This is a genomic window from Paenibacillus sp. FSL P4-0113, assembly GCF_038009305.1.
Lineage (GTDB): Bacteria > Bacillota > Bacilli > Paenibacillales > Paenibacillaceae > Paenibacillus > Paenibacillus polymyxa_D.
This window is the reverse complement of sequence record NZ_JBBPAZ010000001.1, coordinates 5524086-5575071: the sequence shown is the minus strand read 5'-3', so window position 1 is coordinate 5575071 and position 50986 is coordinate 5524086. Positions and strand designations below refer to the sequence as shown.

At 45.5% G+C, this 50986-nt stretch carries 53 protein-coding genes and 1 other RNA gene (1 of these 54 running past the window's edge); 18 read left to right on the top strand and 36 right to left on the bottom strand.

Translation table 11 applies throughout. From position 1 onward, the window contains the following. Positions 1-218 precede the first annotated feature (218 nt). Complete coding sequence (locus tag MKX46_RS24570) at positions 219-755, top strand: hypothetical protein (RefSeq protein ID WP_341071888.1); 537 nt, start codon at positions 219-221, stop codon at positions 753-755. 139 nt (positions 756-894) lie between these two features. On the opposite strand, the gene MKX46_RS24565 is transcribed toward MKX46_RS24570, so the two are convergent. The 5 genes from MKX46_RS24565 to MKX46_RS24545 form a co-directional block, all read right to left on the bottom strand. After that, on the bottom strand, positions 895-1224 hold the full coding sequence (locus MKX46_RS24565) for a carboxymuconolactone decarboxylase family protein (protein WP_013309744.1): 330 nt from the start codon (positions 1222-1224) through the stop codon (positions 895-897). 117 nt (positions 1225-1341) lie between these two features. Next, positions 1342-1563, bottom strand: coding sequence for a hypothetical protein (locus MKX46_RS24560; RefSeq protein ID WP_029516731.1), 222 nt, complete (start codon positions 1561-1563; stop codon positions 1342-1344). Positions 1564-1704: 141 nt separating this feature from the next. Then, positions 1705-2049, bottom strand: a complete 345-nt coding sequence (locus MKX46_RS24555; protein WP_007429850.1) for a hypothetical protein — start codon at positions 2047-2049, stop codon at positions 1705-1707. A 101-nt stretch (positions 2050-2150) separates the two neighbouring features. Further along, a complete protein-coding gene (locus MKX46_RS24550; protein ID WP_341071887.1) occupies positions 2151-2723 on the bottom strand; it encodes a xanthine phosphoribosyltransferase in 573 nt (190 codons plus the stop codon). Between the two features lie 84 nt (positions 2724-2807). Continuing rightward, positions 2808-3413, bottom strand: a complete 606-nt coding sequence (locus MKX46_RS24545) for a DedA family protein (RefSeq protein WP_029516729.1) — start codon at positions 3411-3413, stop codon at positions 2808-2810. A gap of 142 nt (positions 3414-3555) precedes the next feature. On the opposite strand from MKX46_RS24545, the gene MKX46_RS24540 reads away from it, so the two are divergent. Further along, on the top strand, positions 3556-4662 hold the full coding sequence (locus MKX46_RS24540; protein ID WP_307349546.1) for a YkvI family membrane protein: 1107 nt from the start codon (positions 3556-3558) through the stop codon (positions 4660-4662). On the opposite strand, the gene MKX46_RS24535 is transcribed toward MKX46_RS24540, so the two are convergent. Beyond that, positions 4659-5783 (bottom strand): glycosyltransferase family 4 protein, encoded by a 1125-nt coding sequence (locus MKX46_RS24535; protein WP_029516727.1) that lies wholly within the window; start codon positions 5781-5783, stop codon positions 4659-4661. The genes MKX46_RS24540 and MKX46_RS24535 overlap by 4 nt on opposite strands. Positions 5784-5988: 205 nt before the next feature. On the opposite strand from MKX46_RS24535, the gene MKX46_RS24530 reads away from it, so the two are divergent. Beyond that, positions 5989-7170 carry a GGDEF domain-containing protein gene (locus MKX46_RS24530; RefSeq protein ID WP_341071886.1) on the top strand — a complete coding sequence of 394 codons (1182 nt, stop codon included), beginning with the start codon at positions 5989-5991 and terminating at the stop codon, positions 7168-7170. Positions 7171-7304: 134 nt separating this feature from the next. On the opposite strand, the gene MKX46_RS24525 is transcribed toward MKX46_RS24530, so the two are convergent. Beyond that, entirely contained in the window at positions 7305-8078 is a 774-nt protein-coding gene (locus MKX46_RS24525; protein ID WP_341071885.1) for a pseudouridine synthase, read from the bottom strand. Further along, positions 8075-9739, bottom strand: a complete 1665-nt coding sequence (locus MKX46_RS24520) for an RsmB/NOP family class I SAM-dependent RNA methyltransferase (protein WP_069011088.1) — start codon at positions 9737-9739, stop codon at positions 8075-8077. The genes MKX46_RS24525 and MKX46_RS24520 overlap by 4 nt, the downstream gene beginning before the upstream one ends. Before the next feature lie 163 nt (positions 9740-9902). Between MKX46_RS24520 and MKX46_RS24515 the strand changes: the two genes are divergently transcribed. After that, entirely contained in the window at positions 9903-10430 is a 528-nt protein-coding gene (locus MKX46_RS24515; protein WP_029516723.1) for a thioredoxin family protein, read from the top strand. Positions 10431-10514: 84 nt separating this feature from the next. Here MKX46_RS24515 and MKX46_RS24510 read toward each other — a convergent pair whose 3' ends face one another. Genes MKX46_RS24510 through MKX46_RS24500 form a run of 3 tightly spaced genes read right to left on the bottom strand, consistent with a single transcriptional unit; the run spans position 10515 to position 13026 of the window. Then, positions 10515-11084 (bottom strand): DUF309 domain-containing protein, encoded by a 570-nt coding sequence (locus MKX46_RS24510; RefSeq protein WP_029516722.1) that lies wholly within the window; start codon positions 11082-11084, stop codon positions 10515-10517. After that, positions 11085-11897, bottom strand: coding sequence for a GTP pyrophosphokinase (locus MKX46_RS24505; RefSeq protein WP_023988035.1), 813 nt, complete (start codon positions 11895-11897; stop codon positions 11085-11087). A 34-nt stretch (positions 11898-11931) separates the two neighbouring features. Beyond that, entirely contained in the window at positions 11932-13026 is a 1095-nt protein-coding gene (locus MKX46_RS24500) for a quinone-dependent dihydroorotate dehydrogenase (RefSeq protein WP_029516721.1), read from the bottom strand. A 218-nt stretch (positions 13027-13244) separates the two neighbouring features. On the opposite strand from MKX46_RS24500, the gene MKX46_RS24495 reads away from it, so the two are divergent. After that, positions 13245-13391 (top strand): hypothetical protein, encoded by a 147-nt coding sequence (locus MKX46_RS24495; protein WP_023988033.1) that lies wholly within the window; start codon positions 13245-13247, stop codon positions 13389-13391. A 27-nt stretch (positions 13392-13418) separates the two neighbouring features. On the opposite strand, the gene MKX46_RS24490 is transcribed toward MKX46_RS24495, so the two are convergent. From MKX46_RS24490 to MKX46_RS24480, 3 genes are all read right to left on the bottom strand, one after another. Next, the gene (locus MKX46_RS24490; RefSeq protein ID WP_069011087.1) at positions 13419-14843 is read right to left on the bottom strand and encodes a L,D-transpeptidase; all 1425 of its coding nucleotides are present in this window, start codon (positions 14841-14843) and stop codon (positions 13419-13421) included. 268 nt (positions 14844-15111) lie between these two features. Next, complete coding sequence (locus tag MKX46_RS24485; RefSeq protein WP_013309730.1) at positions 15112-15354, bottom strand: ferredoxin; 243 nt, start codon at positions 15352-15354, stop codon at positions 15112-15114. A gap of 158 nt (positions 15355-15512) precedes the next feature. Further along, positions 15513-16793, bottom strand: a complete 1281-nt coding sequence (locus MKX46_RS24480; RefSeq protein ID WP_029516719.1) for a DNA polymerase IV — start codon at positions 16791-16793, stop codon at positions 15513-15515. Between the two features lie 292 nt (positions 16794-17085). Here MKX46_RS24480 and cimA point away from each other — a divergent pair, with 292 nt between their 5' ends. Continuing rightward, positions 17086-18702, top strand: a complete 1617-nt coding sequence (gene cimA, locus MKX46_RS24475; protein ID WP_341071884.1) for a citramalate synthase — start codon at positions 17086-17088, stop codon at positions 18700-18702. Between the two features lie 39 nt (positions 18703-18741). Here cimA and MKX46_RS24470 read toward each other — a convergent pair whose 3' ends face one another. The 4 genes from MKX46_RS24470 to MKX46_RS24455 all read right to left on the bottom strand — a co-directional run bounded on the left by MKX46_RS24470 (position 18742) and on the right by MKX46_RS24455 (position 22826). Continuing rightward, the gene (locus MKX46_RS24470) at positions 18742-19386 is read right to left on the bottom strand and encodes a TlpA family protein disulfide reductase (protein WP_341071883.1); all 645 of its coding nucleotides are present in this window, start codon (positions 19384-19386) and stop codon (positions 18742-18744) included. Positions 19387-19557: 171 nt separating this feature from the next. Next, entirely contained in the window at positions 19558-20295 is a 738-nt protein-coding gene (locus tag MKX46_RS24465; protein WP_029516716.1) for an exonuclease domain-containing protein, read from the bottom strand. Continuing rightward, positions 20292-21374 (bottom strand): DUF294 nucleotidyltransferase-like domain-containing protein, encoded by a 1083-nt coding sequence (locus tag MKX46_RS24460; protein WP_029516715.1) that lies wholly within the window; start codon positions 21372-21374, stop codon positions 20292-20294. The genes MKX46_RS24465 and MKX46_RS24460 overlap by 4 nt, the downstream gene beginning before the upstream one ends. A gap of 48 nt (positions 21375-21422) precedes the next feature. Then, positions 21423-22826: an ammonium transporter gene (locus MKX46_RS24455; RefSeq protein WP_029516714.1), complete on the bottom strand. Its 1404-nt coding sequence runs from the start codon at positions 22824-22826 to the stop codon at positions 21423-21425. A gap of 295 nt (positions 22827-23121) precedes the next feature. Between MKX46_RS24455 and MKX46_RS24450 the strand changes: the two genes are divergently transcribed. Continuing rightward, positions 23122-23553: a MerR family transcriptional regulator gene (locus MKX46_RS24450; protein ID WP_049816952.1), complete on the top strand. Its 432-nt coding sequence runs from the start codon at positions 23122-23124 to the stop codon at positions 23551-23553. Positions 23554-23595: 42 nt separating this feature from the next. Continuing rightward, positions 23596-24267, top strand: a complete 672-nt coding sequence (locus MKX46_RS24445) for a zinc metallopeptidase (RefSeq protein ID WP_023988023.1) — start codon at positions 23596-23598, stop codon at positions 24265-24267. 79 nt (positions 24268-24346) lie between these two features. Here the strand turns inward: MKX46_RS24445 and MKX46_RS24440 are convergent, their stop codons facing one another. Both MKX46_RS24440 and MKX46_RS24435 read right to left on the bottom strand, forming a co-directional pair. After that, the gene (locus tag MKX46_RS24440; RefSeq protein WP_069011084.1) at positions 24347-25285 is read right to left on the bottom strand and encodes a LysR family transcriptional regulator; all 939 of its coding nucleotides are present in this window, start codon (positions 25283-25285) and stop codon (positions 24347-24349) included. 97 nt (positions 25286-25382) lie between these two features. After that, entirely contained in the window at positions 25383-26006 is a 624-nt protein-coding gene (locus MKX46_RS24435) for a rhomboid family intramembrane serine protease (RefSeq protein ID WP_069011083.1), read from the bottom strand. A 119-nt stretch (positions 26007-26125) separates the two neighbouring features. Between MKX46_RS24435 and tpx the strand changes: the two genes are divergently transcribed. Then, positions 26126-26644, top strand: a complete 519-nt coding sequence (gene tpx / locus MKX46_RS24430; protein ID WP_029516711.1) for a thiol peroxidase — start codon at positions 26126-26128, stop codon at positions 26642-26644. A 92-nt stretch (positions 26645-26736) separates the two neighbouring features. On the opposite strand, the gene MKX46_RS24425 is transcribed toward tpx, so the two are convergent. The 4 genes from MKX46_RS24425 to MKX46_RS24410 all read right to left on the bottom strand — a co-directional run bounded on the left by MKX46_RS24425 (position 26737) and on the right by MKX46_RS24410 (position 30167). Next, entirely contained in the window at positions 26737-27129 is a 393-nt protein-coding gene (locus MKX46_RS24425) for a DUF1499 domain-containing protein (protein WP_013309718.1), read from the bottom strand. 210 nt (positions 27130-27339) lie between these two features. Next, a non-coding RNA gene (gene ssrS, locus MKX46_RS24420) (6S RNA) lies at positions 27340-27534 on the bottom strand. 58 nt (positions 27535-27592) lie between these two features. After that, entirely contained in the window at positions 27593-28354 is a 762-nt protein-coding gene (locus MKX46_RS24415; RefSeq protein ID WP_029516710.1) for a YesL family protein, read from the bottom strand. Between the two features lie 223 nt (positions 28355-28577). Beyond that, positions 28578-30167, bottom strand: coding sequence for a DEAD/DEAH box helicase (locus MKX46_RS24410; RefSeq protein ID WP_029516709.1), 1590 nt, complete (start codon positions 30165-30167; stop codon positions 28578-28580). 325 nt (positions 30168-30492) lie between these two features. Here MKX46_RS24410 and MKX46_RS24405 point away from each other — a divergent pair, with 325 nt between their 5' ends. The 4 genes from MKX46_RS24405 to MKX46_RS24390 all read left to right on the top strand — a co-directional run bounded on the left by MKX46_RS24405 (position 30493) and on the right by MKX46_RS24390 (position 34638). Next, positions 30493-31314: a YitT family protein gene (locus MKX46_RS24405; RefSeq protein WP_029516708.1), complete on the top strand. Its 822-nt coding sequence runs from the start codon at positions 30493-30495 to the stop codon at positions 31312-31314. Positions 31315-31486: 172 nt separating this feature from the next. Next, positions 31487-31675, top strand: coding sequence for a hypothetical protein (locus MKX46_RS24400; RefSeq protein WP_080658605.1), 189 nt, complete (start codon positions 31487-31489; stop codon positions 31673-31675). 216 nt (positions 31676-31891) lie between these two features. Further along, positions 31892-33070 carry a putative glycoside hydrolase gene (locus MKX46_RS24395; protein WP_029516706.1) on the top strand — a complete coding sequence of 393 codons (1179 nt, stop codon included), beginning with the start codon at positions 31892-31894 and terminating at the stop codon, positions 33068-33070. 197 nt (positions 33071-33267) lie between these two features. After that, the gene (locus MKX46_RS24390) at positions 33268-34638 is read left to right on the top strand and encodes an MATE family efflux transporter (RefSeq protein WP_069011081.1); all 1371 of its coding nucleotides are present in this window, start codon (positions 33268-33270) and stop codon (positions 34636-34638) included. Here the strand turns inward: MKX46_RS24390 and MKX46_RS24385 are convergent. The 5 genes from MKX46_RS24385 to MKX46_RS24365 form a co-directional block, all read right to left on the bottom strand. Beyond that, the gene (locus MKX46_RS24385; protein ID WP_013309710.1) at positions 34635-34844 is read right to left on the bottom strand and encodes a DUF3906 family protein; all 210 of its coding nucleotides are present in this window, start codon (positions 34842-34844) and stop codon (positions 34635-34637) included. The two genes, MKX46_RS24390 and MKX46_RS24385, sit on opposite strands and share 4 nt — an antisense overlap. A 117-nt stretch (positions 34845-34961) precedes the next feature. After that, positions 34962-35933, bottom strand: a complete 972-nt coding sequence (gene pfkA, locus MKX46_RS24380; protein WP_029516704.1) for a 6-phosphofructokinase — start codon at positions 35931-35933, stop codon at positions 34962-34964. Positions 35934-35956: 23 nt separating this feature from the next. Next, positions 35957-37036, bottom strand: coding sequence for a tetraprenyl-beta-curcumene synthase family protein (locus tag MKX46_RS24375; RefSeq protein WP_029516703.1), 1080 nt, complete (start codon positions 37034-37036; stop codon positions 35957-35959). A gap of 189 nt (positions 37037-37225) precedes the next feature. Continuing rightward, entirely contained in the window at positions 37226-38644 is a 1419-nt protein-coding gene (locus MKX46_RS24370) for an MATE family efflux transporter (RefSeq protein ID WP_029516702.1), read from the bottom strand. 208 nt (positions 38645-38852) lie between these two features. After that, the gene (locus tag MKX46_RS24365; RefSeq protein ID WP_013309706.1) at positions 38853-39050 is read right to left on the bottom strand and encodes a cold shock domain-containing protein; all 198 of its coding nucleotides are present in this window, start codon (positions 39048-39050) and stop codon (positions 38853-38855) included. A 173-nt stretch (positions 39051-39223) separates the two neighbouring features. Here MKX46_RS24365 and MKX46_RS24360 point away from each other — a divergent pair, with 173 nt between their 5' ends. The 5 genes from MKX46_RS24360 (at position 39224) to MKX46_RS24340 (ending at position 43179) form a co-directional block, all read left to right on the top strand. Further along, a complete protein-coding gene (locus MKX46_RS24360) occupies positions 39224-39457 on the top strand; it encodes a hypothetical protein (RefSeq protein WP_013309704.1) in 234 nt (77 codons plus the stop codon). A gap of 7 nt (positions 39458-39464) precedes the next feature. After that, positions 39465-39653 (top strand): hypothetical protein, encoded by a 189-nt coding sequence (locus tag MKX46_RS24355; protein ID WP_029516701.1) that lies wholly within the window; start codon positions 39465-39467, stop codon positions 39651-39653. 199 nt (positions 39654-39852) lie between these two features. Next, positions 39853-41649, top strand: coding sequence for an oligoendopeptidase F (pepF, locus tag MKX46_RS24350; RefSeq protein WP_029516700.1), 1797 nt, complete (start codon positions 39853-39855; stop codon positions 41647-41649). 56 nt (positions 41650-41705) lie between these two features. Next, a complete protein-coding gene (locus MKX46_RS24345) occupies positions 41706-42128 on the top strand; it encodes a LapA family protein (RefSeq protein ID WP_069011079.1) in 423 nt (140 codons plus the stop codon). Positions 42129-42141: 13 nt separating this feature from the next. Further along, positions 42142-43179: a M42 family metallopeptidase gene (locus MKX46_RS24340; protein ID WP_069011078.1), complete on the top strand. Its 1038-nt coding sequence runs from the start codon at positions 42142-42144 to the stop codon at positions 43177-43179. 151 nt (positions 43180-43330) lie between these two features. Here the strand turns inward: MKX46_RS24340 and MKX46_RS24335 are convergent, their stop codons facing one another. The 7 genes from MKX46_RS24335 to hemG form a co-directional block, all read right to left on the bottom strand. Further along, entirely contained in the window at positions 43331-45280 is a 1950-nt protein-coding gene (locus MKX46_RS24335) for an ABC-F family ATP-binding cassette domain-containing protein (protein WP_318626739.1), read from the bottom strand. Between the two features lie 121 nt (positions 45281-45401). Then, a complete protein-coding gene (locus MKX46_RS24330) occupies positions 45402-45980 on the bottom strand; it encodes a TetR/AcrR family transcriptional regulator (protein WP_029516696.1) in 579 nt (192 codons plus the stop codon). Positions 45981-46062: 82 nt separating this feature from the next. Further along, positions 46063-46869 (bottom strand): DUF92 domain-containing protein, encoded by an 807-nt coding sequence (locus MKX46_RS24325; protein WP_341071882.1) that lies wholly within the window; start codon positions 46867-46869, stop codon positions 46063-46065. Between the two features lie 168 nt (positions 46870-47037). After that, a complete protein-coding gene (locus tag MKX46_RS24320; protein ID WP_340931881.1) occupies positions 47038-47661 on the bottom strand; it encodes a fumarylacetoacetate hydrolase family protein in 624 nt (207 codons plus the stop codon). Positions 47662-47699: 38 nt separating this feature from the next. Then, complete coding sequence (locus tag MKX46_RS24315) at positions 47700-48470, bottom strand: glycerophosphodiester phosphodiesterase (RefSeq protein WP_341071881.1); 771 nt, start codon at positions 48468-48470, stop codon at positions 47700-47702. Between the two features lie 82 nt (positions 48471-48552). After that, the gene (locus MKX46_RS24310) at positions 48553-50034 is read right to left on the bottom strand and encodes a CapA family protein (protein ID WP_341071880.1); all 1482 of its coding nucleotides are present in this window, start codon (positions 50032-50034) and stop codon (positions 48553-48555) included. Positions 50035-50171: 137 nt separating this feature from the next. Then, positions 50172-50986, bottom strand: partial view of a protoporphyrinogen oxidase gene (hemG, locus tag MKX46_RS24305; RefSeq protein WP_341071879.1) — the 3' portion only. It continues 631 nt past the right edge of the window; only the last 815 of its 1446 coding nucleotides appear in the window; the start codon falls outside the window, past its right edge; the stop codon is at positions 50172-50174.

Genomic DNA, 50986 nt, shown 5'->3' with positions numbered 1-50986 from the left:
AAATTATCGTTTGTCCTCGAAAGATCAATCTTTCTTAGCGACAAGATAGATCATACCATGCACATATCAAGATGTCAAACCTTTTATGTTCGTTAATTTCCTCTTGATAAAAAAGGAATAATAAACTAAAATAAGAACATAGGTTCTTAGGAATGAATGTTCCTTTTCTTCAATCGTTTATGAATTATCATCACATTTTCCTAAGGCGGTGAATGGTAATGACCTCTTTAGATACTACTCAGCATGAATGGTCTCTTGTGAAAAGTTATCTGCTCCTTACCTTTATTCAAAAAGTATTTGAGCGGGACAGCCTAATTCTTGAAGAAAGCGGTATGCTGAAAACCCCTGATCTTTATGTCGAAATGGTTAACGCAGGTGTAGATCGTACCGGAATCCTACTGTCTGAAGTAAAACATGAATTTAATAAATATCACATTCATGTTCTGAACATACAACAAAACCACTCCGGCGTTCACGCCACCTATATAAGTAAAGGCAATAAAGAGCAGTTCAGTATGGCAATGCCAGCATTCCGCAAAGAAATGTATGAGCGGATGCGAGCATATCTGGGGCTCTCAACCTCTATGCCCCATACAGCTGCCCTTCCTTTACTAGAGAAACATCGCCCCGAATTACCAAACAATTCTACTTCCAACCCCCTACGCATCGTTGATCGAAGTTTGGTTACATCCTCTTTGGCCTATAAGCGTAAAACGTCCCGCCCTGCTGCTGTTGCCACAAGCAGAAGAGCATAATCCCCGCACGATAAACACGCAAAAAAAAGCTTCCGCAGACACCAACTGTGCTCGGAAGCTCCTTTCCATATCCATCATATATCCAAATCGATCTATAACCACTAAGATGAAGCATAAGCATATCAATTAATGATTCGCTTTATTGCAACGCCTTCTGTACACGCGTAACCCCTTGACTTAGAGCATGTCCTCCACCTACCGCTGCGGCTACAGCAATGGTCTCCATAATTTCCTGATCACTAGCTCCTTTGGACCGCGCCTCGTCTACGTGATAAAACGTGCATACTTCATTGTTGGCAAATAAGCCAATGCCTAGTGCAATCAGTTGCTTGGTTTTCTCATCTAAGCTTCCGGCTTGAAAGCACTCTCCGGTAAAGCGATGATATGCATGAACTACCTCGGGCAACTGATCTTCCAAATGGCTGATTTGATCCTTATATGCATGTACTTTTTCGTCCATAACCGTCATTGACACAGCACGTCCTCTCTCTTGGATTTTCCTTCATTACTGTGTCCGATTTAGAGTTTCTGTATGCCTAATGAATCACCCAGTTATTTTTAACCAACACCCATTTGGAACCCATTCCTAATCCAGATCTATCGGATTGTGACGTGGCTCGCTGAACGGCTGATATGTATAGCTGCGATCCAATTTGACCACACGTCGATTCTGGCGGCGAATAAGCACCTGTTCATCATCCCATGCCAGTACAATGCCAACAACATCGTTGGTCTCCAATCCATCGCGTACGACACGCACCTTTTCACCGGAGAGTCGATAAGCATCCAATTCTTCGTCCATAATCATCCTTGTCCCCTCCTTATACACTTTTTTTAATAACACAGCGACCATGATTCTATGCACGAAAAAGTTTAAAAAGAGACCTAAATGAATCATTTAGGTCTCTTCTCACTTACTACTTATATGGATTGCCAACAGAGCGACAAATTATCCCGACTGATTTACACTGTGATCATGTTCTTTTGTATCGTTCTTCTCGTACCAGAAGTCCAGCACTTGTGCAGACAACACTCGCTGATCTACATACTCCACTTGGTGAGCAGTAAATTCTTCTTTCCAAGAGAAGGACAATTCTTCGCATAGGTTAACCAACGTCAACAACTCAGACCAGGCCACATAGCGTTTATACCAAAAAAACTGAGGATGTTCAATCATATAGGGATACAAATCGTCAAATTCCGTATGCTTACAATCCAAGGCACGCTCAAAGTGTACTTTAGCCGCTGCCAGTTTTTCCAGAAAAAACTGTTCGGTCAATTGTTCTTTCCCCATGTTGCTGCCTCCTCTCCAAAACCTTAACTATATTATAAGCGAAATTGAAGCTCATGCAAAGGTTATTATTAGAAATAAGGAACAGGAGTTTTGAATTGTTACTATTCAGCAAACTCAATCTTACCGTCCGCTAACGACGAAATTTTGACCAATGACTCTACACGAATACCCTGCTCACGGATGGTTCTCGCTCCGGCCTGAAAGCTTTTTTCCACCGCGACACCGAATCCAACCAACTCAGCTCCGGAGCGTTGAATGATTTTAACCATGCCTCGCGCCGCATCACCATTAGCGATAATATCATCAATGAAAAGAACACGATCATCTTCGTGAATAAATTGGCGAGACAGCATAATATCCGTAACAATACCTTTAGTAAACGAAGGTACGCGTTCACACAGCGCGTCTGGATCAGCTAGTAGGGTCTTTTTACGACGAGCGAATACCAACGGGACACCCAATTCCAATGCTGTCGCAAACCCGATAGCAATGCCTGAGGACTCCACGGTCACTATTCTGGTAATCTTCTCTTCTCGGAAACGTGCTGCGAACTCTCGTCCCATTGCCATTGTCAGCTCCGGATCAACCTGGTGATTAAGCAAACCATCCAGCTTCAGCACCTTATCTGATGCAATCACGCCTTCATTTATAATTCGTTCCTTTAATACTTCCATTACATGACCTCCCACGGCATTCCTATGCGGTAAAAGTACCATACTTCACCCGCTGCTTTCAAGCTATAGCTGCTTTCCATCAGGTCATGTGACATTTTTTTTACGCTTATTCCAGAACCATACGGAGATTCCTCCCACAACGATTAAAAGAATAACGATCAGCCCTACCCGATGCGTCACCTTCTCCATTAGCTTCGCCACCTGCTCCCAATGCAAGCCCACCGCATGTCCAATCCCCAAAAATGTTCCGCACCACAGCAAAGCTCCTGCTGATGCATAAGTGATATAGCGAAAAACGCCTAGACGGGTTGTGCCTGCCAGATATGAGGATACATGTCTCAAGCCGGGGACAAAATATCCGAACAGAATTCCCCAGGTCCCATAGCGCCCAAACCAATTTTCAGAAGAGGCAATCCTAGAAGGCGTAAGCCTCACCCATTTTCCGTATCGATGCAATAGTGGTTTTCCCAGCAGACGCCCTAGTGTGTAGCTAAGCATCATACCCGTCATACTACCGAAAAATGTGACTGCCAGTGCAGCAATGAAGTTGTAGTGCCCTTGAGACACGAGCCCGCCGAAGGCGATCATTAGCACTTCGTCGGGTATCGGCATACCCGCTACTCCAAGTGCAAGCAAGCCGAACATTGCCAAATATCCGTATTCCAGTATCCATGCAAGGATTTGACCCATAAATTACGCTCCCGTCAAGCTATTCATTAAATTCACTTTAATTATTTTTCAGTCTCATCCAGTCATGTCCTATTTCAGTTGAACATAGTTTGTATTATATGCTCGCTGCAGCGTTATTCAAGCAGGCAAGGAGGGACTGGGGATGAAACGTAATATTCATGTTTTTCAGATTGCTTTTACATACATCGGTACAATCGTCGGTGCCGGATTTGCTACCGGACAAGAAATTCTGCAATTTTTTACGCAGTATGGTCGTTGGGCTACACTCACTATTATGCTATCCACAATCATATTTGTATGGTTGGGTACGAAAATGATGCTGATCGCTCATGATATTTCAGCCAAATCCTACGAGGACCTGAACAAACATCTTTTTGGCGCCAATGCCGGGAAATGGATTAGCTGGTTCACGCTCATCGTGCTGATTGGCGTAAACAGTGTCATGCTGGCAGGAGCCGGCTCTGTTTTTGTAGAGCACCTTCACCTGCATTACCAAACCGGACTGCTTATTACACTGATTGGAACTTATTTGCTGCTAAGTAAAGGCATTAAAGCCATCTTGCACATGAACACCGTGGTTGTCCCTTTGATGATCATCATGTCTCTTCTGCTCGTTCACAGCACGCTCTCCATGCCCAATCCTGAGAGTTTTATTACGAATACGACAGATCACAGTACATTTCGAACCTTGCTCTCTCCACTACTGTACACGTCCTTCAACCTAACTATGGCCCAAGCCGTGCTTGTACCCCTTGGCAGCCAAACCTTTTCCCGAAGAACCATCCGCTGGGGCGGAGTTTTGGGAGGAATTGGTGTCGGATTTATGCTGATGGCTGCGCACTTTGCCATGTCAGCGCATATGCCGGGCATTCAGCAATTTGAAATTCCTATGGGAAGCATTGCTTACCGTCTGGGTGCCTTCGTCGAAATCATATACATTCTACTCATTTTCATGGAAATCTTCAGTACCTTTGTGGCCGACATTTACGGAGTCAGTCTGCAAATTCGTCAGCATGTCCAAATTTCGCCCAAGCTCATCACACTATTCATTATGCTCACCTGTTTTTTAATCAGTCAGTTCGGCTTCAGCTCACTGTTATCTGTTCTTTATCCTATTTTCGGGATGCTCAGTCTGATGTGGGTTAGTAAACTGATCATGGCAGGACGCGGGAGACCTTTCCGGTCCTCACGTCCTCACTCCAGCCTTCGGCATTCTGATCCCAAACCAGGTGATACTCGTCATGGTTAGTGTGGAAATTTCAAATACATTTTCTTCAACTCGTTAACCGCTCGACTCAAAGAATAGCTTGATTTAGCCTTATCGCAGGCAGATCTAGCCAACTCATAACGATAGGCAGGATCAGCGATGACCTTTTCTAATGCGTCTGCCAGTGCCTTCGGATGGTCGGGTGGCACGAGCAGACCATTGACCCCATCCTCAATCTGCTCCGGTATTCCTCCCACTTCTGTGCCTACCAATGCCAGACAACTCAACGCTGCTTCCGCAAATACCGAACCAAAGGCCTCCGCTCGAGAAGGCAAAACAAATACATCAAAGAAAGGCATAAACTCTTCTGGATGAAGGGTATATCCATAAAAAATCGTCTCATGGTATATATCGAGCTCTCGCGCCATCTCTTCCAGCTCAGGGCGAACCGGGCCATCTCCAATAATATGAAGCACAAATTCCATATTTCTTTTTTTAAGTTCAGCACAGGCCCTCAATAAAATATCCAATCCTTTCGCCGGAACAAGGCGGCAAACGGTTATGAGCTGTGTCACTTCATTTTCGTGTGGAATGGGCTTGAAGCGCTTCTCATCATATCCATTCGGAATGACTGCAATGTCTTGCGGATTCTGAACGTAAGGAGTTAAATAATGCTGAAAAGAATGAGATACCGCTATCAGGCGATCCGCCTTCTGCTCCATTTCCCCGTACAGTGATACCAAGAATTGGTGTTCAGGCCCGTTCTCCTCTATTTTCCCGTTTAGGATTAACTCCTTCTCATAGGAAGAGTGAATCGTCTGTACAAGCGGGATGTCAGGAAAAACAGTTTTCATAGCAATACCGGCAATCGGATGATGAGCATGAATGAGGTCATAGGGCTTCTGAATACGAAGCCGGGTCCACCACAAATAGTCACGGTACGTCTGAATATATTTTTGAACGATTGGATATTGTTCATATCTCGTCCAGTCAAAGGTATCAAAAATTACTTCGTCCCTACCCTTGTTACGAATCCGTTTAGGGATTGAAAATAGCTCCATTTCCCAACGGGGGGATGTAAATCGCTCTTGCAGATATGGAATCATGGATGAAACACCTCCCGGTTGCTCGGGTGGGAAAAAGAGAGCCTGTAGCAATTTCATGACGTGCTTCCCCTTTCAAGCATTAGACTGCCCGGATCACAGATGTATGTATAGGTTTCCGGATTTTCTGAAAGATGATATATTGAGAATAAATGTTAGTCACAAAAGAAAATTATAACATTTTAAATGGGATAAATCCTGTCTATTGTATCGGAACGATATCATCCGTTCAATAGATTGACTATTTTTGCAAATGGAGTCGGTGATGTTGACGTTGTTGTCCTTATCGGGAACCTTGGGTTTCCCATCTCTGGCCGAGGCCGTAAGTGCAGCCTGCGGTTTGTATATTATACTCATGATGGCACTGATGTGCGTGATCATATATAGCAGACAACGAAAAAAAGCCTATATCCTTTTTTCAGTTGCCGCTATTATTATTATGACATATGAAGCCATGAATCTCTATTCAGCAGGCGGAGGCAAGATGCAACTCCAAGGAATCGTGTGGAAAAATGTACTGGAGGCGTCTGCCTTCGTACTCATCAATGCCGCCGTATTTCAACTATACCGGAAGCTAAAACGTGTGCAGACATGGACCTTGCTACTGCTGGGTGCGTTATTGATATTGCCGGTTACTGCCTGGACAGCAGGTTTGTTGCCCGCTTGGATCAGCGTAGCGAAACTGGTTGGGTTCACTCTATTTTATCGGGTACTGGTGCTTATACTGAGCCTTGTGTTTATCACCCCACGAATCGGGCAGCCAAAGAAGTATGTGGCGGGCTTATTCATGTATTCGCTCTGGCTCGGCTATTTATGGCTGCGAAATGACATCCCTGAAGAAGCTGGCAAATCAAACACAGTCTTATATATGTCATTTTTACCATTGTTGTACTACACTACGTTATTCATCATTCTATTTGAACGAATTGTGGAGCTGCTCCAAAGGATTTACCGTTCTTCCATCACCGATGGCCTGACCGGGCTATATAACCGTAAATATTTTTCGGGGCGACTACGGCGATATATGGACCAGGGAATCCGCGTGTCGGTCATTTTTTGCGATATTGACAATTTCAAAAAGCTGAATGATACGCAGGGTCATGCTCGTGCCGATGAAGTACTCAAACAGGTGGCACAGATTATGGAGGATGAACTGGATGAAATCGGACTGACCGGACGATATGGTGGCGAGGAACTGGTCGCAATGGTTGTGGATCGACGGGCCAAGGTTGGACATGTCGCAGAACGTATCCGCGAACGGGTCGCGGAAGAAAGCATTGTCACGATCAGTGTCGGACACAGTACAGTGAAGAAGGAAATGAACCCGGATGAACTGGTTAAACAGGCCGATCAAGCGATGTACATATCCAAAACGACAGGTAAAAACAAGGTTACAGCTTATAAGGCAGCCGAAGTGAAAAAAAGTCGGGCAGCACGCGCACAATAATTTGTAAACTGCGATTCGTTGTTAAAAGTTGAGTTTGAATAATTCTCTGTCTGGTTGTCTATACCCTAAAATGACGCACAGGAATCTTATAAGAGCCTGTGCGTCATTTATATTTAATCTGCTCATCAAACTTCTTACGTTGCAGACGCTATATCCCGGCCGATCCATGCCAGCTCTTCACTAGTCAGCTCTCGATAGCTGCCCAGTGGAAGCTGTTCATCCAGCTTCAATGGTCCCATGGCCGTTCTTTTCAAATAGGTCACCTTTTTACCAACCGCCTCGAACATACGCTTCACTTGATGAAATTTACCCTCATGGATGACAAGCGAAATATAGGAAATGACTTCTCCATCTGCCTGGTACGGATGTTCGTGGCGAAGAATAGTCAACTGTGCGGGAAGGGTAACATACCCATCATCCAGTTCCACTCCTGCTGTAAATTGAAGAATATCCTCCTCCGTGACATGACCCGACACGGTAGCTTCATACGTTTTAGGAACATGCCGCCGTGGAGAAAGTAGCTCATGCGCTAGTTTACCGTCGTTGGTCAATAGCAATAATCCTTCTGTATCTTTATCTAAACGTCCTACTGGAAAAGGCTCAAAATGTCGTTCCTCCGCACTCAGCAAATCCAGTACCGTCCGCTCCCTTGTATCTTCAGTTGCAGAGATGACACCTGGTGGCTTATGCAGCATGATATAAATATACTCCCGAAAAACAACACGTTCCCCGTTCACTTCAATCTGATCCTGGTATGGATGAACCTGTAAGCCGCTATCCTTGGTGGTCTTCCCGTTTACCGTGATTATCCCTTGCTTCACCTGTCGCTTGATATCACTACGGGTGCCATATCCCATATGGGTTAAAACTTTATCCAAACGTTGCGTTTGTCTCCCTTTTCCACTCATACCGATGTCCACCTCCAGCCTGTAGGGTATTCATTTTTGAGCATGCCATCCTGCCATTTGCCCCACCCAGCCGAATAACCATCAATGCACACGAGAGTATGGCCTTTGGGCTGGACTTCGTTCCGCAGTGCCATTCTCTCAACGGGGATGGACAAGGTCTCCCCTTTTAAATACCGGATGGCCTCAGCATCTGAACTGGAGAGATTGATGCTTCTAACCGCCTCTGAAGAGCGTAATGCCACCGCCAGCGGGTGTGAAGGCACAAAGCGACCATTCTTGTCAGTACCCATAAACCAGCCTGGTCGCACCACCTTAAGGCCGTCCAAACGATGTGATGCCAGTGGCGACTGATAAATGCGATCTCCATAAACCACCGTATAGCCTGTAAAAGACACTTCCAGTTGCTCCTTCACAAATTGGTGATAGGATTCCAGCACATCCTGTGGGGAGCGTGCAGCGGATTTTACATTTTCTTTGCCAGATCGGGACTTAATGCCACCCAAGCCGCGCGCGGACCTTCCTTTACCGGACTTCCCGTCCATTCCTTTTCCACTTCGTTTAGGCTCACCAGTTCCATGTCTTCCTTGACGGCTTGGCGTCTGCGCTTCCCTGACGGACAAAAACGGCTTCTTCCGTGGATACGCTGCATCTATATTCAATGCCCTATCATCCTTGTCCTCAAATGGAGTCAAATCCTCCGATTCAGTGTGATCTTCTATCGCAGCGGCATGCCCCCCCTGATGCTGCAATACAGCGATAAAATGGCCTTCTCCCTCTACTAGATGCGGCCAAAGGCGTGCTGTTCCCCGCAGCTCGGGGTATGCTGACGCGACCTCTTCACTCATCCATTCCGGGTGGCCTGGTGCAAAGCCTGCTTCTGATGAAACAGGGACTACGTCAAAATCGGGGTGAGCCTCCAGAAATTCTGCGATCATTCCTTCATTTTCTTCTGGCGCAAAGGTGCAGGTCGAATAGACAATTCTCCCTCCTGCGCTCAGCATTGAGGCCGCTACACGCAAAATGTCCCGTTGCATGACTATACATTTATCTACCGAATGCGTTTCCCATTGTTTTGCCATGTCCTCATCCTTGCGGAACATACCTTCTCCCGAGCAAGGTGCATCAATTAGTATCTTGTCAAAAAAATGTGGAAAGGCATCGGCGATTCGATCCGGGCTTTCATTCAGTACCACGGCATTACGCACACCGTACAATTCCACATTTTTAGCCAACGCTTTGGTTCGGTCCGCGCTAATATCATTTGTCACCAATACGCCGCTTCCTTGTAATTTGGCAGCTATTTGGGTTGATTTCCCGCCCGGTGCAGCACATAAGTCCAATACAGCTTCGTCCTGAGCTACATTGAGCAGCTCAACCGGAGACATTGCACTCGGTTCCTGTACATAGTACAGCCCCGCATGGTAGTAAGGGTGTAATCCCGGCTTTGTACCGTGCGGAATATAAAAACCCGTGGCACACCACGGAATCGGCCGCAGTTCGAACGGAGAACGTTTCTTAAAGTCCTCTACCGGAATTTTTAATGTATTGACGCGAATCCCGGCATGGGGCGTGTGGTCATAGGCAGTCATAAATGCTTCAAATTCTTCGCCGAGCAATTGCTCCATGCGCTTTACAAATGCTGTGGGGAGCTGTACACCCATAATCGTAATCATCCTGTCCTTTTAAAATAAATTTTATTGTACCATATTCAACCTGTTATCCCGCAATATCCGTGTGATTTACAAACTTTCACTACAAGATGTAATGTTGTATAATAATAAGATTCATAGCTGCATATTTTGAATTTTGATAGGAGAGATTGCATTGAACGCACAAAATTCCAACAAAAAAAAGCTTATACCCGTCATCGGCTTTTTTGTTGTGCTGGTCATTTTGATTGGTGTGCTGCTCGCTTTAAATTCAGGCACTAAAAACAAGCTGTATGGCGTTTCCACAGCCTCGTTAAATCCTGCTACTCAAGAGCTGCTGAATGACCCGAACTATCAGCAAATTATTAAGCCGGAAGATTTACAGAGCAAAATTGACAAAAAGGAAAACTTTTTCGTCTATCATTTCGCCTCCGACTGTGTGCATTGCCGCGCCACTACTCCTAAGCTCTTGCCTTTGAGCAAGCAGGAGAACATCACGATGCACGAATTTAACCTGCGTGAGTATGAGGATGGCTGGGACAAGTATAAGATTGAGTATACCCCTACGCTCATTTATTACGAAAAAGGCGTGGAAAAGGAACGTATGGTAGGCGGGTTGAAGGAAAATCCTTCGGACAATGGATACACACTCGACGATTTCAAAGCCTTCTTTGAGAAATATAAAAAGAACGTAACCTCCTAGGCAAACCTTACACACCTCAAAACGATAAAGCAGCCCGATCCTCATGAAACGGATCGGGCTGCTTGCTTATCATGCGCTTCAAACTCAAGGTGCATCCTTCGTTTCCGCTGAGACAGAACCTGAGCCGCCAGCGGCCTGTCTTCGCCTAATAGAAGCTTCCAGCGCCTGCTGACGCTGCTCATGCTTTTCCCCACGCCGAGGACCTCTCTGCTGCGGGATGTTGACTGGAATGGACGACGACGCCTTCTCCACGGCCCGGCGCAACCCGGGCTCGACGATTTCAATCGTCATATCCCGATAAACCGGCGGTTCTTGCTGAAGCTCTTCCGTGCCGGTCATAACAGCTTCAGCAAGCTGACGAGCGCAAATGCGCGCCTCTTCCACCAGCTTCACCATATTAATGCCCAGCGCCTGCGAAGGAGCATGCTCCAACCGGTGGACCGCACTATCCAGCATCATATGTCCACCACGATAGTTACCATTCCGAAAATGATACAGCCCTACAGCAACTTGCAGCAAACCTTTATATACAGGGTCACGGTCCAGCTTAAGCCACAGCTCTTCCAGTACCTCATGACATTCAAAGTAATCCCGATCACGATTGAAGTATACCAAATAAGTCACGTACAGCGGTTCGTAGGAAAGGTGTGCCATTTAATACTCATCCCTGTCTTCTTCCTTGGTAGAGGCTTCTAGCATCTCCTTGACCTCATCGTGAAGCAGCTTGATTCCTTCCATGTCGTGCCGTTCCCACAGTTCATTGAATCTGCGCTGCGCATCAATCGTTTCACTGATCTTATGGTAGAAATACAGCCGATGCATGCCTGTTAGCACTTTGGAAACGATATTGGCTTCATCCTCGAATTTTTTCTGCGCTTCCAATATTTCAAGACGCATGGAAGACATCTCATTATCCAATACAAAGGCTGCCTCAGCTGCCTTTTTCAACCGTGTACGCATATTATCAGGCAAGCTTTCACGATACTTATAGCTAAGAGAATGCTCTATGGTTGCCCAAAAATTCATAGCCAAAGTACGGATTTGAATTTCTGCCAGCACGATTTTCAGCCCGACTGCTGTCTGAACCGGATACTCCACAATCATATGAAAGCTGCGATAGCCACTGTCTTTATAATTGGTGATATAGTCCTTTTCATACAGTACGGTCAAATCCTTACGTCTTCTGATATATTCGGCCACCCGCCGAATATCCTCTACAAATTGACACATAATGCGAATGCCTGCAATATCCTCGATTCCCGTCTCCAGCTGATCAGAAGGAACCTGTAATCTCTTCGCCTTATCGAGGATGCTTGATATTTTTTTAACCCGTCCGGTTACGAATTCGATAGGAGCGTATTCCTCGCGCTTTTTCAGCTCCGCACGCATTGTTTTGAACTTGACCTTAAGCTCTTCCACCGCCTGATCGTATGGCAGTAAAAATGTTCCCCAGTCTCTTCCGTCCATCCCCGTACCTCCTGTCTCTTCCGACAACACTTTTTTATCTGTGATCTGCACCAACAGCCTCGGTAATGTGTCTAAAGCCGTCCTTTCGAAGCAGCTCACGCAGGCCAGCATGTATAGCTCTATTTACTTCCGGCCCTTCGTAGATCAATGCTGTATAAATTTCAATCAGACTTGCGCCTGCTTTAATTTTGTCATAGGCATCACGGCTCGTGAATATACCGCCTGATCCGATAATAGGAAGCTTACCTTCCGTCTGGCGATACACCCGTCCGATGACCTCTGTGGAACGGTCACGCAGCGGCTTACCACTCAGCCCTCCTGTTTCACTCGCATTTCGGTGCGTTAAACCAGCTCTGGATATCGTTGTATTGGTCGCAATAATGCCGTCTACTCCACTGGCAGCAATCGCATCTGTCATATATTCCAATTCCTCATCCGATACATCTGGCGCAATTTTAACCAGTACAGACTTGGCATTGCCATACTTTTTCGCCTGGACTCCCATCTCTGCCCGAACCGCTTCCAATAACGACTTCAGTTCATCACCATGCTGGAGCTTTCGTAAATCCGGCGTATTCGGCGAGCTAATATTCACTACAAAGAAGTCCGCATACGGATACAGTGCGGAAATACACTTTTCATAGTCCTTATGAGCATCCTCATTGGGCGTGATTTTATTTTTGCCGATATTAACTGCGACCGGAACAGGTCGATGTTTGAGTGCAGCCAGACGCTTGGCCATGCTCTCAGCACCCAGATTGTTAAAGCCCATCCGATTGACTAATGCCTCATCGGGAGGCAGTCGGAACAAACGTGGCCGATCGTTACCGGGCTGTCCCACAGGTGTCACCGTTCCCACTTCCATAAATCCAAACCCGATGGAAGAAAAACCAGTAACCGCTTCTGCATTTTTATCCAGTCCTGCAGCCAGTCCAATCGGGTTGGGAAAATGAATGCCAAACAGATCAACGGCAAGATCCTCCGTTTCCTTGACTCCGTACATTCCTCGCAGTGTCGCTGCTCCACCAGGAAGTGAGCCCGCATGTTTTAAACCGTCAATGACTACATGATGGGCCGTCTCTGGACTCATTTTAAAAAAAACAGGTTTCGCAATCCTTCGATACAACACGATTCATCCACTCCGTTCTATGCCCTTGCACAATCCTAAAAAAACATCTCTACAAAATAGTTTAGCTTTTTCCATACCAAAAAGAAAGTAATTTGCGAGGTGCAACATCAGAACAATTCAGTTGTCATGGAGATGTCATTGAAAATGTATAATCAAACCATTTACAATGGACATAGTAAGACAAGACCTTAGCTCGTTAGAAAAGAGGGATTGCTGATATGAAGACCAAGCGCAAGCCGCCCAGTCTGCAAAAGAAAAAGGATGAGGTGAACAAGAAAGCGATTGTATGGACCGCCGTCAGCTTTGTTCTCCTCATCATTGTAATTATTCTGGTCATTGTTTTAGCACAAGCAGGAAATCGTTAAACACCAAGTAGCAATAGCATCAAAATTTTAATTTAGCCAGTGATAGGTTTTGCGGGGATTCGTCTGGTCATGCTGCGGCTCACTTGTAAATCGAGAACCAGGCACAAGCACTTGATCAGGCAATCCCCCGTTACCAATGACTACCTCCGTACCCGAAGGTACGAGTGCAAACAATTCCTCCACATCCTCTTTACCCATTCGGACGCAACCCAAAGACTCATTTTTGCCAATGCTGTCCGGCTCGTTCGTGCCATGAATGGCATAATTCGTTGCAGACAGTTGCATTCCACGGCTGCCAAACTCACCGTTGGATTTTCCGTTCGGATTTACTACTTTATCGGTAACCACAAATTTCCCTTCTGGTGTTCTTTCTCCACCCAAACCGATAGGATAATTTCGAATAAGTACATTGCCACTTACCAGGGCGAGCCTATGCTTAGATTTGTCCACCACAATTCGCAGCGGTTGCCCCAGAAAAGGCCTTCCGTGCAATGACGATGCCAGTAATGGACTGCTTCCGGCCAACGAGTCAGCGTCTAAATCTACTGCCTTCCCTGTTCCCTTTCCTGGTGAAGCAAGTAAATTACGCATAGGTGTAAAAGCCTTCTTCATCCCGTCTGTCGTACCATACATCGTGTTAGCGGGAAAGTCTCGAGTCAGTTCATCAAGACTCTGGGGAAGACGTTGATGCTGTGAGCGAAAAGCACGCATGGAGCTATTCAGCACAGCTAATTCCTCCTGTCCAGCAGCCCATTTTAGACCTGCTTTGCGAAGATTTTCACTGTCTGACGGCTTACAAGCACACGCAGCTGCGTCGTAAGACTGAACAGCTAATCCGCCGTTTCCTTTGTTCTGTACACTAAGTAATGGTTTCATGCCCTCTCTCCAGAGCAGCCACGAGCCCCCTTGCTCCATGCCCAACACCGTAGTCCTGGATGGCAGTCGGCTAGTCTTAGCCAACATATCAGTAAGCCCCGTTCCAGCTTCACTCCCTTTTCGAGCTTGAGCCGTAAACACACCACCAACCACACCGATCTGGGCCGTCTCCTTCGGATCAGCAGTGGCCACTTTCGTAACTTCAATATTATCAATTGCTGCCTGCTCAGTTCCAGATGGATCAAATGTATTCTCATTTGAAGGTCTCGGTGAATTAGCTGAAGGAACCCATATGAGCAGTAGTACCATTAACGCAGTTAACAGGTGACGTGTTCGAGCCGTCCTTCGCTCCTTCTCCTTGGACATCTGAACCAGTTTATCCTGATATTCCATCCATACGTCTGCCGGAATCTGTTTATGCTCGAAGGCTTCGAACACTTCTCCTGCGCGATTAAAGCAATAATTTGCTTTGCCCTCCTGACCGCTGCTCTCATACTCTTTGCCGAGTAAATACCAGGCCATTTTATTATCAGGGTGTTTTTTCACATACGATTTAAGATGAGGCGAATGGTTCATCGGATCCTCCTGATCGTGTAATCTTGCATACTTCCTATTATGTATATCGGTAAAAATAGACTTGATGGACAGCACATAAGAAAAACGTCTATCGACGTACTTTCACAGAAGCCAGACCGCGCTTGGCAGAAGTTTTTCTTGCGGTTATAGAATGGTTCAGCCTCCGCTGAACCATTCTATAACCTAAAAAAACAGCACCAACAGCTTACTTTCACCGTTATACGGCGAAGGGAACTGTCGGTGCTGTGCCTATCAAAGAAGCCTACGCTTAACCTTCTTTATTGAACGGCTCGTCTGCTACTTTAATGGAATCCGTAGGGCAACCGTCACAAGCATCCTGCATATCATCAAACAGGTCTTCTGAGATCGCCTTGATGCCTTGGTTGGCATCCCCTTCAAAGATCACTTCAGCCAAACCTTCATCATCATAATCATAAATGTCTGGTGCTGTAGCGCCACAGGCTCCGCATGCAATGCATGTATCTTTTTCTACCCAAGTGTATTTAGCCATAACTTTTCTCTTCCTCCTATACAATCAAACAAACCAGCTTTTGCATTCTATTCACATATTAATACAAACCCAATATTATTACAAATTATTTTCCTTTATCCTTCATGCAAAAAATGCTTATAACGTAAGCTTCTGCTTGCACTAATCTATCCAAAAGTTCACTCCGGAGTTGGTAGATTGTCTTTTTGCAGCGAAGTTCCGCGCAACTTGGAGTTGCGAAGAAGTACCGAAGGATCATCTCCCAGCATCCCAGCGGTCAAAATTGCATTTTCACCAAACTTGTCGCGAAGTGCATCCATCGTCTTCAATAAGCTTTCTTTCTTGGGCTGATCCTGGTATTCAAATAGATCCATTTGAACGGCCGCTTCCTCCTTTGGAATAAGCTGCTGTAGCGTAATCCCCAGCAAGCGCACAGGCTTATCTTCTCCCCAATGGCGACGATATAACGCACAAGCTTCCTTATATATGTCCTCTGCACTTTCCGTAGGAGTGCTCCTGACTTGAGAACGCGTAAAGGTCTTCATATCCGGCGTCCGAATCGTCAATTGTATACCTCCTGCCAGCATACCGTGTCGTCGAAGCCGCCGGGCTACCTGATCACTAATGTTAAGAAGTACCCGTTGGGCTTCTTCCAGTTTGACCACATCCATAGGTAAGGTGGTCGTGTGGCCGATAGACTTGTTTGGCTCCCGCTCAGTGCTGACTGGAGAATGATTAATCCCGTTAGCAGCCAATTTTAACCACGAACCCGTCACACCAAATACCCCAACCAGCATATGTTCATCAGCCTTAGCCAGTTGCCCAATGGTGCGAATGTTCATTTGTAGAAGCTTATCTGCCGTTTTGCGGCCCACACCAAACAATTGACCACAAGGTAGGTTCCACAAAATGTTGGGTACATCACGCAAACGTAGAACAGAAATCCCGCGCGGTTTTTTCAGATCAGAGGCCATTTTGGCCAGCAACTTGTTGGGAGCAACTCCAATGGAACAGGGCAGGCCTAGTTCGTCTTCTACTCTGCGCTGGATTTCCTCAGCAATTTCCATAGGTGTTCCAAACTGTTTGGATCCAGAAATATCCAGATAACACTCATCAATTGAAGTTGCTTCCAGCATAGGCGTATACGAATATGCAATGCTCATAAACGCTTTGGAATAACGACGATACAAGTGAAAATCAGGCTGTATTACGATGAGCTGTGGACAGATCCGACGAGCCTGCTGAACGACCATTCCTGTTGAAATGCCCAATCGTCGGGCTTCATAAGAGCAGGTTACAATTACACCTTTGCGCAGCTCACTACTGCCTGCCACCGCGGTAGGTAGTCCCTCATATTTCTCCGGCTCCTCCGCGGCATGAACGGAACAATAAAATGCGTTCATATCCACATGCAGAATAACTCGCCCGCCAACCGGATAATAAGCACTGACATCTTTCATGCTCAACCCTTCTTTTAACTGTAAATTCACCCGTCATCGCGGGAATATGTGTTTTGATTTTACACTTGAGATACCCTTAAGTACCATTTCTATTTTACATAAAAAATAAAGGTTTTGCGGCTAAAAATGATAATTATATATTACAATTGAAGTCATAAGTTGATATAATCGACTAACATACGAACACGACAAACTAACGCTTTCCTGTTTTTAAGCGTTAAACTACTAAATTAATGTGCTTAAAAAAGCAGAATATCACCAATCTGAGCAATCCGCAAAGGAGGAGTCCCTCATGTCCACCGCTATTTCTATCTTTGACACAACGCTGCGAGACGGCACTCAAGGAGAAGGAATTAGCTTGTCTGCTGATGACAAATTGAAAATCGCCAAAAAACTCGATGATCTCGGTGTTCATTATATTGAAGGCGGGATTCCCGGAAGCAACAGCAAGGATATCGAATTTTTCAAACGGGTACAAGAACTGGGCCTTCGGGCAAAGATTGTAGCCTTCGGCAGCACGCGCCGCAAAGATAGCATCGCAGCACAGGATGTCAATCTGCAACGAATTCTGGAATCCGGCGCTCAGGCTGCTACACTTGTGGGTAAATCATGGGATTTTCATGTACACACTGCCTTACAGACGACACTGGAGGAAAATCTGTCTATGATTTACGACTCCATCGCCTTTTTAAAGCAAGGGGGCATGGAGGTTATTTTTGATGCCGAGCATTTTTTTGACGGATATAAAAACAATCCGGAGTATGCAATGGCCGTTATGAAAAAAGCTGAAGAAGCAGGCGCGGATTGGCTCGTGATGTGCGATACAAACGGCGGTACCCTGCCGCATGAGATTCAGGAAATTGTCACTATGCTGCAAAGCCAGATAACGAGGTCACAGTTGGGTATTCATACACACAATGACTGCGAGTTGGCAGTAGCGAACTCTCTAAGTGCTGTACAAGCAGGCGCAAGGCAGGTTCAGGGTACTATTAACGGGTACGGTGAACGGTGTGGTAACGCTAACCTGTGCTCCGTCATTCCTAATTTGCAGCTCAAGCTGGGTTACGACTGTCTAGATACCGAGAAGTTAAGTCAACTCCACAATACAGCCCGCTTTGTGAGTGAAGTCGCCAACGTCAATATGCCTGTGAACCAGCCTTATGTTGGCAATGCAGCTTTTGCCCATAAGGGGGGCATTCATGTGTCAGCCATTCTGCGCGACTCGCGAACTTATGAGCACATCGCTCCTGAACTTGTGGGGAACAAGCAGCGGGTCTTGGTCTCCGAACTGGCCGGGCAAAGCAACGTGGTATCCAAAGCGCAAGAGCTGGGCATCACCCTTGACCCATCCAGTGATGAGGCACGTGGCGTAATTAGCCGCATCAAGGAACTGGAGCATCAGGGATACCAGTTTGAAGGCGCGGACGCTTCGCTGGAACTGCTCATTCGTGAAGCAGGTAGTGAAGTGAAGGAAATGTTCTCTTTTGAATCCTTCAAAGTGCTGGTAGAGAAAACAGCCGGCCGCCCGGTCGTATCCGAGGCATTCTTGAAACTGAATGTCGCAGGGACGAGTGTCTATACTGCAGCTGAAGGCAACGGTCCTGTCAACGCGCTCGATAACGCACTCCGCAAGGCTCTTTCTCAATATTTCCCTGCTTTGCGGGACATGCATTTGGCCGACTACAAGGTACGTGTGCTTGACGAAAAGGATGCCACCGCCGCCAAGGTACGTGTGCTCATTGAGTCTAAAAATTACGAGGACGTCTGGAGTAACGTAGGCGTATCCGAAAATGTAATTGAAGCCAGCTGGGAAGCTCTCTTGGACAGCTTCCGTTACGCATTGTTGGAAGCACCAACTCCAACAAACGATCAGTCAGAGCTTACTCATCATGGATTAGTTAATCATTAATCAGTTGCTCGCATGAGCTTATAAGGTGCCTTTGGCGGTCTACTCGGCTCCCAAAGACACCTTCTTTTTTTGAAGAGTTTCTATTTTGCGTTCCAACTCCTGCTCACTGAGCATGCCGATGATGATTTCGCTGACCTGTCCATGAGGATCAACCATTACATGAGTTGGAAAAGCCACCCCTCCAACTCGTTCAAACAATGCTCCTTGCTCATCAAGTAAAATGGGAAACTGGAGATCCAAAGAGCGGGAAAACTTCTGTACATCCTCCAATCGATCATAACGAGTTACATTGATACCATACACATCTACATCATCTTTGTACTTACTATACAACTCATTCAGCATAGGCGCTTCTAATCGGCACGGATCGCACCATGAAGCCCAAAAGCTAATAACCAAAGCCTTATTGCGCGGGGCCCCTACATCGTAGGTCTTGCCGTTTAACCCCTTTAAAATCATAGAAGGAAGCCGTTGACCAGGCTTTAGCTTTTTCAATACCTCTACCGCATGTGTTTCAGCCTCTACCTCTTTCTTAGCTTCAAGTTTTTCTCTACCATTCCCCTCTTTTAAGGGTGCATTTTTCATGGACAGGGTTGCTGCATAAGTTGTGTTTGCAATAACTCCCCATGAAGCCCCAACCACAACCAGTATAACCATCGCTCTCATGAAAAGAATTTTTTTCACAGTCTTATCACCTGTCTTTCGTCTAAATGACCCTTACCTTCTCCATAGGATGCCCATACTGTCCCCACCTCTAACCTTCTAAATCTGAATAGGACGCAAAAAAACAGCAAACCCACGAAATCGCGAACTTGCTGTTTTGATGTGTATATGAATGCTATGCCTTGTACTGAATCAGGCATGACTTAAATGCGCGTAGACATCTGCCAAATTGGTCACATTACGCTTCAACATTTCCTGAACATAAGCAACCCACAGCTTAGCCGTCATTTTCGCATCCTCTAACGCATGGTGCCGCCCTTCAATCGGAATGGATTGATAGGTCAACAATTCATCCAAACTGTAGGTTTGATGTTGCTGTGGCTCAAGCCATTTGGCAAGCATCATCGTATCCAGAACACGATGAGTCAATTGAACTTTAGATGTTTTCCATAACGCAGCATTCAAAAAGGCCTTATCATGAGCGCTAGCATGTGCTACAAGTACTCGCCCACCTACAAAGGACATAAAGTCGTGCAGTCCATTCATAAGTGGTGGAGCTTCATCCGTCATTTCCCGGGTAATCCCAGTTAGTTCGGTAATGTACTCAGGAATCACAGTCCGTGGATTAACAAGCGTATAAAACTGCTCTTTTTCCATAATCATGTCCCCGACAACCCGAATCGCCCCGAACGATAAAATCTCATCTCCATGCTGTGCTGAAAATCCCGTTGTCTCCAGATCAAAAACTACCGTCTCCAAACGATCCAGCGGGGTCCGCAATACTTCAGAACGCCGTTGCTCCCGGGTTAAGGAGCGAATAAACGCCATCTGTTGAGCCGTAGGAGCCCCCATTACAGATGCGATCGCAGACGGCACTCCTCCTCTGCGGAGAGCGCTCCAGAAGCCACTTCCCTGCGCTGGTTCCTTCATGACCTTCTCCCTTCCATAAATCGCAACTGCCTTTGCAACGCACGATGCAACCGTCGTACCGTCGAAAGCGCCTCGCGCAACTCATGCCAGCCTTTACCTTGTTTCAGCGGCTTTACAGCCAGGTAGCCATTGCTGACCAGCAATCCATCATTCTCCTTCACTGGTGTAGCCATTCGTAGCTGAAGCGCAATCCGAAAGGCACGCTCGCAAGCATCGAGTAAAGGCAACGGTGCCGCTTCCAGTGATGCGAGACGACTGAGCCTTTTGAAGGTGGAGGTTTCCTCTACACCATGTTGCAACGCCAAAAAACGGACTGCGTTCACCAGCGGAATGTACAACCCGTATTTCACATCAAAATCGCCCGCATGCTCACCGAAGCGCTCGGTAACAACCTGACCTAAAATGTTAAGTGTCGCTTTATGCCTCACCGTGTTCCTAAGTACCGCCGAGGGTAAATCAGGATGTATTCGGAACAACTCATAAAAACTTCGTTTCCAGTTTGCAGATAGTCGTTCATCTCCAGCGATATGCCTCATATCAGACGAGATAATCAGATAACGGATCGGCTCCCAAGCAAAATCGTCCGACCATTTTGTTAGCTGTTTTTGCCATTCAGATAATGTTTGACGCCACAACGGCTCCGAGCACATTACTTTCCCCTCACATTTGGGATATCCCAAATACTCTAACATCGCAGACACTTTGCGACCAAACTCTCTAAAATATAATTCTTTGTCGGCAGATATCGTGTCACTGATAATCATACCGTTATCCTGGTCACTCCACAGCGTTGATTCCGAGCGCCCCATGCTTCCGAAGGCTATAAATGCGTAAGGGACGGGAGGAGGGCCGAAGCCATCCTCAACCATCCCTTTTTCGCACATTTGTACAGCTCTGGCCGCGATGCGGTCATGCATTTCATTCGCCGTTTGTAACCAGTCTGATAACGGAGCGGAGGCTTGAGAAGCCAGCAACCATTTTTGAGAGTCGACCCTGGCCCGCCTTAGCGATTCAGGTGTATCTGCATGATCAATCGCTTCGGCGGAACTCACCCAAGGGGCCATATTTTGCAGTTCCATACTTCCATCTCCTCCGCTCATCCATACTGGTTCTTTATATTTTACATATTAGTTCACAATTCCAGAACGCTTTTCAGCCTCAGCAACCAACTTCATTTGCTCAGGATAGCCGTACGTACCGTGTTCACTGATATCCAATCCCATTGTTTCTTCCTCTTCTGTAACGCGAATACCCATAATCGCTTTCATCGCACCCAGAATAATGAAGGAAATGACAAACACGAAAGCCAAAGTGCCAATCAGTCCAAGCAGCTGTACTCCTAATTGGGTAAATCCACCACCATAGAACAGACCCGCTTGACCTACACCAGTTATTTTTACAAGCTCAGGAGTAGCGAAGAACCCTGTGGACACTGCGCCCCACATCCCTGCAACACCGTGCACGGAGAAAGCATATACCGGGTCGTCTACTCTTGCACGCTCGAACCATTGCGCTGTGAAGAAAGTAACGATCCCTGCAACTGCACCAATGACCAATGCCGCCCAAGGTGCTACAAAGGCACAAGAACCAGTAATAGCAACCAAAGCCGCCAGCACACCGTTTAGCATAGCAGGAATATCTGCTTTTCCATATACCATCCAGGATACGAGCAAAGCGAAAACCCCACCTGCCGCAGCAGCAATATTGGTAGTCAAGGCCACATATCCAAAGAATCCGTCGTTCATAGCTGATACAGCACTACCCGGGTTAAACCCAAACCAACCAAACCAGAGAATAATAACACCCAAGATAGAGTACACCTGGTTATGACCAGGGATAATGTTCGGCTTGCCATCTTTATTAAACTTGCCCAGACGCGGTTTGAGCAGCAGGGTAGCGACGAGTGCTGCCGTAGCGCCTGTCAAATGGACTACCGTCGAACCGGCATAATCCTGCATCCCCAACTTACCAAGCCATCCACCGCCCCACACCCAGTGAGCTACAACCGGATAGATCACGATGGAGAACAAAATACCGAAAATAATGTATACACTTAATTTTGCACGCTCTGCCATCCCTCCACATGCGATAGAAAGTGATACCGCAGCGAAAGCAAAGTGGAACAAAAACATAATTGTAATCGGAACATCCAAACCTGAGAGAGCATCAAACGATGCAGCCGCATCCGTACCACTCATGAAGAAACCCGTCAGTCCCATAAATCCGTTTCCGCCATCATTACCAAAGCCGAATCCAAATCCAAGTGCCCAGAAGGACAAAGCCGCAACACCCGTGGTGAGAATCGTTTTACCAGCGACATGACCCGCATTCTTCATTCGAGTCGAGCCTGCCTCCAGCAATGCAAATCCCGCTTGCATAAAAAATACAAGTATAAATGCCAAGAACGTAAAGGCCGTGTTTAGCCCGGCTTGAAGTTGAATATTTGTCGGACCGTCAGCAGCAAACGCACCTACCGGAAAAGCTAATACTGTCAGCATGGCCAATAATACAACTAACCACTTTTTTCTCATGAAGCCCACTCCCTCAAATGTTAAGTTTCTTTACATTTCGTGAAATTCTTATTGTCATTATAATCAGAATACATGAAAGTTGACAAGATTTTTTTTATTATGTTAAAAAAATATGGTTCCAAACACTCCATGTCATATTTACTAACTATAAAAGTAGCTTGTTTCTGTTCAAAAAAAAGCATAACGTTTGACTGTATGGTTGGGAATCATGTAAAATATTCTTTATAAACACTCCGTTTGCAAATGCTAATATTGAAGGTTGAACGAAGAGCGCGAGGTGAAGACAGATGGGGATATGAAGCTGTATCGAATTGGTGAGCTAGCCAAGACGGCTGGTGTCAGCGAACGAACTATTGATTATTACACAAAGCTTGGTTTGATCACACCTGAAGAACGATCATTGAAAAATTATCGGCTCTATAATGATGAAACCTTAAACAGGCTTGAACGTATTAACCAAATGAAACAAGAGAAGTATAGCCTAGAGGAAATCAGACAGACACTGATTAAATGGAACTCGGTTGCGGGGGAAGAGCACGTCACTGACAAACTAACGAGTCTGGAGATGCACATGCAGCGTCTAGAGCGTGAAGTCAATGAACTACAACCTCTCTTGGGGCAGCTCAAGCCCGTTCAAGCGCGCAAGTTGCTTACTGGTCTACTACCACAAAGCGCCGCTTGTATCGAAGCTCTGAAGTATCTGCTGGAGCATAGTTCTATGATGTAGATACCTGGGCTAGTATGATGAACAATATTGGAGGGTTGCTTTATGATGGGTATGTATATATTGATTATTCTTGCGTTCGGATTATCCTTATGGGCGCAATTCCGTGTAAAAGGTACTTTTAATAAATGGTCTGATGTCCCAAATGAAAATGGGTTGACCGGTTATGATGCAGCTCGGCATATGCTAGATCGCAATGGTTTGCATGATGTGCCTATTGAACCAGTACCTGGTGCGTTATCTGACCATTATGATCCAATGCAAAGAGTCGTACGGCTGTCCGAGCCAGTTTATTATGAAAAATCCATTTCCGCAGTTGCCGTAGCTTGTCACGAGGTTGGTCATGCCATTCAGCATAAAGAGCATTATCCCATGCTGGCACTCCGTCACCGGATCTTTCCGATCGTAAACTTCGCTTCTGGGATTGCACCGTTTCTGCTGATTGCCGGTTTCTTATTCAGCTACACGAACCTGATTGGCTTGGGTATTATCTTTTTCTCGGCTACTGTTGCTTTTCAATTAATTACATTACCAGTTGAATTTAATGCTTCCAACCGGGCCCGAGAAATTATGGTTTCCGAAGGGTTTATCCGTAGTGATGAAGAACGGGGTATAGCCAAAGTATTAAATGCTGCTGCATTAACTTATGTGGCTGCAGCTCTTGTCTCCTTGTTGGAACTAATCCGCTTAATCGGTATCTTTAACAGCCGGGATTAATTGCTTGTGTTGCAAAAAAAGGTTGTTCCTCTACCAAGTTAACGGTAGAGAACAACCTTTTTCTTTATCTAAACTATACTCACTGTCCTAAATCCGCTTTTGCACTTCCGTTCGGAGTAGCAACACTACCTTTAAGACCAAAATATTGCAACAAAAAAGTTCGGAATGACTTTGCAACTAATGGCAGTTTATCATCTCTACGATGAATCAAGCCAATAGTTCGCGTGACTTCTGGATCAACAATTGACACTCTTGCAGGTTGAAGCGGGTTGGTCTGAAACAACGCCATTTCAGGCAAAAGGCTAACGCCCATACCAGCCGCAACTAATCCGCGTATCGTATCTGTCTCTTCACCTTCAAAAGCAATATCTGGGGTAAATCCTGCCTCCAGACAAGCCTGCCAGACAATCGGGCGTAACGAATATCCATCTCTGAACAGAATAAATTTTTCTCCTTTAAGCTGACTCAGCGTGATATGTTTGGCCGTAGCTAAAGGATGATTGGGCGGGAGAACAGCAAACAACTCCTCGGTCAGCACCACATCCCCCTCCACATGATCATGACGATCCGGAAAAGGAGATACAAAAGCCAAGTCCACCTCACCCGCTAACACATCACGAATTAAACTCGGATACATCCCCTGTTTAAATCTAAATTTAACATTGGGATACCGCTTTCGGAATTCAGCCACTACCGTAGGAATAAGATGAATCCCCAAACTGTGCGGAAAACCGATGCGGATTTCGCCCCCCTCAGGATCCAAAAACTCATGAACCTCCAAAACAGCTCGCTCCAGATCTTTTATTATCGTCTCAACCCGTTTGCAAAATAGCTGTCCCACTGGCGTAAGCTGCAAATTGCGACCCTTTTGCATAAAAAGATTAACTCCCAGCTCCTCTTCAAGCTGATGAATTTGCCGACTTACCGCAGATTGCGCCACATGTAGCTCCTCGGCTGCCTGAGTGACATGTTCTTTCTGCGCTACCTTCATGAAGTATTGCAACTGTCGTAATTCCACTCCGATATTCGCTCCAATCTGTTTTTCAACATCCGGAAGAAGACGTCAATCGAACATCATCCTCTTTCTTCCCTGCTAACTTACGGTAAAACTGTCTTTAGTGGCGTTTGCGCTGGCCAGTCAATCTAATTAATAATCCATACATGAAAAATCCACTGAGTAATCCCCCAAAGTGAGCGGTCCAATTAATGTTCGCTACAGCAAAAGAAAACAGAATGCCAAACCCAAGCAGCGTGTACAGCGTTTTGCGCGAAGCATCATCCATCAAGGAACGTTGGAACAAGGCAACGTACAGAAACGCCCCATAGATGCCATAAATCGCTCCTGAGGCCCCTACAGAGACTGTCGTTTCCGCCACCATGTTGTAATGGGCAATGGACAGTATGTTCCCTACAATACCCGTGACCAGATACAATAACACATAGCGGAAGGACCCCAGCAAACGCTCCAGCGGAGGAGCGAAGACGAGTATGGCAAAGGAATTGAACAGAAGATGATCAAACCCTGCATGTAAAAACATGGCTGATACATATCGCCACAGTTGATCGGTGAATGGCGCCTCATTAATCAAAGCTCCATATCGGATCAGCGTCAAACTATTTTCCGATCCACCCTGTACGGTGAGTACAACAAACATCACAATATTGATGAGCAAAATCAGACAGGTTACTGGGTAAAACCGCAAATAACTTTTCCAGTTCTCATAACGTAAAAAAATCAAGGCAATCCTTCCTTCATGGGTGTCTCCACCTTATTCAAATTGGACAATGTCTTTTATAAAAGATTATAATAGATTTCGGCAACGATAACCAATGCTAAAAACCAAGGAGGCTATTACATATGGCACAAGAACGTACAGGAGCTGCTACTTTTAAAGGCAATGCTTTGACACTCTTAGGTCCTGAACTGAAGGTTGGAGATCAGGCACCTGATTTCAAATTACAGAAAAACCTGTTAGAAGCAGCTACGCTCCAAGACTTTGCAGGCAAAGTCAAACTGATCAGTGTTGTTCCTTCTTTGGATACAGGTGTGTGTGACGCACAGACTCGACGTTTTAACCAGGAAGCTGATTCCCTTGGGGATCAAGTCGTGGTGCTGACTGTCAGCGTCGATCTGCCTTTCGCTCAAGCTCGTTGGTGCGGTGCTGCCGGTATTGACCGCGTATTGACACTGTCCGACTATAAGGATCATTCCTTTGGCGAAGCTTATGGTGTGTTCATCAAGGAATTCCATTTGGATCATAGAGCTATTTTTGTGATTGATCAAAATGACAAAATTGCTTACGTAGAATACTTGAGCGAAATGTCCGAACACCCTGACTATGACCAAGCGATTGCAGCAGTGAAAAAACTCGTCTAAATCAAGACTGCATATTAAAAAAGCGAGTGAAGGGTTGCCTTCCTCGCTTTTTTTGACGTTTGTCTGCCACATCACTGCTCACACATCTACAATCACTGCACAACCTTATGAGCAGACAGCTTCTTGTCAATCACAGCGAACAGTTGCAAAATGATGCGGTAATTCGCGCCCAAGTCCCCTAGCGATCCGCGTGAAGCAGAATAAATATCCACCGCACTCCGAACTGGTGAGACAGACAATATGGAAACGGTAATGTCGACGGTTCTACCGAACGCCGTTCGCTTCTCTAACGTAATTTCACCTACGGATGCTACCTCATGAAGAACCTTGTAGCCAGGAATTTTTTTTAGAATAGATGATACTTCTTCCCAAGCCTTGTCTCTCGATAAGTTATAATAGCGTGTCTTCATTTGGGGGTCCTTGACCCGGTCGCTTGTACCTTCTTGGCTGCGCACAATCCCTACCAGAGTCCTCTTCAACGACAAGACATTTCCTCCTTCACGATAATCGTTGCCATAATGCAGCACATCGGTTTTTTTGCTGCAAGCGCTTTATAAAACGTTAAACAACAAAAAGTTAACCGACCATACCTGTGGTATGCGACCTTAGTACCTCATGTCTTAGTTTAACATTGTTGCATACAAAAAACACCCTGTTTCTGCAAGAAGCATAAACAGAGTGTATTCATTATCTTTGGAGTACCCGCCGATGCCGTCCGACCATAGCGTCTTCTGAACCTGCTTTAGCAGGTGGGTGACCGCAGAATAAACTTTTGAAGTCCCCTTGTCAGGAATTGACAGGGCTTTTCAGCTATTCATCCGTATAGATCTCCCTAGACATTGTCATTGGTTCAAAACAACAAATGACCGTAACGTGCATCGCAGGATATGACCTTATTATAGCGCTTCTCACTCAGAAAGTAAATGCTAGGAGAAATATGTTTTATTTTTAGAGGTTATCACTTTTCTTGTCTTCAATGCTTGCCGTATCTTCATCTTTCTGCTTCATTTTTTCCATTTGATCCTGCATTTTAAGGAATGTTCCATAAAAATTAAAGAAAGCGAACCAGGCAACTACACTACCGATGAAGAATAAGAAAAGCACAGGATATTTGACTCCGATAAATATAACAACGGCGCTACCGAGCATGGTAGAAAATACACGGAATGGTCGAATCAGCGTCAGTAAAACCGCATTTTTGATAATTTGTCCGGTAGACATATGATAATGAGCCACCATCGAAAAGAAGTTAAACATAGACACAAGCAAAATAATGATAAGAATGAGCATAATTACGCCCACGATTTGCAAGTTGCTGAGTTGTGTCATATATACGGTATAATCCACATACATGATGACAAACAGTAACGTGTAAAAGATACCCCCGATTAGACTCTGCTTATAGTTCTCTTTGTACCCTTTAAAAAAGGTACGAAACACGCCTGTATCGGTATCCCCCATTACCCATTTGCGAACCACTGTGAACATAGCCGATGTGGCTGGAAATAAAGTAAGCGGTGCCAAAACAGCCATCGCCCAATTCATTTGTAAAGATTCATTAGCCAAATTCTGATTCATTACAAGTAGTTTCAGTATGAGGCAGAACACAAAAGGCGACGAACATAACACCCATAACAAATTTGTAGCCGCCAGTCGGGTAATCCACTCGGTCAGGCGGTAAATACCACCCATAGCTCCTTTAAACTCCAATGTCAGTCTCTCCCTCCGCAAGCCTTGGCAGTTCCAAGACTCATGTTGCTATGCCTATAAATTCCGGCTCTTGGCTATATCATACCGTATTTCAGCCCTAATGCGCCAGTGAAATCAATAAGTGCCTCATTAAAGCAGATTGCTAAAAGGTTCATACATACTGATTCAATCATAACAAAAAAGCCGAAGCTTCATCTGCTTCGACTTTTCATTATTTCATTTCTTATTCGGAAGAGGAATCTTCACGTCTTGCAGGACGACGAGTTTCCCCATTGCTGCTCGGGCGTGGTTTGCGATCTCCACTGTACCGGCTTCCGGAATCACGGTTGTAGCCACCGCCTTCTTTGCCACGGTTGTAACCGCCATATCCACCTTTGCTGCCACTACCGCCGCTACCACCGGAACGGTTGGAATTGTAACCACCGTTGCTGCGACCGCTGTAGTTGGAAGGCTTGCGACCGCCAGAACGCACGTCTGGTTTACGACGTTTTGCACGGATCGGATCTTCTGGAGTCAGCTCAATCGATGCTTCTCTCTTCTCACCAGTCATTAGTTTCAGAGCTGCGGAGAGAAGTTGCACAGAATCATATTGCTCCAGCATTTGAATAGCCAAACCTTTGTACTCGTTCAGCTCGCCGCTTTCTACAGCCTCTAGGAGACGTTCAGCAATGATACGTTGTTTGCCTTCCAGAGCTTCAGCCAACGTTGGAAGCGGCTTGCGTGGAATGCGGTGACGAGTTACACGTTCGATAAAGTGCAAATGGTCAATTTCACGAGGCGTTACGAAAGACCAAGCTTCCCCTTCTTTACCTGCACGTCCAGTACGTCCAATACGGTGAACATAGCTTTCTGGATCTTGCGGAAGGTCAAAGTTCACAACGTGAGTTACACCGGAAACGTCCAAGCCACGGGCAGCTACATCAGTCGCTACGAGCACATCGATGCTTCCGTCACGGAATTTACGCATTACAGCATCACGTTGGTTTTGAGACAAGTCACCATGCAAACCGTCTGCAGAATATCCGCGTTTTTGCAGAGCTTCAGCCAGCTCGTCTACCCGACGCTTGGTACGACCAAATACGATAGCAAGTTCTGGGGATTCCATGTCGATCAAACGGCTCAATGCTTCGAATTTTTGACGCTCAGGAACTTCGATATAGGCCTGATCAATCAGTGGAGCACTAACTTGTTTAGGAATAACTGAAACATGCTCAGGATTTTTGAGGAATTGTTCAGCCAATCTTTTAATATTAGGAGGCATTGTAGCCGAGAAAAGCATCGTTTGACGCTCGTCTGGAACTTGCTTCAGAATGGATTGAATATCTTCCATAAAACCCATATCCAACATTTCATCTGCTTCATCCAAAACAACTGTGTTTACATCTTCCAGCTTGATGGTTTTACGATTAATATGGTCAAGCAAGCGTCCTGGCGTACCAATAATAATTTGAGGTTTCTTTTTCAAAGCGCGAATCTGGCGTACGATATCTTGTCCACCATAGATTGGCAAAGTACGAAGACCTTTGAAACGGGAGAGTTTTTCGATTTCTTCAGCTACCTGGATAGCAAGCTCACGTGTTGGTGCCATGATCAGAGCTCTGATTTTTTCGTCGCTTCTAGAAATTTTGTTGATCAGCGGAATACCAAACGCAGCAGTTTTACCAGTACCTGTTTGGGCTTGGCCAATCATGTCTCTGCCTTGTAGTGCAATCGGGATGGATTGCGATTGAATTGGTGTTGCTTCTTCAAAACCCAGTTCTGTAATCGCCTGAATTACTTTCGGTTCAAGATCAAATTCTGCAAATGTCGTCAAATTTATTCAAACTCCTTCTTAATGGTGGATGTGGTGGACAATCCACAATGTTGTCTGTATTCTTAAGTAGCGATATTATTGTATAAGTTTTCCCCAATACAGTGACAGTTTATTTAGACCTATAACTGCATCTTTCTGTAATGAATTTGGGGAACCTATCCGATACATCTTAAACGAATTTATCCTTTTTAAAACAGTTTAAATTTTAAGTGCTTCTCTGGACATAGGTCCCTACTCAAGAATATCCACATCGCATTATAGCACAGAACAATTCATGAATACCAGCAAGTTGCTTCCCGTATAATTTAAATGAGGTGAAAATAAGTTGTTAAAAATGGTGTTAAACTGCTTAACTGTCATTCTTGGAGCCGCTGCCATTGCATGCGGTTTTAATCTGTTTCTCGTGCCACACCACTTGCTGAGCGGAGGAGTAGCTGGGCTTTCCATGTTAATCGGCTACTTCACAAAATTTGATATCAGCGCGATGTATTTTATTATCAATATCCCGATGCTTATTACAGGCTGGTTTATTTTAGGCAAGCGTTTTATTAGCCTGAGCATTTTATCCGTTGTCGTTACAACATGGATTTTGGCCTTGGTGCCGGTGCGATCTGTCGTGTCGGACCCCCTGCTAGCCTCCGTTTTTGGAGGAGTGATGATCGGCGTTGGAGCAGGAATTTCCTTTCGGGTAGGGGGGTCTACGGGCGGTTTTGACATTATCGGTTCCATCGTCACTCGTTATCGTGACTTCCCCGTAGGAACTGTACTTGTTGGCATGAATGGACTGGTCATTCTTGCAGCAGGATATTTGAACGATGATTGGAATATTGCACTTGCGTCGATGCTATCTATTTTTGTGACTGGCAAAGTGTTAGATCAAATCTATGTCAGTCACACGAAGATTACCGTCTACATTATTACAGAACACACCGACAAGCTACTGGAGCGGATGTTAACCACACCACGCGGTGTTAGCAAAATAAAAATTGAAGGCGCATTTTCACATACTGAAAAAGACATGCTGATGACTGTCACGACACGCTACGAGCTAGTTGAATTAAAACGGATCATTAAAGAAGTGGACCCTTCTGCTTTTGTCAATATTGTGGAAACGGTTGGGGTGATGGGTTCATTTCGCCGAAGATAAGCACAAACCCAAGTGTCAAAATACAGTTTCTGTGGTACACTATATGTGCGCTGTTCCCATAGTATATAAAGACCAGCTTTACCTGCTATTTCACAGGCACTTTGCTTTTCCGAATCGTATTGAATGATTCTTTTGGAATGATTCCGAGCAGGAAAGGGTGATTTTTGTGGAAATGGAAACGGTAAAACTGTCCGACATTGTCTTAAGATGGTATCCGGAAATGCTCCCTTCTCTCAAAAAGGATGAGCTGAACTCGATGATTGTGCTTCGGGACGGGATGTCCATACTCAAGCCAACGGATGCGCTAGAAATTATTCAGTACAGTATTTGCGAGCATCAAGACAATAATTATCTTCAATAAATTTCTTTACCAAGTGCCGCTTCTTCCGGTTGCATCTACAACTGCGAAGAGAGCGGCATTATTTATACATTTTTATGGATTCAATAAACATAAGTTGGGTTAATCATGTAAGACTGTGCCTGATGATTCCAGTATTGGTTACAAGCGTGTTGTTTTTCGATACATAACTTTACGTATAATCAGGTAAGCGACATCCATAAGGGAGAGAGTTAGGAAATGAATATGATTTGGGCAATTATGCTATTGGCGATGGGGATAGGCGGAAACGGGGACCAGTCAGCCAACACTCCAAATGTAAAAGATACGGTGGCAACAACAATTAGCAGCGCCATGATTCAGGCTCAGCACAATAAGATGAAGGTGGATGCCTCCAATCCTCCGGTTAAAATTGACCCACAACCGACGACTCCTGCTATCAAGGGCATCTATGTCACAGCTTATAGCGCAGGCGGTTCGCGTATGACCCAGCTGTTTGAACTGCTTGATAAGACAGAGCTCAATTCCATGGTTATTGATATTAAAGACGATGCAGGTTATATCACTTATCCAACGTCCAATCCCGAGCTGCTCAAATTGGGCAAGCCGCAAAAATTCATTCGGGATATTTCCGGTTTGATGGACCGATTGAAAAAGCATAATGTTTACCCGATTGCTCGTATTGTCGTATTTAAAGATACGGTACTGGCCAACAAAAATCCCGAGATGTCTTTCCGTAATCCTGACGGCTCTGTCTGGAAAAACGGCAAGGGAGACGGGTTCGTCAATCCCTATAATAAAGAAGTATGGGATTATAATATAGCCATCGCTAAGGAAGCAGCTAAACTTGGTTTTAAGGAAATTCAATTTGACTATGTACGTTTCCCTGAAGGCTTTGAGAAAAGAGCAGACAAGCTGAAATATACCAAATCAGATCAATCCCGCTCGGATGCAGTCGCTGAATTCGTACAATATGCCCGCAGAGAGCTTGCTCCATTAGGTGTACGAGTATCCGTAGATATTTTTGGATATGCTGCATCTGTCCCTGCTGCGGAGGGAATCGGACAGGATTTCACTAAAATTTCTGAAAATGTGGATGTCATTTCACCCATGGTTTATCCAAGCCACTACACCACAGGCTGGTTCGGTGTAAAAGACCCTGATAAGAATCCCTACCAGACGATTAAAGGCTCCATGGCCGATACACACAAAAAGCTAGATCCGACGGGCAAGCTAAAGCCAATTATTCGTCCTTGGATCCAGGATTTTACTGCAAGTTGGTTAGGAAGCGGACATTATGCTAAGTATGGAAAAACTCAAGTAGAGGACCAAATTCGAGCGCTTAAGGATATGAAAGTGGATGAATATTTACTCTGGAATGCCACAAACCGCTATTCAAGCGGAGTAACTTACAAATAGTTTTATCCCTCCGGACTTCTCGTTATCTAATACGAAATTTAGAAATTATATAATTTTTTCGAAGGCTGTCCCGTTGTTTGGCGAACGGGTGCAGTCTTTTTTATTACTGTTCAAATGTGGCGGTATCCCTTACAATAAATACTTACATGTTATGATACATACGAATATTCAATCCCTAGTAAATGAGGAAAACAAAAATGCAATTGACTTCAACAACGGGGCAGAAATGGAAGCAGCTTTTATACATTTTGCTCCCTATCCTGATTACCCAGCTTGCACTATCTGCCATGACTTTTTTCGATACGAATATGTCGGGACACTTTTCCCCTGCCGATCTGGCTGGAGTAGCCATCGGAGTAAGTCTGTGGATTCCTGTACAAACAGGCCTTAACGGAATACTTATGGCTATCACACCTATTGTATCTCAATTAGTGGGAGCACAGCGCAAAGATAAAGTCTCCTACTATGTCATTCAAGCACTTTGGCTCTCTCTTGCCCTATCCATGGTCGTTTTGATTGTGGGCATCATTTTGGTCAAGCCTATTCTAAATGGTATGAATCTTGAATGGAGAGTTCATAATGTAGCTCTGTACTACCTTTGTGCGATGGCCTTCGGTATTGTGCCTCTATTTGCCTATACGGTGCTCCGAAGCTTTATGGATGCATTGGGACAAACCCACTTTACGATGTTAATCACGCTCATGTCGTTACCCATCAATGTCTTGTTAAACTATCTACTTATTTATGGGAACTGGGGTTTTCCGCGTCTGGGAGGTGTAGGCTCCGGGGTGGCAACGGCAACCACCTACTGGATCATTATGCTGGTCGCTGGTATCACTGCGCATCGGGGAAAAATATTTGCCGAATACCGAATCTTCAGCAAAATATATGGGATTGCTGCTAGTGCTTTGAAAGAGCTCATCAAGATTGGAGTACCGATTGGATTTGCAATATTTTTTGAGACTGCCGTCTTTTCAGCCGTCACTCTCTTCATGAGTAGCTATAATACAGCTACCATAGCCGCACATCAGGCCGCGATGAACTTTGCATCTACGTTATATATGATTCCACTCAGCATTTGTATGGCACTTACGATTCTGGTTGGCTATGAAACAGGAGCTACTCGCCCGCGGGATGCCAAAGCTTATAGTGTAATGGGCATCAGCAGCGCAGTAGGTCTATCACTGATTACAGCTATTGTACTGCTTATCTGGAGTGAACAGGTCGCTCGACTTTACTCCACCGATCTGCAGGTCATTCAGTTGGCACAGCATTTTCTAATCTATGCGATTTTCTTTCAGATATCTGATGCTGTCGCTACACCTACACAAGGAGCGCTACGCGGGTATAAAGACGTCAATCCAGCCTTTTTGCTCACATTCCTCTCCTATTGGGTCATTGGGCTTCCTGTAGGATATATACTGGCACGCTGGACTTCATTGGGGCCCTACGGCTACTGGATCGGTTTGATTACAGGGTTGGCAGTAGGCGCTATTTTACTTCTCTGGCGTCTGGTGAAAGTACAACGTCGTTTCTCCGAAAAAAAACAACACGCAGAGGTTATTTAGCCTTTGCGTGTCTCGATTACATATGCTGCGCCTAAAGTTATTCGTTTTTTCTCTACAATAGCCACTTCGTTCAGCTTGGGAGGATATAGAAAGTGTCTCTCCACATGTTGTTCAATCTCTTCAAATGCCTGTTCTTCATTTTCAGCAGCGAGAATGACAGTCAGCGCTCCTTCCGAACTATCCACTTCGATTTTGAATAGGTACATGTATGACTACCTCCTGATAGGACTCAAAGCTAAAAAATAGCGGATGACTCGGGTCATCCGCATAATTTTGATCTTTTCCAATATCAGAACCGATCTACTGTACGTAGAAGGCTCTTATTATTGCGACAAACGCAAAGCAAGCTCATAAAGCTCCATGTTGAAATCTTTTTTAGTATTTACAACCTTGTCAATATCTGTGGCTACCAACTTACCGTCGATCGTTCCGCAAGCCTTATCAGATATGCCCTCGATCAATTGGCGAACAGCAAAGTCACCCAAACGGCTCGCCAGGTTGCGGTCAAACGCGGTTGGTGTGCCTCCACGTTGGATGTGTCCAAGCACTGTAACACGAGGCTCATAATCCGGACAGTTTTCTTGGATTACCTTTGCTACATTTTCGCCTTTGCCTACGCCTTCCGCAACGATAATAATACTGTGGCGCTTGCCATGCTTGAAATTTTGTTTCATACGATCAGATACTTCGTTCAGGTCAAATTCTACCTCAGGCACCAAAATTGTTTCTGCGCCAGAAGCCAGACCCGCATGCAAAGCAATATCACCACAATGACGTCCCATAACTTCCACAATGGAAGAACGTTCATGAGATGACATTGTATCACGCAGCTTGTTGATTGCGTCCACTACGATACTAACCGCTGTATCAAAACCAATCGTGTAGTCCGTGAAGGAAATGTCATTGTCAATCGTACCCGGAAGACACATGGTTTTAATGCCTTGCTTGGTCAGTTTGTTAGCTCCTTGGTAGGAACCGTCTCCACCAATCACGACTACGCCGTCAATCCCACGGTCACGCAAAATTTGCGCGCCTTTTTTCTGCCCTTCTTCAGTCGTAAATTCCAGGCATCTTGCAGATTGAAGTACAGTACCCCCACGTTGGATAATATCTCCGACGCTTCTCAGATCCATTGGAAAAATATCGTCGTTCAAAAGGCCTTGATAACCACGTTGAATTCCGAATACTTCCAGTCCGAAATACAATCCGCTACGTACGACGGCGCGAACTGCCGCGTTCATCCCTTGTGAATCTCCACCACTTGTTAATACTGCAATTTTCTTAACTGCTGTCATGGTTTATGACCTCCTCAAAATAATCATATAAGCCTTCTTATCCATCGACTGTTTAATAAGAAAAACAAACGCATGAGCGGACTATTTTTCATTAAACGTCTCGAAACAGCGCGAACGTCTTGCTGCTCGCTAACTTTAGGGTCGGATAAATATAAAGCCAGCAATCCCTCGATAATCATCCGGTGAAAGGAGCTGGCAGGGACATCTGCAATATCAGCCCGCGCCCGATTCACAACGTAGGCGATCCGGTTTAGCATCATGTCGGTATCTTCATAATAATTGCAAAAGTTAAGATCTCCGCCCTTCCGGTCTTCGTCTTGATCGATTAGATAATCCAGCAAAATATGAAGACTGCACACATGTGGAAAATACGATGCATGTATTGAGGCAGCCCCCGCATCTGTCAGATGCTGGTCGCTGGCAGCAAGAAACAGCATAAAGACCCCCAGAGTTGAACCGGTAGCCGCAGCAAACTCATTCCAGCGCAACTCTGGTGTACGGTCTTTATGAAGCGACCACCAGTCCAAAAGCGCTTGTTCCCGCAGCTCGGGTTTAATATGCTTGTATACTTGCAAATCCGTGTATAATCGCGCCAAATCCTGAACGTAAGGCATTGCCGCCTCATAGCCCGGAAGCCTGCTTACACAAGACTGACAGGTTGTCACCAGCCCAGTCAAATAACCGCCATCCTCCTGCTCACGACGCAACTCATAATAATTCACTGGCCTAGCCGCCGGATTAATCGCATCCAGCATAGCCTGATGCAACAGCCTGAAATCATCCGGGTCCATGGACGTACTGCGATCACACAGGTTGTCCAGATAATCACTAATGGTCTGATACGCTACGATCAGCGGAATTAACGTCTGCCGGGCAGACATATTAGCTGCGGCATAAACCGCTCCACCCACGCAGTGAAATGTCTTATCCGCTATGCTCGCAAGCGCCTGGCTTCGCAGTTCAGGGTCCGGAATTTGTTCGGCCTTGCTCTTCCAGTTACTCAATTCTTGTTTCGTTTCAGGGAGAATGTGCTTGTACATTCGGCTCATTAGACCTATGGGGCCTCTCGGTACTTGATAACGTCCTTGCTCAACATAACTCAAATGACGGTGCCTCCACATTGTTGTCTACGTAATTATACCTATCCAAACCATATCCATTATAATATGATCGTCCTTTTAGCACAAATGAACAACCTCACTTTTTTCTTTAAAATTCAAGAAAAATGAGCTGTTCTCATTAAAAGACTTTATACCTGTAATGTTTTATTAGCCGAAAATAGTATAAAGGGCCTACCTATCCTTGTCCTCTGCTGGCTTCACGCCTTGGATTCCCTCTCCCATACTTGCCTGCTTCCATTTCCCGAAAGCATAATAGAAAATGACTGCTACGGCAGAGATAGCAAAACCAACAGGAAAGCTCCACCATACAGCATCTAGACCATACTCATCAACAAATGCATAGGCCAAAGGTATACGAATGCCCCATAATGAAATAATGGTAATTAAAAGCGGTATCATTACGGAACCCGTTGATCGAACAACCCCTGTAATGACATTGGTAACACCGAATATAACAAAAGACCACAAGGTGATCATATTAATCCGCATTCCCAATTCCAATGCACCCCCTGTAGAAGGAAGAAACATGAGCAAGGCCTGACGGTTAAACACGTAAATTAATACCACAGCTCCACCAGTCAATACAAAATTATACACAATCCCAATCCAGGTTGTCGTGCGCACTCGATCCCAACGTCCGGCTCCGATATTTTGAGCGGCAAAGGAAGATACAGCTGCACCTAACGCCATTGCCGGCATCTGTACATAGCTGGACAAATTATTAGCTGCTGTATAAGCTGCAGCTGCAACTGTCCCGTAGCCGTTAATCAGATTCATTAAAGCAATCGCGCTGGTAGAGACAGCAATCATTTGCAACCCCATCGGCACTCCCTTACGGACTAGGGTCCAAATAATCTTCCAATCAAATCTAAGTAAGTGAAGCTCTGAAGATGTAATGCGCAAAAAATATTTTACACGATATAGATAAATGAGAATCAACACAAAGCTGATCCCTTGAGCAATCAGGGTAGCAGTAGCGGAACCTCCAATGCCCATAGCAGGAATCGGTCCCCATCCGAATATGAACAGCGGGTTGAGTAGTACATCCAGTACGACGGAAACAATCAGAAAATAAAATGGTGTTTTGGAATCTCCAGCCCCTCTCATTACAGTCATGATGTAATTATAGCCGTACAAAAAGGGCATGCCTGCGAAAATAATACGCGTATACGTGATAGCCATATCTACCGATTCAGCAGGGGTATTGAGTACATGAAGTATCCAAGGCGCACTCAAAAATCCGATAATACCTATAGCAAAAGCGAGCACCAGAAAAAAGACTGCACTTGTACCTACTACACGCTTGGTTTCAGCTACGTCTCCTGCTCCGATATTTTGTCCAATCATAATAGTAGCAGCCATAGTGACACCAAAAATGGAACTGATAAGAAAAAACATTATAATATTTCCGTTGGAAGCGGCAGTCAAGGCGGCCTCTCCCAGAAATTTCCCAACCCAGATCGAATTAATCGTGCCATTTAGGGATTGCAGAATGTTGCCGAACAGCATCGGCAAAGAGAACATAAACAGCGTTTTAGCAATAGGACCTTCAATCAAGGAAGGCTTACGACTAGCCTCTGCTGCACTCATTTTCTCAACTCCTTCAATCTATAATGTCTTCTGCCTAGTTTTATTACGTATAATACCCTATTCCTGCTCAATCTTCTCATATCATAAACGTATTTACGCAAAAAAGCGCAGTCCCTTAAAATAAAGGAACTGCGCTCTCAATTCATAGTTTAACCGTAATATATAAGACATCCGTAGAAACGGAACCATTCTTACAATTCAGTTACACTTACAGTTTGATTACGTTAGCTGCTTGGGGTCCACGGTTACCTTCAGTAATTTCGAATTCAACCGCTTGACCTTCTTCCAAAGTTTTAAAGCCGTCGCCTTGGATTGCGGAGAAATGTACGAATACGTCCTCGCCACCATCCATTTGAATGAAGCCATAACCTTTTTCTGCGTTAAACCATTTAACTGTACCTTTCAAGTGAACAACCTCCTAAAAATACCGCCATCTATGGCGAATATCCATATTATACTTCATGCTTTTTCACAATGCAATTGATGTTTTTCCGGGTTTTTTGGGCTGGAATGATTTGCTTTTGCGGCGGAAACTGCGGTATCATGAACCAAAACATCTATAAAATCGGAGACATGCATATGATGAAAAAACACGAAATATACAAAAAAGACAATTGGAACATGATGACTGTCGAGGTGCAGGGCCGTTACATCGTTCTACGGGAAATATCCGATGATTGGGGCGAGGAAGCCCACACGTTTTTAAGCCGCCCGGCGCTGATGCATTGGGCTCAAAATCGGTTTCCCAAGCAGTCCTTTCAAGATAATGAGGAAGAATGGCAGCGGATCATGAACGCTTTCAAACAGGTCTAGCCTATTCATGGTGTCCAACAGCTATCTCATCTTCATTATTCTGGCCTTCACGCTGGGCGGAGTGCTGATCATGAAGCGTGATACGATACCGACTCCTCTCAAAAAGTGGATGGCCCTCACTGCTGTAATCATGGTTTGCTTTGCCTTTTATCTCATTGTATACAGCTTATTAAATATAGGTTCCAACCCACAGTAAGGAAAATTATACTTTCGGGCGTAAGAGGTCATACTATGGCATAACAAGCCATGGTATAAGGAGGATCTGCCGTTACATGCATCCTGTAAAACCTCTTGCCCTGCTGCTTACGGTAAGCGTGGCGGTTTCTTCGTTTTGGCATCCGTCCCTTACTGCCGCAGCCCTACCCCACATTACGTTCGATCAGAGGAGGCTCTCCATGAGTGAAATTGTAAAACGCGCTGATGCGCCAGTGGAAAATACATGGAAATTGGAAGATCTGTTTCCCAACCGCAAAGCATGGGATCAAGAATACGAAGAAGTCAAACAACTAGCCAAAAAGGCTGAACAATTCCAAGGCAAGCTCAATTCAGCAGAATCGATTGGCAACTGCTTTAAATTGGAAGATGAATTGTCGCTGAAAACCGAGCGTGTATATGTGTACGCACATCTGCATCATGATGAGGATACAGCTGAACCTACATACCAGGGTCTTTCGCAAAAAGCCAAAAAATTAGGCGTTGAGGTTAGCGAGTCTCTTTCTTTTGTGACACCTGAAATTTTGGCACTGCCAGATCATCAGCTCGATGCCTTCATTGAAGATCCGAAGCTTGCAGATTATCGGTTCACCCTTCAAGAAATGAAGCGGGAAAAAGCACATATTTTGGGCAAGACAGAAGAAGCGCTGCTCGCTCAGGTTGGCAATCTGGCTCAAGCCCCGCAAACGATTTTCGGCATGCTCAACAATGCTGATCTGAAGTTTCCAAAAATTAAGGATGAGAACGGCAAAGAGGTTGAGCTGACTCATGGCAGCTACATTCAATTCCTCGAAAGTCCACACCGCGAAGTACGCGAACGTGCTTTTAAAGCGGTGTATGACACGTATGCCAAAAATAAAAATACAATTGCTTCTACACTAAGTGCCAATGTGAACAAAAATATTTTTTATTCTCGTGTTCGCAAATACCCTTCTGTACTGGAAATGTCACTATACGGTGACAATATTCCGAAGGAAGTGTATACGAATCTCATTGACACCATTCATGAAAGCTTGCCCCTGCTCCATCGTTACATGAAGTTGCGTAAGAAGTTGTTAGGTGTGGATGAGCTCCATATGTATGATTTGTTCGCTCCACTTGTGGACGAATACAAGATGGACATTACGTATGAAGACGCCAAAAAGCAAACAAAGGAAGGCCTTAAGCCACTGGGCGCGGACTATCTGGCTTCGTTGCAAAAAGGCTATGATGAGCGCTGGATCGACGTATACGAGAATGAAAACAAACGTACGGGTGCATACAGTTGGGGAGCTTATGGTACCCACCCCTATGTGCTGCTGAATCATAAAAATAACCTGAACAGCATGTTCACACTTGCTCATGAAATGGGGCATGCGTTGCATTCGTACTATTCAGACAACGCATTGAAGTATAGAGATGCACAGTACACCATTTTCCTGGCTGAAGTGGCATCCACAACCAATGAAGCGTTGCTAATGGACTACCTGCTGAACAAATCAACCGATCCAAAAGAGAAAATGTACCTTCTCACCTACTATGCAGATCAATTCCGCACAACGGTATTCCGTCAAACCATGTTTGCGGAATTTGAGAAAATTGTACATGAACGCGCTGAACAGGGGGAATCCCTCACACCGCAGCTTTTATCAGAGATTTACTATGATCTGAATGTGAAATACCACGGACCAGGCATGAAGGTAGATAAAGACATTGAAATGGAATGGGCACGAATCCCCCATTTTTATAACAGTTTTTATGTCTACAAATATGCTACTGGCTTCTCGGCAGCAACCAGTTTCTCGAAACAGATTCTGGAAGAAGGCCAGCCAGCCGTTGACCGTTACTTGGGCTTCTTGAAGAGTGGTGGCAGTGATTATTCAATCAATATTTTGAAAAAAGCTGGCGTTGACATGTCCTCTCCGCAGCCGATTCGCGAAGCGATGAGCGTATTCGAAGAAGTCATTACAGAAATGGAAAAGCTAACTGAAGGAAAGTAAAACCGTGCGCACTTAAAATCCAGCATTGAAATGATGCACGGATAAATCCCTTGTCCATGGCGGGCAAGGGATTTTATAATGTAACGGGAGGAGGTGGCATTTTGAAAACACAATGGTCTTTGATCGCAGCTCTTGTTATTGCTTTGTTAACAGCTGTATTTGCTGTTATTAATGTGAATTCGGTTCAAGTGAACCTTCTATTCAGTATGGTCAGCATTCCTTTGATTCTGCTTATTCTCGGTTGCACTCTTCTAGGTGGACTTATTGTCGGTTCTTTCGGTATTTTCCGCCAATATAGGCTTCAGAGGGAGATTAAACGTCTGACTACTCAGCTTCATACACTACAAGAAGAGCACACATCCACGGTAGAAGCAAACGCGGATGTGGCCTATGACACGACTGGTTCTTCCAGCACAGGGTCTACATCCGACCAAGATATAGAGCAACCGTCCTCTAACTCTGATCGGTTGTCCAAATGAGGAGGAGCAACAAATGACGATTCAATTAAATGAGAATTATATGATGAACTTTTTAAATCAGCTACTGAACACACCCAGTCCCAGTGGATATACACACCATGTGATGGAGCTGATTCGTCAAGAAGCGGAAAGCCTCGGGGTACAAATCGAATGGAATGCAAAAGGCGGTGCCATCTTGACTCTGGAAGGTCAGGAAACGGACCGTACGGTGGCGCTGAGCGCACATGTGGATACATTGGGCACAATGGTGCGTTCCATTACAGCACAAGGCACCCTGCGTCTGACATCCGTCGGCGGCTTCATGATGAACAGTATTGAGAATGAATACTGCCTTATTCATACCAGAAGCGGACAAACGTATACAGGCACTATTCTGTCCAGCCATCCATCTGTGCACGTCTATGATGATGCACGGAGCTTTGAGCGCAAGGAGAGCCATATGGAGGTACGGATTGACGAGCTTGTCGAGTCAAAAGAAGACGTGCTTCAGCTCGGTATTGCAGTGGGCGATTTTATTTCGTTCGATGCGCGTCCAGTCGTAACACCCAGTGGATTTATCAAGTCACGCCATCTGGATGATAAAGCTAGTGTAGCTGCACTGTTTGGTTTACTGGAATCTGCTGTACATGGAAACTGGAAGCCTCGACATACCGTTAAATTGCTCATTTCTAACTACGAGGAAGTGGGGCACGGAGCGGCTTACATACCTGAAGGAATCAGTGAGATGATAGCTGTCGATATGGGCTGTATGGGTGAAGATCTGAGCTGCAAGGAAACGGATGTTTCTATCTGTGCCAAAGATTCCTCCGGGCCTTACGACTATACTATGACAACCCGTCTAATTGAGCTGGCCAAAGAGCTGAATATTCCGTATGCGGTAGATATTTATCCACACTACGGTTCGGACGCTTCGGCTGCACTAAGAGCAGGTAACAACATCCGTGCTGCGTTGATCGGCCCTGGTGTACACGCCTCCCATGCAATGGAGCGCACGCACAAGCAGGCCGTGGTGAACACTGCCCATCTGCTTGCAGCTTATGTGACAGTTTAATTCGAATAACGACAATCAGCCTGTTACATCGTCGAATAGATCAGTAAATAAAAAAGCAAGTCTTCCGGTTTTTCGGATACTTGCTTTTTTAGTCTGAGCAACATGAAGAAATAGCTCTGGCAGAATGCTATTAATGTGGCTTTATCATTGCTTAAGATTTACTTTGTTCAATCTGCTCGGCCAGCTCATTCAGGTAGGTCCAGCGTTCCATTTGGTGCTCCAAATGCTGTTCTGCCTTCGCTTGCTCAGCCATGAGCTCCTGTAGTCGTGCTGAATCACTAAAAGACTCTTCCATCTGCCGCTGAATGTCGGCCAACTTCTGTTCGGCTTGTTCAATCAGCTCATCAATTTGCTCATATTCCCGCTGTTCCTTAAAGGTGAATTTAAGCTTGGTTTTACTTGTCTCCTTGACTGACTCGGAAGGACCCGCAGACTTAGGCGTGGAAGAGCGATTCGAGGAATCCGTACTCGTCGAGACAGACGTATTCACAGAAGATTGAGCATTTTTACTAATCCATTCTGCATACTCGCTATAGTCGCCCACATGTACACGTACCTGTCCATCCCCTTCAAACGCCAGTATTTTGTCCACTGTTCGATCCAGGAAATAGCGATCATGAGAAACAATAAACACCACGCCCGGGAATTCATCCAGATAGTCTTCCAAAACGGAAAGGGTTTGAATATCCAGATCATTTGTTGGTTCATCCAGCAATAGCACATTCGGTGCCGACATCAGAACACGAAGCAGATACAAGCGCCGTTTTTCACCCCCGGACAGCCTGGAAATAACCGTCCATTGCGCGCTTGGTGCGAACAGGAAACGCTCCAGCATTTGTGCAGCTGTAATCGTCGAACCGTCTGCTGTACGAATCACTTCGGCTTCTTCCTTAATATATTCAATAACACGTAAAGATTCGTTCATTTCCTGATGTTCCTGAGTAAAATAGCCAAGCTTCACCGTCGGTCCCAGCACAACGTTGCCGGAGTCCGGTTCTATATGCTGGGCAATCATTTGGAGCAAAGTGGATTTCCCACTACCGTTAGGACCTAGGATACCAACACGATCACCAGGAACCGCAATGTAGCTCAAATCCTGTATTAGCTTACGAGAATCTACCGATTTGGAAAGATGCTCGATCTCCAATATTTTTTTACCCAGACGTGTGGAGGCGACGGACATATCTACAGATCCAGAACGAGCTTCCGGTTGCTGATCCCTAAGCTGCTCATATCGGTCAATACGCGCTTTCTGCTTGGTGGAACGAGCCTTTGCTCCACGGCGGATCCAAGCCAGCTCATTACGCAGCAGGTTCTTCCTTTTTTGTTCCGTAGACGCTTCCCGCTCCTCGCGTTCTGCCTTCAGCTCCAGAAAACGGGTATAGTTAGCCTCATAACGGAAAAGGCGACCATGATCGAGCTCCAGCATGACATTTGCAACTCTATCCAGAAAATAGCGATCATGCGTGATCATTAACAACGCACCACGTCTTTTTTGCAAATACTGCTCCAACCATTCAACGGACTCATTATCAATATGGTTTGTGGGCTCGTCCAGAATGAGCAGCTCGCAGGGTTGGATCAAAGCCGCCGCCAAAGCCACCCGCTTACGTTGCCCACCGGATAGAACGCCCATACGAGACTCAAACTGGGTGATCCCCAGTCGGGTAAGTATATTTTTGGCCTCACTCTCCAGCTGCCATGCCTGGAACGTATCCATTTGCTGACTTGCTCGCAATAGACGTTTTTGAAGCTCCTCGCTACCCGGATTTAATTCCAACAACTCCATGGTTTCTGTGTATTCACGGACCGCTTTCATCTCAGGCTGACTGCCATGAAAAATATGCTGGAGTACCTTCATTTCAGGATCAAACTCCGGATTTTGTGCTAGATACTGAATTCGCACATCGTTGTTCACTGCAATATTGCCATCATCCGGCGGCTCTAAGCCGGAAATCACGCGTAAAAATGTTGATTTACCGGTGCCATTTACACCAACGACTCCTATTTTGTCACGTTCATCCATACCAAAGGAAGCATCCTCAAACAACATTTTCTCGCCATAGCTTTTCGTTATATGTTCAACGGTCATAATATTCATACGGATTCCCTACTCTTCCCCAATTTTGTGATGCATCCTGTTTATTTTAACACAGACACAGCCAATGATTAAAAAAACCGTTATCTGAATGAATTCAGTACGGTTTCTTAGCAATAAGATGTCAGGATTTTTGTATTCCGGCTTTACAGCCATGCATAAATAAGTTCGCTGCTAGTTCAGCCGTCTGATCCACGTCACATTCTCGGAAATCTTTATTTAATAAAATATCCATTTTTAGGCGCTCCAACATCCCAATGAATGCCTTCGCATGAAACTCGGACTGCTGTACACCCTCTGACGCCAGTTTATTTTTGACCAAATCAGTATAGTCCTGAATAAATCCCCGCATAAACTCCATTAGATCGGGGTCACTGTTGGGGGTCATAAAAAATAATTTCGTATGCTGCTTGCGCTTGAAATAGTAGTGCAGATGCAAATTTGCCATCCGCAGCAGACCTTCTCCCAAAGTACGATTGATTAATGCGCCTTGCATTTCGGCTAGGTATTGCTCGCAATCTCTACGTGTGACTGCTGTAAATAGCTGCTCTTTGCTTTTAAAGTACAAGTATACTGTGCCTTTGGCAACTCCCGCTTGTTCTGCAATCTCGGAAATTTTGCTTTCATAAAAGCCTTTGGTGCCAAAGACTGTGTAAGCGGCGTCCAAAATGGCTTCATATTTATCTCCGTGTATATCGCCCATCTTAGCACCTCCTTATACAAGGATCGAAACACCGTCAATTCTTATAATAATTATTCCCTTGTAACGATCCCCAGCTCCGTGTTCAGAGTATAAGAAAAATACCTGCAAGAGCGACCAATCCTCCGAAAATAGAACTAATGCTATTCACCCGATCATTACTCATCCAACGCCAGCCTCGTACATAGACCGTCGTTTGTCCACAATGTGAGTCTACTTCTACTTCCCGTCCACAAACCGTGCAGGAACGCATCATTTGCACCGTAGCACCAAGATAGGAATCAGCAAAGGCTCCAGCACTACCGGATATACCTCCAACCAGTGCCCACAGCCATAACGGCAAACTCTGCGTTCCTATGGCGTGTCCAAAGCCCCATGCACCTATGCCAATCAGTAGACCCCCAGCCAAGGCCGCAGCCGTTCCCAATACAGATACTCCTCCTGAGGTTCCAGGTGCCAGCACCTTCCCGTTAAGCACTGAACGGGGTGGCTTACGACTCAGACTGCCAAATTCCGTTGCCCACGTATCGGAAGTGACCGTAGCCATGACACCGACAAAAGCCAGCTGCCACGTAACATGGGGCCATATCGCATAACCCAGGCATAACAGCATACCTAATCCCCCATTAGCCCATACTTGGCCTGCATCCCGGTTGCCGGTTTTGGCATACGACTTTTCCAGCTCAGCCTTGCGCTCCTTTTTGAACCTCGACAGGAGGGTTGACGTGATAAAGAACAAGAGCAATGTGCCGAACCAGAACAGGTTACCCGCCCCATAATATATGGTTCCCATCAGTACAGCCGCAGCAAAGCCAGATAAGGTTAAGGATTTTTTATAAAATGCAGCTCCCGCCACCACAGCAGCACAAAGCAATCCGATGATCCAGTCCATGATATACCCCCGCTTTTGAAATGAATCTCCGTTTTTCTTTATTCGTTCTGTATATTATTGTACAACGCTCCACGCTTATATAAAAGCCGTGTCCCATGCTTTGGCACAGGACACGGCCTTCAAAACATTCCCTTTTTTAATCCTCTTCTGTGGATTCCGTTCACAAATTTATGCGATGGTGAAGCTTCCCTGACGCTCACTCCCCCAGAAAAGCTCAAAGCGATCCCCGCTTGCTGTAGGCCCTACTCCTGCTGGAGTACCTGTAAAAATAATATCTCCCTCGCCCAGTCCATAATGAGTCGCTATATAGTCAACGATGTGCTGGATAGAAAAAATCATATTTTTGACATGTCCACGCTGCACTTCCTGTCCATTTTTGAGCAAGGAAAAATCCTGCAGCTCCAGCATGTCCAATTGTTCTAAAGGCAGGAATGGTGTCACAGGAGCAGACGATTTAAAGCCTTTAGCGGCGGTCCATGGATGGCCTTTTTTCTTGAGAACACTTTGTACATCACGCAGGGTAAAATCGATGCCGAATGCAAATGCGTTCAGACACGTATCTGCGGACATGCCCGGTTCGTATTTACGTCCTACAGCTACAACCAGCTCAGTCTCAAAATGAATATCTCCCTGCCCCTGCGGAAGCTCCAGCGTGGCGCCATCCAGCGGCACAACCGCATGAGACGGCTTCAAAAAAATCATTGGTTCTGCGGGAACCTCATTACCCAGCTCCTCCGCATGCAGTTTATAATTGCGCCCAACACAGTAAACATTACGAATTTCCACGTTCATTACGACCCTTCACCCTTCCCGCGTATGTAGTCCAATTATTAACGTATAAGTTTACGTATATAGTGCCACATCCGATGCTTGGAAAGCAAAAAAACCCGTTCCCAGCGATCCGGCCAATTGGTGCAAATCATCAATTCAGGATGCAATGAGGCCAATTTCCGCATTATACGGCGGTCATCCACCGTCCACGCCATGACAGTAATACCGCGTCCAGTGAGATCTTTCATCAAGTTTCGATCCAAACGCGGATAGCCTATAGATAAAAAAGTGCATTGTAGCTGTTCCAGTTGCTTTGCCAAGTCATCTGGACGCGCATCAATAATCAATCCGGTACGGATCTCAGGACACAGCTCCTTAGCCCGGCGTAATGCAGCACGCTCAAAAGAGGTTAATACCACCTCTCCCTCCATCCCTCTCATCGCAATTTCACGGAGTACGGCTTTCTCCAGTCCTGGATACATATCTCCCGCTGTTTTAAGCTCAATATTGAGCGATACGCGGCCACGACATAAATCCAGCACCTGTGCGAGGGAGGGGATTATTTCTCCACGGTATTCTGCACTTTTCCAGCTACCAGCATCAAGTTGTTGCAATGCTTTCCAGTCCGAATCCTTTACTCCCCCTGTACCATTCGTCGTTCGCTCCAGCGTAAAATCATGAATTACCACCGGAACACCGTCCTTTGACAGCTGTACATCCAGCTCAATCCAGTGTACAAATGGTTGCTCCAACGCAAGCTGAAAGGCTGCCATCGTGTTCTCAGGAGCAATCCCCGAAAAACCGCGGTGAGCCACACACAAATTATTCATCTTGTTATGACCTCCATCCACAAAGGAGTCCCTCATACGATCATTCCGGAAATTCCTATATTAACAATTTCTTTCGAAATTCCTATTGAGCACTTACTGTACCATCCGTCCCAATCGAGACATTTCCCGGTGACAGTGCCGCCACTCTCTGCAAAATTTTGCTGGCCTCCGTATCCTTCAATGGGATCGGCTGACCCAGCTCCGCCCGATAAGGAGTCAGCTTCATCTCGCAAGCCCCTTTACGGGTACAGGTTGCCTGAAATATCGCTGTATCCCAAGTGGCTGGCACCGTTGATTTAGAAAAAATAAAATTGCCTGTGCTGTATGCGATCCATTTACCTTTATATTGCTCCATCCCTTGAAGCACATGTGGATGACCGCCAATAACAAGATCAGCTCCAGCATCAATAAAAGCGTGCGATAACTCGGTTTGATGGGGCTCAAGTGCAGTTGCGCGCTCCTTCCCCCAATGGGTAATGACAATCACCAGATCGGCCTGCATTCGTGCCTCACGGATAGACTTTACGATAGCGGTCGAATCATAGGCTCCTGCTACACCGGGCAGTTTGGCGCCCGCATTCCAGTTGGCTTCAGGCATAACACGTGTAGTCCCCAACAAGGCAATTTTGATCGCTTTACGTTCAAAATAATGCGGTGCATATGCTTCTTTTGCATTACGTCCGGCTCCAGCATGGGCTATGCCCTTTTCATCCAGGTATTTCAGTGTATCCAGTAATCCGCCTGTGCCCTGATCCAAAATGTGATTGTTGGCCAAATTGACAGCGTCTATCCCTGCCGCAGCCAACGCAGTTAACGCTTTGGGCGAAGATTTATACACATACGTTTTATTTAACGCACCAACACCATTCGTTGTCACGGGCGTTTCCAGATTGGCAATCGTCAGATCGTCTTTATGAAACAAGTTTCCGAGATATTGATACGGAAAATCAAACCCATTCTGCTCCAAACGCTGCTCAACTTTACCGGAAAACTGCACATCCCCTACAAAGTGAAGCGTGACTGTCGGAGAGTCTGCACCGTCTGTTTTGGATTTCTTTATATCCTCCGTTCCTCCCTTATCGGTGGATGGATTACCGTCGTATATATCCTTATTGGACGTATCGTTCTGTGCTTGCCCGTCTTTCCCCGAGGACAATTTTGCTCCTGTGGAACTGCCTTCGGGAGCATTTGTGTCAGACGTTGTCGCGGGACGATTGCTTGTGTCTGAAGCAGCAGATTGCTTTGTTTCATCGTCGACAAATTTATTTTCTGCATGGGGGCCTTCATCCAGCTGTTTATTTGACAAGGCTGTAACATTTTCACTGACCGAGGGAGTAGACCGATCTGCACTAGCAGATCCTGTTTGGATTTTCTTCTCCGTTTGCGAATACCCGGCATTTTCCGCAAGAGAGCCACTGTTGTCGTGTTCAAATATGTAATAATAACCGAAAAGACCTACAATCATAAGCAGTAGGACCAGATTTGTAATGATCCAAGCCTTGCCTATTTTTGGTTTTCTTGCTTTTTTGCGACCTTCATTTCGCTGTGATCTGGGAGGGTACATTCTTCACTCCTTCTATGCTATTGCATTTGCATAACTTCTTTATTAGCTGGCGAACTTTACACCTTCTCCATTATATATCAAATTTCAATATAAATAGAACCCCTCGCCTGGATCGCGAAGGGTTCATTATCGAACATTTACACCTGTACCTTGACTGCTTCCTGTTGTGTCGTTTGGACGGCATTGGAGGCCCATTCCTTAGCCTGACGGATGCAATCCGGTAAGCCAATTGCATCATAGCCAGCGCCCAACACATACACTCCCGGCATCTCAGTGCGTAACTCTTCACGCAAATCAGCTATAGCCTGCGGGTGCCCTACCGGATATTGCGGCATGGAATTGCGAAGACGTGTAATTTCCGTGAACAACGGAGTCGCTGTAACTCCCATCATCTCTTTCAGATCCTTACGTACCAGTCCAATCAACTCATCATCCGGTAACTCTACAGTGTCTTCAGCTCCTGCTCGCCCTACATAACAGCGCAACAGCACCTTATCATCTGGGCTGGTATGAAGCCACTTGGCAGACGTCCATGTACAAGCGGTCACGCTGCGTCCTTCTTTACGAGGAACCAGAAAACCAGAACCGTCAAAGACGTTCTCAATATCTGTTTTATCGAAGGCTAGGACCACGTTTGCTACGGAGACGTAATTAACAGCTTCCAGTGCAGCCACATTGACATGATCTCGCAATAGCGGCGCAGCAGCAAAGTTGGGAGTCGTTACAAAAATATCATCCGCCTCCAGCATCTCTCCATTGTCCAGCATAACGCGATATGGGCTGCCTTCACTTTGCGGTGTCTTTGTGAATTTTGTAACAGCAATACCGGTGCGTAAATCACAGTCATACAAATCATTCAGTAACGCATGCACCAAACTTTGCAAGCCTTGACGGAAGGTCAAAAAGGCGCTTTTTTTCGTACCCGTATGTGTTTCAGCTGGTTTTCGACCTG

Excerpts from the sequence above, each read along its gene's own strand:
- MKX46_RS24570 (WP_341071888.1), top strand. The coding sequence starts at position 219 with ATGACCTCTTTAGATACTACTCAGCATGAATGGTCTCTTGTGAAAAGT.
- MKX46_RS24565 (WP_013309744.1), bottom strand. The coding sequence starts at position 1,224 with ATGACGGTTATGGACGAAAAAGTACATGCATATAAGGATCAAATCAGC.
- MKX46_RS24560 (WP_029516731.1), bottom strand. The coding sequence starts at position 1,563 with ATGATTATGGACGAAGAATTGGATGCTTATCGACTCTCCGGTGAAAAG.
- MKX46_RS24555 (WP_007429850.1), bottom strand. The coding sequence starts at position 2,049 with ATGGGGAAAGAACAATTGACCGAACAGTTTTTTCTGGAAAAACTGGCA.
- MKX46_RS24550 (WP_341071887.1), bottom strand. The coding sequence starts at position 2,723 with ATGGAAGTATTAAAGGAACGAATTATAAATGAAGGCGTGATTGCATCA.
- MKX46_RS24545 (WP_029516729.1), bottom strand. The coding sequence starts at position 3,413 with ATGGGTCAAATCCTTGCATGGATACTGGAATACGGATATTTGGCAATG.
- MKX46_RS24540 (WP_307349546.1), top strand. The coding sequence starts at position 3,556 with ATGAAACGTAATATTCATGTTTTTCAGATTGCTTTTACATACATCGGT.
- MKX46_RS24535 (WP_029516727.1), bottom strand. The coding sequence starts at position 5,783 with ATGAAATTGCTACAGGCTCTCTTTTTCCCACCCGAGCAACCGGGAGGT.
- MKX46_RS24530 (WP_341071886.1), top strand. The coding sequence starts at position 5,989 with ATGTTGACGTTGTTGTCCTTATCGGGAACCTTGGGTTTCCCATCTCTG.
- MKX46_RS24525 (WP_341071885.1), bottom strand. The coding sequence starts at position 8,078 with ATGAGTGGAAAAGGGAGACAAACGCAACGTTTGGATAAAGTTTTAACC.
- MKX46_RS24520 (WP_069011088.1), bottom strand. The coding sequence starts at position 9,739 with ATGGGTGTACAGCTCCCCACAGCATTTGTAAAGCGCATGGAGCAATTG.
- MKX46_RS24510 (WP_029516722.1), bottom strand. The coding sequence starts at position 11,084 with ATGGCACACCTTTCCTACGAACCGCTGTACGTGACTTATTTGGTATAC.
- MKX46_RS24505 (WP_023988035.1), bottom strand. The coding sequence starts at position 11,897 with ATGGACGGAAGAGACTGGGGAACATTTTTACTGCCATACGATCAGGCG.
- MKX46_RS24495 (WP_023988033.1), top strand. The coding sequence starts at position 13,245 with ATGAAGACCAAGCGCAAGCCGCCCAGTCTGCAAAAGAAAAAGGATGAG.
- MKX46_RS24490 (WP_069011087.1), bottom strand. The coding sequence starts at position 14,843 with ATGAACCATTCGCCTCATCTTAAATCGTATGTGAAAAAACACCCTGAT.
- MKX46_RS24485 (WP_013309730.1), bottom strand. The coding sequence starts at position 15,354 with ATGGCTAAATACACTTGGGTAGAAAAAGATACATGCATTGCATGCGGA.
- MKX46_RS24480 (WP_029516719.1), bottom strand. The coding sequence starts at position 16,793 with ATGAAAGATGTCAGTGCTTATTATCCGGTTGGCGGGCGAGTTATTCTG.
- cimA (WP_341071884.1), top strand. The coding sequence starts at position 17,086 with ATGTCCACCGCTATTTCTATCTTTGACACAACGCTGCGAGACGGCACT.
- MKX46_RS24465 (WP_029516716.1), bottom strand. The coding sequence starts at position 20,295 with ATGAAGGAACCAGCGCAGGGAAGTGGCTTCTGGAGCGCTCTCCGCAGA.
- MKX46_RS24460 (WP_029516715.1), bottom strand. The coding sequence starts at position 21,374 with ATGGAACTGCAAAATATGGCCCCTTGGGTGAGTTCCGCCGAAGCGATT.
- MKX46_RS24455 (WP_029516714.1), bottom strand. The coding sequence starts at position 22,826 with ATGAGAAAAAAGTGGTTAGTTGTATTATTGGCCATGCTGACAGTATTA.
- MKX46_RS24450 (WP_049816952.1), top strand. The coding sequence starts at position 23,122 with ATGAAGCTGTATCGAATTGGTGAGCTAGCCAAGACGGCTGGTGTCAGC.
- MKX46_RS24445 (WP_023988023.1), top strand. The coding sequence starts at position 23,596 with ATGATGGGTATGTATATATTGATTATTCTTGCGTTCGGATTATCCTTA.
- tpx (WP_029516711.1), top strand. The coding sequence starts at position 26,126 with ATGGCACAAGAACGTACAGGAGCTGCTACTTTTAAAGGCAATGCTTTG.
- MKX46_RS24400 (WP_080658605.1), top strand. The coding sequence starts at position 31,487 with ATGGAAACGGTAAAACTGTCCGACATTGTCTTAAGATGGTATCCGGAA.
- MKX46_RS24395 (WP_029516706.1), top strand. The coding sequence starts at position 31,892 with ATGAATATGATTTGGGCAATTATGCTATTGGCGATGGGGATAGGCGGA.
- MKX46_RS24390 (WP_069011081.1), top strand. The coding sequence starts at position 33,268 with ATGCAATTGACTTCAACAACGGGGCAGAAATGGAAGCAGCTTTTATAC.
- MKX46_RS24385 (WP_013309710.1), bottom strand. The coding sequence starts at position 34,844 with ATGTACCTATTCAAAATCGAAGTGGATAGTTCGGAAGGAGCGCTGACT.
- pfkA (WP_029516704.1), bottom strand. The coding sequence starts at position 35,933 with ATGACAGCAGTTAAGAAAATTGCAGTATTAACAAGTGGTGGAGATTCA.
- MKX46_RS24370 (WP_029516702.1), bottom strand. The coding sequence starts at position 38,644 with ATGAGTGCAGCAGAGGCTAGTCGTAAGCCTTCCTTGATTGAAGGTCCT.
- MKX46_RS24360 (WP_013309704.1), top strand. The coding sequence starts at position 39,224 with ATGATGAAAAAACACGAAATATACAAAAAAGACAATTGGAACATGATG.
- MKX46_RS24355 (WP_029516701.1), top strand. The coding sequence starts at position 39,465 with ATGGTGTCCAACAGCTATCTCATCTTCATTATTCTGGCCTTCACGCTG.
- pepF (WP_029516700.1), top strand. The coding sequence starts at position 39,853 with ATGAGTGAAATTGTAAAACGCGCTGATGCGCCAGTGGAAAATACATGG.
- MKX46_RS24345 (WP_069011079.1), top strand. The coding sequence starts at position 41,706 with ATGGCGGGCAAGGGATTTTATAATGTAACGGGAGGAGGTGGCATTTTG.
- MKX46_RS24340 (WP_069011078.1), top strand. The coding sequence starts at position 42,142 with ATGACGATTCAATTAAATGAGAATTATATGATGAACTTTTTAAATCAG.
- MKX46_RS24335 (WP_318626739.1), bottom strand. The coding sequence starts at position 45,280 with ATGAATATTATGACCGTTGAACATATAACGAAAAGCTATGGCGAGAAA.
- MKX46_RS24330 (WP_029516696.1), bottom strand. The coding sequence starts at position 45,980 with ATGGGCGATATACACGGAGATAAATATGAAGCCATTTTGGACGCCGCT.
- MKX46_RS24325 (WP_341071882.1), bottom strand. The coding sequence starts at position 46,869 with ATGGACTGGATCATCGGATTGCTTTGTGCTGCTGTGGTGGCGGGAGCT.
- MKX46_RS24320 (WP_340931881.1), bottom strand. The coding sequence starts at position 47,661 with ATGAACGTGGAAATTCGTAATGTTTACTGTGTTGGGCGCAATTATAAA.
- MKX46_RS24315 (WP_341071881.1), bottom strand. The coding sequence starts at position 48,470 with ATGAATAATTTGTGTGTGGCTCACCGCGGTTTTTCGGGGATTGCTCCT.
- MKX46_RS24310 (WP_341071880.1), bottom strand. The coding sequence starts at position 50,034 with ATGTACCCTCCCAGATCACAGCGAAATGAAGGTCGCAAAAAAGCAAGA.